Annotated in this window: 48 protein-coding genes (2 of these 48 cut by a window edge); 29 read left to right on the top strand and 19 right to left on the bottom strand. The window is 50.8% G+C overall.

Annotated features, from left to right (window positions below):
- Window positions 1–1,310 carry the 3' portion of a CocE/NonD family hydrolase gene (locus JMI88_RS16090; protein WP_201362947.1) on the top strand. It extends 361 nt beyond the left edge of the window, so 1,310 of the gene's 1,671 nt are visible here — the last part of the coding sequence; the start codon falls outside the window, past its left edge; it ends in the stop codon at window positions 1,308–1,310.
- A 95-nt stretch (window positions 1,311–1,405) separates the two neighbouring features.
- Here JMI88_RS16090 and JMI88_RS16095 read toward each other — a convergent pair whose 3' ends face one another.
- Window positions 1,406–3,109 carry a L,D-transpeptidase gene (locus JMI88_RS16095; protein WP_201362948.1) on the bottom strand — a complete coding sequence of 568 codons (1,704 nt, stop codon included), beginning with the start codon at window positions 3,107–3,109 and terminating at the stop codon, window positions 1,406–1,408.
- A 208-nt stretch (window positions 3,110–3,317) separates the two neighbouring features.
- A complete protein-coding gene (locus JMI88_RS16100) occupies window positions 3,318–4,055 on the bottom strand; it encodes an SMI1/KNR4 family protein (RefSeq protein ID WP_201362949.1) in 738 nt (245 codons plus the stop codon).
- A 384-nt stretch (window positions 4,056–4,439) separates the two neighbouring features.
- Between JMI88_RS16100 and JMI88_RS16105 the strand changes: the two genes are divergently transcribed.
- Window positions 4,440–4,661, top strand: a complete 222-nt coding sequence (locus JMI88_RS16105; protein ID WP_201362950.1) for a hypothetical protein — start codon at window positions 4,440–4,442, stop codon at window positions 4,659–4,661.
- Window positions 4,662–4,849: 188 nt separating this feature from the next.
- Here JMI88_RS16105 and JMI88_RS16110 read toward each other — a convergent pair whose 3' ends face one another.
- Window positions 4,850–5,332 carry a hypothetical protein gene (locus JMI88_RS16110; protein WP_201362951.1) on the bottom strand — a complete coding sequence of 161 codons (483 nt, stop codon included), beginning with the start codon at window positions 5,330–5,332 and terminating at the stop codon, window positions 4,850–4,852.
- Between the two features lie 278 nt (window positions 5,333–5,610).
- On the opposite strand from JMI88_RS16110, the gene JMI88_RS16115 reads away from it, so the two are divergent.
- The 4 genes from JMI88_RS16115 to JMI88_RS16130 all read left to right on the top strand — a co-directional run bounded on the left by JMI88_RS16115 (window position 5,611) and on the right by JMI88_RS16130 (window position 7,968).
- Complete coding sequence (locus tag JMI88_RS16115) at window positions 5,611–6,333, top strand: zinc ribbon domain-containing protein (protein WP_201362952.1); 723 nt, start codon at window positions 5,611–5,613, stop codon at window positions 6,331–6,333.
- 54 nt (window positions 6,334–6,387) lie between these two features.
- Window positions 6,388–6,588: a hypothetical protein gene (locus JMI88_RS16120; RefSeq protein WP_201362953.1), complete on the top strand. Its 201-nt coding sequence runs from the start codon at window positions 6,388–6,390 to the stop codon at window positions 6,586–6,588.
- Window positions 6,589–6,639: 51 nt separating this feature from the next.
- Window positions 6,640–6,954: a hypothetical protein gene (locus JMI88_RS16125; RefSeq protein WP_201362954.1), complete on the top strand. Its 315-nt coding sequence runs from the start codon at window positions 6,640–6,642 to the stop codon at window positions 6,952–6,954.
- Window positions 6,955–7,413: 459 nt separating this feature from the next.
- On the top strand, window positions 7,414–7,968 hold the full coding sequence (locus JMI88_RS16130; protein ID WP_201362955.1) for a hypothetical protein: 555 nt from the start codon (window positions 7,414–7,416) through the stop codon (window positions 7,966–7,968).
- 18 nt (window positions 7,969–7,986) lie between these two features.
- Here JMI88_RS16130 and JMI88_RS16135 read toward each other — a convergent pair whose 3' ends face one another.
- The gene (locus tag JMI88_RS16135; RefSeq protein WP_236022938.1) at window positions 7,987–9,060 is read right to left on the bottom strand and encodes a diacylglycerol/lipid kinase family protein; all 1,074 of its coding nucleotides are present in this window, start codon (window positions 9,058–9,060) and stop codon (window positions 7,987–7,989) included.
- A gap of 273 nt (window positions 9,061–9,333) precedes the next feature.
- Between JMI88_RS16135 and JMI88_RS16140 the strand changes: the two genes are divergently transcribed.
- On the top strand, window positions 9,334–11,436 hold the full coding sequence (locus tag JMI88_RS16140) for a glycosyltransferase family 39 protein (protein WP_201362957.1): 2,103 nt from the start codon (window positions 9,334–9,336) through the stop codon (window positions 11,434–11,436).
- Between the two features lie 200 nt (window positions 11,437–11,636).
- Here JMI88_RS16140 and fgd read toward each other — a convergent pair whose 3' ends face one another.
- Both fgd and JMI88_RS16150 read right to left on the bottom strand, forming a co-directional pair.
- Window positions 11,637–12,650: a glucose-6-phosphate dehydrogenase (coenzyme-F420) gene (gene fgd, locus JMI88_RS16145; protein WP_201362958.1), complete on the bottom strand. Its 1,014-nt coding sequence runs from the start codon at window positions 12,648–12,650 to the stop codon at window positions 11,637–11,639.
- A gap of 288 nt (window positions 12,651–12,938) precedes the next feature.
- A complete protein-coding gene (locus JMI88_RS16150) occupies window positions 12,939–13,412 on the bottom strand; it encodes a hypothetical protein (protein ID WP_201362959.1) in 474 nt (157 codons plus the stop codon).
- 335 nt (window positions 13,413–13,747) lie between these two features.
- On the opposite strand from JMI88_RS16150, the gene JMI88_RS16155 reads away from it, so the two are divergent.
- The 4 genes from JMI88_RS16155 (at window position 13,748) to JMI88_RS16170 (ending at window position 17,782) form a co-directional block, all read left to right on the top strand.
- Complete coding sequence (locus tag JMI88_RS16155; RefSeq protein ID WP_201362960.1) at window positions 13,748–14,638, top strand: aquaporin; 891 nt, start codon at window positions 13,748–13,750, stop codon at window positions 14,636–14,638.
- 361 nt (window positions 14,639–14,999) lie between these two features.
- On the top strand, window positions 15,000–15,704 hold the full coding sequence (locus tag JMI88_RS16160) for a LuxR C-terminal-related transcriptional regulator (protein WP_201362961.1): 705 nt from the start codon (window positions 15,000–15,002) through the stop codon (window positions 15,702–15,704).
- Between the two features lie 223 nt (window positions 15,705–15,927).
- Window positions 15,928–16,182 carry a hypothetical protein gene (locus JMI88_RS16165; RefSeq protein WP_201362962.1) on the top strand — a complete coding sequence of 85 codons (255 nt, stop codon included), beginning with the start codon at window positions 15,928–15,930 and terminating at the stop codon, window positions 16,180–16,182.
- A gap of 613 nt (window positions 16,183–16,795) precedes the next feature.
- The gene (locus tag JMI88_RS16170; RefSeq protein ID WP_201362963.1) at window positions 16,796–17,782 is read left to right on the top strand and encodes an NAD-dependent epimerase/dehydratase family protein; all 987 of its coding nucleotides are present in this window, start codon (window positions 16,796–16,798) and stop codon (window positions 17,780–17,782) included.
- 81 nt (window positions 17,783–17,863) lie between these two features.
- Here JMI88_RS16170 and JMI88_RS16175 read toward each other — a convergent pair whose 3' ends face one another.
- A complete protein-coding gene (locus tag JMI88_RS16175; protein WP_201362964.1) occupies window positions 17,864–18,922 on the bottom strand; it encodes a lactonase family protein in 1,059 nt (352 codons plus the stop codon).
- 464 nt (window positions 18,923–19,386) lie between these two features.
- Between JMI88_RS16175 and JMI88_RS16180 the strand changes: the two genes are divergently transcribed.
- From JMI88_RS16180 to JMI88_RS16190, 3 genes are all read left to right on the top strand, one after another.
- Window positions 19,387–20,664 (top strand): ArgE/DapE family deacylase, encoded by a 1,278-nt coding sequence (locus JMI88_RS16180; protein WP_201362965.1) that lies wholly within the window; start codon window positions 19,387–19,389, stop codon window positions 20,662–20,664.
- Between the two features lie 112 nt (window positions 20,665–20,776).
- Window positions 20,777–21,460, top strand: coding sequence for a TetR/AcrR family transcriptional regulator (locus JMI88_RS16185; protein ID WP_201362966.1), 684 nt, complete (start codon window positions 20,777–20,779; stop codon window positions 21,458–21,460).
- Window positions 21,461–21,465: 5 nt separating this feature from the next.
- A complete protein-coding gene (locus tag JMI88_RS16190; protein WP_201362967.1) occupies window positions 21,466–22,683 on the top strand; it encodes a cytochrome P450 family protein in 1,218 nt (405 codons plus the stop codon).
- A gap of 138 nt (window positions 22,684–22,821) precedes the next feature.
- On the opposite strand, the gene JMI88_RS16195 is transcribed toward JMI88_RS16190, so the two are convergent.
- Window positions 22,822–24,498, bottom strand: a complete 1,677-nt coding sequence (locus tag JMI88_RS16195; RefSeq protein WP_201362968.1) for a beta-galactosidase — start codon at window positions 24,496–24,498, stop codon at window positions 22,822–22,824.
- Window positions 24,499–24,588: 90 nt separating this feature from the next.
- Between JMI88_RS16195 and JMI88_RS16200 the strand changes: the two genes are divergently transcribed.
- Entirely contained in the window at window positions 24,589–25,941 is a 1,353-nt protein-coding gene (locus JMI88_RS16200; protein WP_201361374.1) for a transposase, read from the top strand.
- A 24-nt stretch (window positions 25,942–25,965) separates the two neighbouring features.
- On the opposite strand, the gene JMI88_RS16205 is transcribed toward JMI88_RS16200, so the two are convergent.
- The 5 genes from JMI88_RS16205 to JMI88_RS16225 all read right to left on the bottom strand — a co-directional run bounded on the left by JMI88_RS16205 (window position 25,966) and on the right by JMI88_RS16225 (window position 32,273).
- Window positions 25,966–27,396 carry a hypothetical protein gene (locus tag JMI88_RS16205; protein WP_201362969.1) on the bottom strand — a complete coding sequence of 477 codons (1,431 nt, stop codon included), beginning with the start codon at window positions 27,394–27,396 and terminating at the stop codon, window positions 25,966–25,968.
- A 107-nt stretch (window positions 27,397–27,503) separates the two neighbouring features.
- Window positions 27,504–28,409, bottom strand: a complete 906-nt coding sequence (locus JMI88_RS16210; protein ID WP_201362970.1) for a carbohydrate ABC transporter permease — start codon at window positions 28,407–28,409, stop codon at window positions 27,504–27,506.
- An 83-nt stretch (window positions 28,410–28,492) separates the two neighbouring features.
- Window positions 28,493–29,497 carry a carbohydrate ABC transporter permease gene (locus tag JMI88_RS16215; RefSeq protein ID WP_201362971.1) on the bottom strand — a complete coding sequence of 335 codons (1,005 nt, stop codon included), beginning with the start codon at window positions 29,495–29,497 and terminating at the stop codon, window positions 28,493–28,495.
- A gap of 203 nt (window positions 29,498–29,700) precedes the next feature.
- A complete protein-coding gene (locus JMI88_RS16220; RefSeq protein WP_201362972.1) occupies window positions 29,701–31,002 on the bottom strand; it encodes an ABC transporter substrate-binding protein in 1,302 nt (433 codons plus the stop codon).
- A gap of 209 nt (window positions 31,003–31,211) precedes the next feature.
- Window positions 31,212–32,273, bottom strand: a complete 1,062-nt coding sequence (locus JMI88_RS16225; protein WP_201362973.1) for a LacI family DNA-binding transcriptional regulator — start codon at window positions 32,271–32,273, stop codon at window positions 31,212–31,214.
- Between the two features lie 550 nt (window positions 32,274–32,823).
- Here JMI88_RS16225 and JMI88_RS16230 point away from each other — a divergent pair.
- Window positions 32,824–35,217 (top strand): heavy metal translocating P-type ATPase, encoded by a 2,394-nt coding sequence (locus JMI88_RS16230; protein ID WP_201362974.1) that lies wholly within the window; start codon window positions 32,824–32,826, stop codon window positions 35,215–35,217.
- 187 nt (window positions 35,218–35,404) lie between these two features.
- The gene (locus tag JMI88_RS16235) at window positions 35,405–35,707 is read left to right on the top strand and encodes a hypothetical protein (protein WP_201362975.1); all 303 of its coding nucleotides are present in this window, start codon (window positions 35,405–35,407) and stop codon (window positions 35,705–35,707) included.
- Window positions 35,708–36,026: 319 nt separating this feature from the next.
- Here the strand turns inward: JMI88_RS16235 and JMI88_RS16240 are convergent, their stop codons facing one another.
- Window positions 36,027–36,215, bottom strand: a complete 189-nt coding sequence (locus JMI88_RS16240; protein WP_201362976.1) for a ribbon-helix-helix domain-containing protein — start codon at window positions 36,213–36,215, stop codon at window positions 36,027–36,029.
- Window positions 36,216–36,305: 90 nt separating this feature from the next.
- Between JMI88_RS16240 and JMI88_RS16245 the strand changes: the two genes are divergently transcribed.
- The 3 genes from JMI88_RS16245 (at window position 36,306) to JMI88_RS16255 (ending at window position 39,913) form a co-directional block, all read left to right on the top strand.
- On the top strand, window positions 36,306–37,442 hold the full coding sequence (locus JMI88_RS16245; protein WP_201362977.1) for an RNA-guided endonuclease InsQ/TnpB family protein: 1,137 nt from the start codon (window positions 36,306–36,308) through the stop codon (window positions 37,440–37,442).
- 116 nt (window positions 37,443–37,558) lie between these two features.
- The gene (locus tag JMI88_RS16250; RefSeq protein ID WP_201362978.1) at window positions 37,559–38,851 is read left to right on the top strand and encodes an acyl-CoA dehydrogenase family protein; all 1,293 of its coding nucleotides are present in this window, start codon (window positions 37,559–37,561) and stop codon (window positions 38,849–38,851) included.
- A complete protein-coding gene (locus tag JMI88_RS16255; protein ID WP_201362979.1) occupies window positions 38,852–39,913 on the top strand; it encodes a phosphotransferase family protein in 1,062 nt (353 codons plus the stop codon).
- A gap of 12 nt (window positions 39,914–39,925) precedes the next feature.
- Here JMI88_RS16255 and JMI88_RS16260 read toward each other — a convergent pair whose 3' ends face one another.
- Window positions 39,926–40,897, bottom strand: a complete 972-nt coding sequence (locus JMI88_RS16260; RefSeq protein WP_201362980.1) for an aldo/keto reductase — start codon at window positions 40,895–40,897, stop codon at window positions 39,926–39,928.
- 738 nt (window positions 40,898–41,635) lie between these two features.
- On the opposite strand from JMI88_RS16260, the gene JMI88_RS16265 reads away from it, so the two are divergent.
- Window positions 41,636–42,466: a hypothetical protein gene (locus tag JMI88_RS16265; RefSeq protein ID WP_201362981.1), complete on the top strand. Its 831-nt coding sequence runs from the start codon at window positions 41,636–41,638 to the stop codon at window positions 42,464–42,466.
- On the opposite strand, the gene JMI88_RS16270 is transcribed toward JMI88_RS16265, so the two are convergent.
- Complete coding sequence (locus JMI88_RS16270; protein WP_201362982.1) at window positions 42,463–43,845, bottom strand: amidohydrolase family protein; 1,383 nt, start codon at window positions 43,843–43,845, stop codon at window positions 42,463–42,465. The two genes, JMI88_RS16265 and JMI88_RS16270, sit on opposite strands and share 4 nt — an antisense overlap.
- A 351-nt stretch (window positions 43,846–44,196) precedes the next feature.
- On the opposite strand from JMI88_RS16270, the gene uraD reads away from it, so the two are divergent.
- The 8 genes from uraD to JMI88_RS16310 all read left to right on the top strand — a co-directional run bounded on the left by uraD (window position 44,197) and on the right by JMI88_RS16310 (window position 52,829).
- Entirely contained in the window at window positions 44,197–44,721 is a 525-nt protein-coding gene (gene uraD, locus JMI88_RS16275; RefSeq protein WP_201362983.1) for a 2-oxo-4-hydroxy-4-carboxy-5-ureidoimidazoline decarboxylase, read from the top strand.
- A gap of 68 nt (window positions 44,722–44,789) precedes the next feature.
- Window positions 44,790–45,734, top strand: a complete 945-nt coding sequence (gene pucL / locus JMI88_RS16280) for a factor-independent urate hydroxylase (RefSeq protein WP_201362984.1) — start codon at window positions 44,790–44,792, stop codon at window positions 45,732–45,734.
- Between the two features lie 15 nt (window positions 45,735–45,749).
- Window positions 45,750–46,112: a hydroxyisourate hydrolase gene (gene uraH, locus JMI88_RS16285; protein WP_201362985.1), complete on the top strand. Its 363-nt coding sequence runs from the start codon at window positions 45,750–45,752 to the stop codon at window positions 46,110–46,112.
- A complete protein-coding gene (locus tag JMI88_RS16290) occupies window positions 46,112–47,359 on the top strand; it encodes an allantoate amidohydrolase (protein ID WP_201362986.1) in 1,248 nt (415 codons plus the stop codon). The genes uraH and JMI88_RS16290 overlap by 1 nt, the downstream gene beginning before the upstream one ends.
- Before the next feature lie 5 nt (window positions 47,360–47,364).
- A complete protein-coding gene (locus JMI88_RS16295; RefSeq protein WP_201362987.1) occupies window positions 47,365–48,735 on the top strand; it encodes an allantoinase in 1,371 nt (456 codons plus the stop codon).
- Between the two features lie 54 nt (window positions 48,736–48,789).
- Complete coding sequence (locus JMI88_RS16300) at window positions 48,790–50,193, top strand: FAD binding domain-containing protein (protein WP_201362988.1); 1,404 nt, start codon at window positions 48,790–48,792, stop codon at window positions 50,191–50,193.
- Window positions 50,190–52,361 (top strand): xanthine dehydrogenase family protein molybdopterin-binding subunit, encoded by a 2,172-nt coding sequence (locus JMI88_RS16305; RefSeq protein WP_201362989.1) that lies wholly within the window; start codon window positions 50,190–50,192, stop codon window positions 52,359–52,361. The genes JMI88_RS16300 and JMI88_RS16305 overlap by 4 nt, the downstream gene beginning before the upstream one ends.
- A 51-nt stretch (window positions 52,362–52,412) precedes the next feature.
- Window positions 52,413–52,829: a DUF3830 family protein gene (locus JMI88_RS16310; protein WP_201362990.1), complete on the top strand. Its 417-nt coding sequence runs from the start codon at window positions 52,413–52,415 to the stop codon at window positions 52,827–52,829.
- Window positions 52,830–52,973: 144 nt separating this feature from the next.
- Here JMI88_RS16310 and JMI88_RS16315 read toward each other — a convergent pair whose 3' ends face one another.
- The 3 genes from JMI88_RS16315 to fxsT all read right to left on the bottom strand — a co-directional run.
- The gene (locus JMI88_RS16315; RefSeq protein ID WP_201362991.1) at window positions 52,974–55,103 is read right to left on the bottom strand and encodes a spermidine synthase; all 2,130 of its coding nucleotides are present in this window, start codon (window positions 55,101–55,103) and stop codon (window positions 52,974–52,976) included.
- Between the two features lie 509 nt (window positions 55,104–55,612).
- On the bottom strand, window positions 55,613–56,371 hold the full coding sequence (locus JMI88_RS16320) for a DeoR/GlpR family DNA-binding transcription regulator (protein ID WP_201362992.1): 759 nt from the start codon (window positions 56,369–56,371) through the stop codon (window positions 55,613–55,615).
- A gap of 234 nt (window positions 56,372–56,605) precedes the next feature.
- Window positions 56,606–57,671, bottom strand: the end of a protein-coding gene (gene fxsT, locus JMI88_RS16325; RefSeq protein WP_201362993.1) for an FxSxx-COOH system tetratricopeptide repeat protein. 1,799 nt of this gene lie beyond the right edge of the window; only the last 1,066 of its 2,865 coding nucleotides appear in the window; its start codon lies beyond the right edge, outside the window; it ends in the stop codon at window positions 56,606–56,608.

Raw genomic sequence — 57,671 nt, forward strand, 5'->3', positions numbered from 1 at the left:
GCGGCCGTATTCAGTGGCTGACGGCGATTGAGCGTCCACCGCATCTTAAAGCGATGGTGGTACTGGTCCCGCCCTCTGATCCCTTTGTTGAAACCCCTACCGGGACTCAGAGCCCGATGCATTTGTGCTGGCTGCACCTGGTCAGCGGCCGTGCCCTCCAATCGATGGAACGGGTAGCGTGGGAGCAAGTCTATCAACATTTGCCACTGCTAACAATGGATGAGAGTGTTGGTCGTAGCATCCCTTCCTGGCGTACAGGAATGCAGCATACGCAACTGGATGACTATTGGGAACCATTATGCTATCAACAGAAATTTGAGCGAATAGATATGCCGGTGTTGCATATTTCTGGCTGGTATGATGATGAGCAGATTGGCACACCCCTGAATTATATCGGCATGACCACGCAAGGCGCCACCGCCGAAGCGCGCGCCAATCAGCGCCTGTTGATGGGTCCCTGGGGCCACAATGTTAATGCGGAGTCAAGAATCGGCGATGTTGATTTTGGTCCTCAAGCGATTATCGATTTGCGTGCAGAACAACTGCACTGGTATGATCGTTATCTCAAAGGTCTGCCCGCTAAATGGGAGGCTCCGGTACGTATTTTTGTGATGGGCAATAACGAGTGGCGCGATGAACAGGAATGGCCGCTGGCGCGCACACAGTGGACGCCCTATTACTTGCATAGCCAGGGGCGTGCTAATAGCCGTTTTGGCAATGGCTCACTATCTCCCTCCAAACCCGCAACCGAACCCGCAGATACCTACCTCTATGATCCCGCGAACGCTGTACCTTTTATTACCGAAGCAACCTCTTCTCAGATTGGTGGGCCCGACGATTATTCATCTTTGCAACGCCGGGATGATATGCTGGTGTATGTTAGTGAGCCGCTGCAAGAAGATGTTGAGGTGACTGGACCCATTAAGGTTGATCTCTATGCATCCTCATCCGCTCCGGATACCGATTTTATGGTCATGTTGATCGATGTCTGGCCCAATGGTTTCCGCCAGCGCCTCTGTGATAGTATGGTGCGAGCCCGTTTCCGCAATGGCATGGATAAGCCTGAGCTGATTAAGCCTGAAGAAATTTATCACTACTCGATTGATTGCTGGAACGTATCCCAGGTCTTTAAGGTTGGCCATCGTATCTGTGTCCAGGTGACTTCCAGCGCCTTTCCCAAATATGATCGCAACCAGAATACTGGAGCGCCTCTGGGCATGACCAGCGAGTTAGCCGTGGCTGAACAGCGCATCTATCATGACGCCGAGCATCCGTCAGCGGTTGTGCTGCCAATTATTCCGCATATGTAGGTCTGGCGCCTGCCGCAGCTCAAGTCCAGATGAATATGAAAAGGGAGAAACCCACATGGGCTTCTCCCTTTTCATGTATGTGTCGTGTTTAGCGACTAATAGACGATGGATGTAACGGTGTCTGCGCCATTGGGATCGGTTGGCGTAGTGAATTTCCACAACCAGGCCGCCTCGTCCAGCGACATGTTGATACAACCGTGGGTCCCTGAGTTGAAGGCTGCTGGTGCATAGTGTGGGAATTGTTTGCCTGGACCGTAATCGTCGGGAGCTCTCCACCAGCTATCGTGATAATAGTACTCGCCGGTATGATACATCATCGCGTAGTTGATTTTGGTATCGGGATAGTAGAAAGGCGAATTCTTATTTTGGTCAAACGCCTTAAAGGTCGCGGGCGACTGCCGATTCGTGACGGTCGTAACTCCAGGAGGGGATGGCTTGTCAGGCATGCCTGAAACTACCAGGGTGGAGTGAACAAGCTTCCCATCTTGATAGACGCGCAAGGCGCCGTTATACAACGATGTAACGATGACTTTGCCTTTTGTAGCATTGAAAGCTTTCATCAAAGCCAGGTCGCTCTGGTGAGGGACATTGTATGGCGTTGTATCAGCCGCATCTGTTTTCATACCATTAAAGAGGGTACGTTGATCCTTTGCTGCATCGATGATAGCTTGAAAATCATCGGCTGTTTGTGCATAAGAGAGTTGTGTATCAAGATCGTATACGGTTCCATTCCAGTAATCGTATGCTTGATCATAAGAATGACCGTCAAAATCATCGTGATACTGGTGAGCATGGCCCCAGTTTTTCGTGTCAGCCATAAGCAGGTTAACATCGTGGGTAGCCTGTAGCTGTAGCAAAGGTACCTGAATGTCCACCATATGTTGATTTAACTGGGCCGAGAATTTGACAAAGTTCCCACTATCCAACAGGGCTTTGTCGCTATCATACTGTTTCTGATACTGGTCCGCATTGCCACCGTAGCTCTTCACCTTATCGATGTCCGCCTGGAATTGCCCCAACTTGAATTGTCCCACATAAGGGACAGCCTGGGTTGAGATTGTATTGGCAGTTTGCGACTGCGCGTTAAGATTTTTGATGATCTGGCGAAAATCATCGGGTGTAGTGGCCTGGCGGAATTGCTTAATGTCCTCTGTTTCTTGCTGATCCAGCGCTGTGGTGTCCAGGTTTGAGCTTTTCAGAGCCTTGACGAGCGCCTGGAACGAGGTCAATTTGTCATTGGCGGTACCTAGCAATCGTAGTGCTTCCGTGGCCTTTTGCGACTTTTGACTGACCTGAATAAACTGTTTAGGCTGCTGGGCCTGATTCATTTCATTCTGAATCTGGGTAAGCGTGCCTGTAAAGTTCTGGGCCTCTACAAAACCCTGCGTTTGCCGCTGTGAAAGAATGGAGGAGAAGTCTTTTAAATCTACAGAAGCCTGGTGTCCATATTGCTGTGTTGTTTGATATTCGAGTCCTCGCACTTGTACTGTTAATAATTGATAATTTTTGTCCATATTTGAATAGTAATCAGTGGCAGGTTGATTGGAGAACAGTGTAACTGGTTCATTTGTGCTGCTGATTTTATGTTCTTGATTCAAAATGGGGCTAAGAAGAGTGTCTGGTACTCCGACGTTTTGAGCGTGAGCTATCGCTTTATCAAGCGCTGCCTTATCCGTTGATGCGTTTTTTTGTGCTTGTGGATTACCACAGGCACTCAGCATCATCAGAAGGAGTATGGCGACACTCATCAGCGACAGTACCTTATATGAGCGCTGTCGACTGGACTGGTAATGAACCATCGTAAGATATGCCTCCTGGACATAAGCTTAAAAGAAGAAAATAGAAATCGGTCATAAAGATAAATTTATATATATCTTTGTATTTATTATAATCGATTTCGATGACAAAAAGTTGCGCTGGTAGGACTAAAATGTCCAAAACAAGAATTAAATTAAATTGTATGCGCAGTTGTTGAGGCTACGGTTCCTCAACAACTGCGCATACAATTTATAGAAGCTCACCCCAGAAGGGAACACTTTTATATTCCTGGCGCCTTTTTTTACTGTAATGCTTACTCTCAACGCTGATGGTATGCAAATCGTGAGCATTAAGTTCTAATAGTTCCGCAAAATCTTTACAAAAGAAATGATAGAGATCAGGGGCATAGATAATAATATTTGAATTATGCCAGGACAAAACAGGATTGCCAGCGATACATGGTTCGGCCAGTAAGAAACGATGCCCATAGATAGGTATCAATCTAGGCGCCTGCGCAATCAATACTTCTATCTGTTGCTTCAGACCATACCTGGTGACCGGTTTGCGGCCCCATCCGGGCTTCCATACATTATTTTGTAGCACCTCATAGGTCAGATCATCGATCAATTGTTGATAGGCATTTTTTATGCTCTCTGCCTCCTGTTGCCAGTTCGGCAAGAGAGAGGAGTCGCAAGGAATAATCTTACGTGTGTCGCCGTCGTATGTCGCAATCGTAATGGGCCTATCGAGGCAGTGTAAAATTTTTAGGAACAGGCGGTAATCGGGTGGAAAGCGGAGGGACCACTGCTTCTCAATTGAGTCTATCTCCCCATCGTTTAATCCCAACCATTTTGTGCCTTTTTGCCAGATACAACTCATGCTATCTTGTGCCAGAAACTGTTCAAAGGTCAATGGTTGATAATCGCGCCATTTTGCTTCAGTTCGATCTCGAATCTGGGTGAGGAATAGCTCATCAAAGTGTGGCATAGATCGTTACCTCTACTAGCTTATATTGGGCTGTTTGCTGCGTATACAAGCCTAATATGCTTGGCCTTTCTTGTCAACAGCAATGTTACCAGCCTCCAGGAATTTGCGATACGTAAGCAAGAAATGCAGGCGCCCTGCAATTAAGTGTGAGGACGGCTAAGTCTTTCCCTAAAGTGTGGCAAGCATGGATTTGCACAAGAAGTGAGATATTTCACAAAAAGCGTGTGAAATATCTCACCGATCCTTTTTTCTAAATCGGCTATATTGATCCATGTAGGAGACGAATGCCAATCGGTGTTGGTTTTTACGAACAAGTAGTTAGATATTGGGATATGGGCATGTGCTTGTAAACGTTGCAAGCACATAAGGAAAGGAAATACTCACATGAAACTTTTAAACATTTTTCGTAACAACCAGCAGACGACTTCAATCTCACATGCTCCCGAAATGGATTTGGATGAGCAGGTGTTAGCTCAGGTGAATGGTGGTCATGGTGGTCATGATTGCTATCGTCGCCATGATTATGACGATTGTCATCGTCGCCATAATGAATGCTATCATGGTTACCATCATGATTATGGTTGCCATCGGTCTCACTGCCACTAATAACTGTTTCGCGCTGCATGTTTTGCCATTGCGCGGCATTTGTTGAGAGGGAAAGATGATCACAGTACTGCTGTAATCGCGCCCATGTCTTTCGCTTTCATTAAAAGCACTAAGACCCATTCGTTCAGGTGGCACTGAACAATGGGTCTTGGCAACATTGCTTTCTCATTATTTCTACTTACACTCGGCTACCTCGGTGGTTGCACCTGGGGATAAAGCGCCTGTGGTTGCTCATCGTAGGAATAGTACGAGGACAGATATTGATAATGCAGAGATGCACTCCCTTCCTCGGTGGGTGTTCTGGCTTGCGGGCTATAATACTCCTGGTAGGAGACATCTTGTTTTTGATCTGGCTGTGTCAGGCGCGGGCGATATGCGTTTATGATCTTTGTTAGCGTTGGTAAGAGTTTGTAAAGTCCCAGTCCAGGCAAAATCCAGAACCATTGGTGGGAGAGACATAATAGCGCCAGTAAGAAGATTCCGCAACTGTATTTTATATGTTTGCGACGCTCTTTAGGATGCGATATCACTACCGCTTTCAAGAGCAGTATGCCTGCCAGCAATAACAGGACCAGGGGCAGCCCTCGCGAGTAGAGCTGGGAGAGATGGAAACAGTTGCTATGAGGACTGCTTCGAGCAAGATTTTTGATAATGTGCTGCGATTGAGGCATAGTGTATCTCCTTAGGCATGTAATGATTCTGACTCTTTTAGCATACCGGGTCTATTGTTATGGCATATTTGATGTCGCCTTTCTTTTAATTGATGAGTTTATATATTGGTGGTGTCCCTGGTACTGTTATCCCTAATCGGCTATTGTCTTTAGATCTAACCTCGTGTTTAACGTCTTATACGTTAGCGCCTATTTCAGAGGGGTCAGGTAGCAGGGGTGGATTGATATTGTTGGGTTGGATTTTCATTCGACCATACATAATAGAGGAATACATAGTAATGAGTACACGCTTTTATCAATCTCCTGGCCTTGATATTGACCGTATGATTCGAGATTTTGAGCATATCTTCATGTCTCAGGGATATCAGGTGCAGCACTTTGGTAATCGAGGGCATATGGTGTTGCAGTTGCGCAAAGGTGGTGATTTGGAGGCTATCCTTGGTATGCAGGCGGCGCTAACGGTCATTTTACGCAGTGCTTCAGGTGGTGTGGTGGCCCTGGTGGGAGAGCATCGTTGGGAAGATAAGGCGGCAGCTGGTCTACTGGGCATGATTTTTTTCTGGCCTTTGCTGTTTACAACTGGCGCCGGTGTATTGCGCCAGGCCAGCCTTGAAGGGCAGCTGTTTGAGGCCCTGGACACGGTTGCTTTACAGCAGCGTCCCGATGTCTGGATGGGACCTGTGCCTCCACATGTGGAGGCGCAAATGCAACAGCAGCAGGGAACAGCGCCAGCAGGACCACCCCCATGGTCTCCTCCTTCGCCTCCTCCTTCGAATGCGGGCTCGCGCTCACAGGCAGAGCCACGTCCAGGAGGGGCTACCGCTAACGCATCAGCCCAAAGAAAGTGTAGCAACTGCCAGAAAATGAACGATGCTGACGATCTCTATTGTTCCTGGTGCGGCACAGCTTTGAAACCTCAAAAAGCCTATTGCCCACGCTGTAAAGCGGAACTAAAGCCTGGTGCGGCTTTTTGCGCTAAGTGCGGTACCTCTATTAAATAGGCCGCCAGCTAGCATCCATTGTTTTGTGCATAGTTGCTTACCCAGAAACCGTAATTGGCAGACCCGCTTCGCCGCCAGGTGCCTGAACAAACCTGTGTTGAAATGGATCTGCCAGTTACTATTTTGGCTGTTTGCAAAATGAACATAAAAATGAGAAACTATTTTGTAACGGTATCGCATAAGCAGGCACTTTTAACGATTGAAGCCTCACCTGCATTTGATCTGGCAGGAAATATGTCGTTTTCTATAGAGTAAGATGTCAATGTGATTCAAGCTGAATCCCGGTTTGGAAGGATAGTTGTTATTATGGATAAATGGATTTTATTGCTAGGTGGCTTTCTTGCTCTGTTGGTGATCATTGTGCTCATCAATTTTATCTACGGAATCTTTGGTGGGGGTCGGCGCCAGGGGCATAAACGGGGGCATGGCTATAATTATCATCAGAACAACAGAGGCCGTGACCGGGACGACGATAGAGACCGAGATCGGGATGATGATGGATATGATAGCTACGGGCGAGATCATGCGCGTGAACGGGAGCACGAACGTGAACGGCGACGCGACCACACGCGTAATCATCGTCATGCCAGCGCATCATCTCATCGCGAACATGCCCGCTAAATATTAGATACGATACGGCATGGGGAGCGAAATTAAATGATCCCGTTTTCCTCCCCTCTCCCTCCCCTTCTTTATTCCTCTGCTTAAAACACGCAAGGACTTTTATCCTATTAAGGCTCATTTTTCGCGTTTTTTCTTTGAGTTACCTTGGAATGATACGTATAATAAAAAGCATGAGGAGCTGCAGGATGGCGCTTCTTAACGCAGTAATACATGTATTATGTTTCTAGCAATATATTACATAATGTGGATGTGCCCATTTGCTGATTGTATTCATTGAAATACAGCCTATACACCACATCGCTAACTGTCAGCCAATGAATCTGCACATGTATCTGCTTGCATAGAACTGGCATCTGTAGCTGGCTGTCTATCGTGGGCAGAGCCACCATTATTTTAAGGATGTACACAGTGCACGTGGTTTTGTAGTGAGTGAGGGGAGGATTTGTGGATATCTTTATGCGACATTCAAGTGATGTTGCGGACCAGGAGACGGTTGATTTACCGGCGATTGTTCAACATGTTGGTCTGGAGCCCGATACCCTATTAGATGTCTCTGCAACTCTATTCATCCCTACCAGTAATACCCCGCGAGAAATTTGTATTGCTACATTGGTCGCATTAACGCCACCTCTGATCGAAGCTTCTCCACCTAGAGAGGAGGTGCTGCCGCATTTTTGTCCGTCCGATAATATCTTAGGCGTAACTGGCAACACCTCTCATCTATATACCATGCAGACGTTACGCCCAACGCAGAACTTGCTGGATACGTTGATTACTATCGAACATCTATGCAAACTTTTTTTGTTGCAAAGGGGTTCACCTCCATTGGAGATTTCTTTGCACTGGCTGGTCTGTTTAGAATTGATGGCCTATGGACATTGCAGTTTTTATTTCGCTTTGCCTGATGATGATGCGGCAGCGTTTAATCGACCTGTCCAAAATGCAGTGTGTATTCCATTTGTAGCCAGTTTGAATAATAGCGAACATTTGATCCTTGTAAGGGGGAAGTAATTAAAAGTAGCATATTGGTCAGGGCACAATCACATTGAGGCATTCGTTGGCGACACGGGCATGGATCGGCGTTTGACCGCGTATCTCCCCATCCAGTGTCGCTTCGGCCTGCTGGCCACGGCAATGGATAGTAATGCCCTGGGCCTGGATATGATGGATGCCTGGAATATGGCTGCGCTCAGCGGAAAACAGTTCTGGGAACTGTTTATACCAACCTGCATAATCAGCTTTTTGAATTGTCGAGCGCCTGAAAAAACGCAGTATCTTATACACCAGATTTGCCAGGTGATCAGCTTCAATAATAACAATGTCTAGTAGCCGATCATGCAGGTTGACGCCAGGCACGCTAGCCCGTAAAGCTCCCCAGAACACTGGCGAATTGACAATGGTTACCTGGGCTACTTTGCTAGAGACATGAACTGTCTTGTTAAGGATTCTGGGTTCTTCCCCTGGTTTGCCGTTAACACCTTGATCATAGATGGCCACACCCTCAAAGTCCAGGTCCACTTCGATCGGCGTATAGCTCTGCAGCGCTTTGGCTACCGCGGCCGCATAGGTCAAATTGCCATACTTTTTGCGCAGCTGCTTATCGGTGGCAAATTTCGCAAATTTGACGTTAATGCCGATGGTTAAGGCATGCACAAAATAGCTTTGGGCGTCGGTTGGAAGAACCGGTTTATGTGGGTCAGAAATATGATGCGGCTCCTGCTCAGCGGGTTGGGCCACACCAATATCGATACTGGTGGCCTTTCCCTGCATAATTGTGGCTGCTGCCTGCTCGATATCCATCGATATACCTAAGGTGCGCGCCACATCATTAGCGGTACCCAATGGTAAGATGCCTAGAGGCAAGCCGCTGGACACAATATGCGATGTGACCCCTCCTACCAGGCCATCTCCACCGGCGGCAATGGCTAGCTGGATGCCTTGTTTTTGCCACACCGGCCCTTGTGGTGGTAAGCCATCAAGCGCGCTGATCGGAAGTACATCGACAAATTCCATCCCTGCCAGACGTAGCCATTCAATGGCCTCACCCAGTTTACTGGATCTGCCAGAACCAGGACTATGAATCACAATAGCTTTTTGTTGCATTGGCACCTTTCTATATGCTCCTGTCAGTCTTTTTGTTCACTCATACGTACGAGGATTCTATATATCAAACGCACAAAGCAAGTGCAAAATAAAGAAGGAGGCGCCGTCTGATCAGACAACATCTCCCTCTCCCAAAGAAAGGGTCATGAATGCTTGAGCTTTTCATAAGATTTTCATATTATTCTCACGAGAGCAAGGTATAGTTGACTCCTTGTTGCTTGATGTGAGATTGGCTGAGCCGGAACACGCAAAAACATGATCGAGGATGTGTAAATGCAGGCTAATGACACCACTGTTACCGCTAATGAGGCGATCCAACCGTTGCGCGCTACTTGTGAGTATCCACCAGATGTGCCTTCCTGGTGGCAGCGCGTACTGCTAGCCTTGATTGTATTGCTGGCTACCTTCTTAAATTTTTATCGCCTGAACTGGATTGGCTACGGTAATTATTATTATGCTGCTGGCGTGAAAAGCATGCTTTTAAGCTGGCATAATTTCTTTTTTGTCTCCCTGGACCCTGGCGGATTTGTGACGATCGATAAGCCGCCGCTGGGTTTCTGGCTGCAAGTGTTAAGCGTCCGTATGTTCGGTTTTTCTGGCGTAAGCCTGTTGCTGCCAGAAGCGCTGGCAGGAGTTATTTCCGTGCTGCTACTTCACCATCTAGTGGCACGGACCTTTGGACAGTGGGCTGGCCTGCTGGCGGCGCTCGCTTTGACTTTGACTCCCCTCAGCATTGTTACCAGCCGCAATAATACCATTGATATGTTACTGGTCTGCTGCACCTTATTTGCTGCCTGGACATTATTGAAGGCTACCGAAACCGGTCACTTACGCTGGCTGCTGGTCTGCGCCTTACTGGTTGGTCTGGGTTTCAATATTAAAATGTTACAAGCCTACCTGGTGTTGCCCGCTTTTGCCATTACATATCTGGTGGGAGCGCCACGGCGCTGGTGGACGCGCCTGTTGCATCTGTTACTGGCAGGCGTGCTGCTCCTGACCGTTTCTTTATCCTGGGTCGCGGTGGTTGATATGACTCCTGCCACTCAGAGACCGTATGTGGGTTCTACCAGCGATAATTCAGAGTTAAGCCTTTCCATGGGATGGAACGGTCTGACTCGCCTGCTGGGACGTATGCCAGCCAGTAATGTTAAGCCTTCAACGGCTACCAAAAAGCCCATCACAGAAACACCAGCCCAACTGGCTCATGCCAGGGAAGCGGAGGCCATTGCGCAGGCTGCCAGTGACATTGGGGCGCCTGATCCTTTGCGCCTGTTCAACCGTCAGTTGGGTGTCCAGGTTAGCTGGCTCTTGCCGTTAGCCTCGCTGGCCATGATCGTGCTGGCCTGGCAGGGACGGATCCAATTTACACAGGAACGCAGGCACCAGTCGCTACTACTCTGGGGGATCTGGTTGCTGACGATGTATGCTTTCTTCTGTGTGGCCGTGTTTTTTCATGTCTACTATATGGTCATGCTTGTTCCTGCTATCTGCGCATTGGCCGGCATCGGCATCGTATTGATGTGGCAGGATTATGTGCGGCCAGGTTGGCGTGGCTGGCTGTTGCCCTGCGCTTTAATGTTGACCTCAGCACTTCAAGGCTGGTTTATTCAATATTATCGTGGTTGGAATGCCTGGCTAGTACCCACTATCATTGGCCTCTGCTTTGCGGCGGCCCTGTTTCTAGCTATTGCGCGCCTGCTTATGCGTCCAGTTTTTGACGTACAGGGCATGCCACGCAGCGGCCGGCTGGCACCTGTAAATCGTTTTTTTATCCTGATGCCAGTGATAACTATTGCCGTGCTGGTTCTTCTGGTTGCGCCTACCGTCTGGAGTGGTTATTCCGTCTTTGTACGGCCAGGTGTGCAAGGCGCGGCAGGTCCCATGGTTCACGTGAGCGCCACAGGCGACGTGACAATCGCCACTCCAGGAGTTCAGAAAGAACCACCAGTTCTGTTGGATGCGGCTTATACGCGCCTGATAGCCTACCTACAGGCTCATCGTCAGCATGCACGTTTTCTGGTGGTCACCCAGACCTCAGGGCCAGCAGATCCTATTATCCTGGCTACCGGTCAGCCGGTGATGGATATTGGGGGATTTGGGGGCGGAGACAAAATTGTTACCAAAGCGCAGTTAATTGGCCTGGTGAATCAGGGCGCGATTCGTTTCTTTTTGTTTTCTAACATCCATCGAATCACGCACCGGGTAGGTGCGCATAAGGTCACGACCATTATTGTTCTGGGTGCGGGTGACAACGTCGATGCCATCAGGTGGGTAGGTACCCATTGCTCCCTTATCTCTAACAAATTGTGGACGCTGCCAAACCCGCATAACTCACTGAACCAGTTCAGTTTGTATAATTGCTCCAACCACACTTAAACACTGTATTTAAATATGTATATACATAAATCCATTAAAAACTTAGCACGTGTAAACTCAAAACCTCTTCCATATGTTGGTGCATTGGCTGCGCATTGCGCAGCCAATGCACCAACATATAAAAAAACAGCGCGGGTGCGTATGCACCCGCCTGTAAGGAGGCGCTCAGCTTCCCAGTACACTGGGAAGCTGACACTTTCTTATCCCCAGCGCTGGCGCAGGCGCGGCAAAATCTCTTTGGCATAGAGCTTTATGAAGCGTGACTGGTCATCTCCGGGATAGTGGAAGATCAGATGGGTGAAGCCAAGTTCGATGTATGGGCGAATCTGCTCGATGTGCTCTTCGGGATCGGACGAGACGAGCCAGCGGCGATGAGCCTGGTCTGCGACGCTTTCGGCGCGCCGCTCCATTTCGCGGGCATCATGAATTTGAACTTTATCTTCAGCAGGCAAGGACAGAGCTGCCCAGATACGCGTATCGGCCAGTGCGTGGTCGCGATCTGTATCAAAGGCAACTTTCACTTCGATGGTGCGCTCGATGTCGTCTGGATTTTTGTTGGTGGCTTTGGCGCCTTCTTCCACGGCTGGCAAGAGTTTATCGCGATAGAGCTCCTCGCCTTTGCCAGATGTGCAGATAAAGCCGTCGCCAGCCCGGCCAGCAAATTTTGCGGCCACAGGACCCCCAGCGCTGATATAGATCGGAATAGGCTGTTGTGGTTTGTCATAAATGGTAGCATTCCGGGTCTTATAGTATTTGCCCTCGAAGTTTACCAGGTCCTCCGTCCAGAGCTGCTTAATCAGCGCGACCGCTTCGCGTAAGCGTGCCAGGCGCTCTTTAGCCTCTGGCCATTCAGCACCGGTGACGGCAACTTCGTTCAAGGATTCACCTGAACCAACGCCAAGGATGACGCGACCTGGATTGAGGACGCCGAGCGTGCCAAACGCCTGGGCTATTACGGCCGGCTCATAGCGGAAGGTTGGTGTGAGTACACTTGTGCCTAGCGTAACACGTGAGGTGCGCTCACCCACGGCTCCCAGCCAGACAAGCGCCTGGGGCGCGTGCCCATTGGTATGGCGCCATGGCTGGAAATGGTCACTGACCCATACGCTATCAAAACCGTTTTGCTCGGCCTCAACTGAAAAATCGATCAGTTGACGTGGTCCAAATTGCTCCGCTGACGCTTTATATCCAAGTTTTAAGGGATGTTTGCCCATGCTATAAATCCTCTCTATGTTCCTGAGTCTTATGAGGAGTTTTATTGTCGTAATAAAGCTTCCTCTTGGGCTACGAAGGAATAGTTGTATAGCGTTTCAAAAATTCTGGTTCTTGCAGCATATCACCTGTGAAAAAATGTCTCAAATAGAGCTGGTAGGCGGCGTAATTCTCTGATCGCTGCTGCTTTGTCGCCTGTCACCAGCAAATATCAATGCTCCAGATGATGCATTTGATTGGTTACTATTATTTACTGGTCATGTCATGCTAAAACGATGAATTATGAAGATTTATTCCCGCTCTGCCGCCTCTGAGTCTGGTTCGCTACACAATGATGTCAGCATCCCAAGACAGAGGGTAGCAGTGTTTACGTGCATCAATATTAATGTCACAATAGCTATCGGGCTAGTGGCGGGAAATGGTGAGATAAAAAAGAGCGTCAGGACGGGCAGGATAGAGATGAGTAATACGATCAGGGCGGTTTTGCTGAAGTTGGCGATTGGATGCCTGGTAAGCTTGACCTGCGCGGCAAACACCAGTACAGCTCCCATAACTCCTAACACGGTCCAGTACGTGATTGGAATAAGATTGAGTGGCGTAAAGGCGGGTGAAATTGAGAAGAGTGCATAGCTGACAGTTCCTATCATGATATTGGTAATCAGTGCCACGACCAGCGTTAGCAGGCCCACAGCGGGCACTCGGCGCAGCGCAATGTGCTCTTCGCTATCGAATCTTGCAGTTGTTGATAGTGGAGTTGATGACATTGTATAACCTCCTCTTTCAACGGATTCTCCTGGCTTTTTGCGCAGGCAGGTATCCCTTTATGCTGTTATGACGTATGCCAGTTTAACAGTGGGTCTCATCAACCTTTCCCATTTGTGATGTGTGGTGGGAAAGACGCCCACCTTCCCACCACACATCACAAGTACCAGGCGCGAGGTGCTAGCGGTGGGTTGGATTTAGAATGGTTTTTATACTGTAATGAGGAGTACAGGGGTATTTCAAGCGGCTGGGAATAAGAAGTGTGCCGATTTCTAACCCCATTTGCTTTTGAGCTATCCATGCACGCATAGTGAGACATGAAAGAGGGACTCATTACATGGATGATCGGATAAGGGATAACTATGCTAATGATGAGCCGGAACTGCCTGAGGTTCAGCAATCGGGAGGACCGAAGGCTGCAGGTTCGCCTGCGCGTAAGCGTGGCATTGCGCGTAAGAATGTCAGTGCCATTGTTGCAGAGTTGATTGGTTGCTTTCTATTTGTATTTGTGGGAGCCGGTTCAATCATGGCCAACACCTGGACGCAGGGCTCAGTTGGCTTGCTGGGTATCGCTATCGCTCATGGTCTGGCGCTAGCTGTGCTGATTACCATCTTTGGCGCAACCTCTGGTGGACATTTTAATCCAGCTGTGACGATTGCTTTTCTGGTGGCGCGGCGCATTAAGTTAGCACTGGGTTTCGGCTATATTGCGGCCCATCTGGTGGGAGCCGCCCTCGCTGCCCTGCTATTGCGTACTATCTTCCCCTCCTTTGTCTGGAAGGCTGCTCAGTTGGGTACGCCCGGTTTATCTAATAGCGTATCCGTTGGGTCTGGCATTGCTGTGGAAGCTTTGATGGCCTTCTTCTTGCTATTAGCCATCTATGGCACTGCGGTCGATACGCGTGCGCCAAAGCTTGGTGGTCTTTTTATTGGATTAACCGTAACTGCCTGTGTTCTCGGTGGCGGTGTTTTAACTGGCGGCGTCATGAATCCAGCGCGTGCCTTTGGGCCCGCCCTGGTCAGCGGTATCTGGACCAATCAAATTGTCTATTGGATCGGTCCGATTGTGGGGGCTGTACTGGGGGCCTGTGTTTATGAGTACCTTATTTTGCCGCGTTCTGAAGAAGAGGAGAAATTCCGCGACCAGAACGCTGATGCCAATGAGAGCGTGGTTCCTCAGCAGGTGAAAGAGCGCAACCTGGCTGCCAATCGCCCTCCGCTGGCCTGAAAAGTGGTATTGGTGTCTCGGTGGATGGGCCTCTATGGATGAGCGGCCCATTCTTTTGCTACAAATATGCACTGTAAAGCTGTGGTTATCGTTAGCTTTAACTTTAGCGTAGCACCAGGAGAAAGGCGATCAAGAGGGAATAGACAGCGATGGTTTCTGCTATTTTAACTGAGAAAACACGCAATACCTATCGTCCGTTCGGCTAAGATCGTGGGCTCCAAAAGGAGTAGTGCATCTCTTCATCTTTTTGATCCAATACCCCTCCAAATGGCTGTCATCCATCCGGCTACTGGTTTTATCGCGCCTGTTTTTGCTACAATAAAAAGTAGCAAAGAAGAGAACTACGTTTAGAGGAGGATCGATGGAGACCCACAAGCAGAACAAGATCCGCCTGCTGATTGCCAACGCTCATGATGTGGTGCTGGAGGGATTATGTAGTATACTGGCGGGCAATCATGAGATTGAACTGGTCGGACTCGCTACCAGCATGCCAGAGACCATACGCCTGGTCGGAGAATGTGAGCCAGATGTATTGCTGATTGATCCCCATATGTCGGAAATGGATGGTTTGCGAGCTATCGAGTTAATGCGTGGAGAATGGCCGCAAATAGCTATTGTTGTTTTGACGGCGCATGACCATGAAGAATATATGCTGCGTCTGCTGCAGGCTGGTGTCTCAGCCTATTTAACACTACAGGTTAAACGGGCGTTGCTGATCCATGTCATCCGCACGGCGGCGCAGGGCCATATCTTTCTGCATCCAGCAACGATTAATCGCCTGTTTACACTGATGTACGCACCCACGGTAGCGGTTGTTCCTGCTAAGGATGAGCCAGTTTTTGAAAAAGAAACTGCTGCGCTAACCGGACGTGAACGAGAAGTGCTGCTGCTGGTAGCTCATGGTGAGCGCAACAAAGAGATCGCTGCCCACTTAGGTATCAGTGAACCAACCGTGAAATCGCACCTGGCCACTATCTACTATAAATTAGGTGTCGATTCGCGGGCATCGGCAGTAGCGACCGCCCTTGAGCGTGGCATCATCACTCTCCAGGGGCGCTTCTTATAGTTCTTCTCCTGAATGCAGCGTTCACAAAAGTGGTGCAGAAAATTTGTGGAGCAAATTTTCTGCACCACATCATCAGGGCTTGGGCGCGCAGCCCTTGAACAACCTATACCTGTAAGGTGTGCTCTCCCTAAAAAATATGCACTTGTTGCAAACCACCTTTTGTTGTATAAGAGGTACAGAGATTTTATTTTGTTTCTTGAATTCCTTGGAAAGAGATATCATTGTGCAAAACCATCCGAACGGCCAAGTAAACGATATAGATAATGAGAAGCTTGAGCAAGGCGAAGAGGAAGAGGTTGCTGAAATTATTCCTCCACGCAAAATCAACTGGCTTCTCTGGACCATAATTATCCTGGTGATTATTGGCTTTGCTATCTTTGGGGTAACAACCCTGCAGCATCATCCCCCTCTGCCATCTAATACCACCGGTTCCTTGTATCATCTGATGGCTTCTGCCGCTATCATCCTGCCTTACTAATACAACGCCATCCATTTGGATGTGCGCAGCTGCCGGGGAAGCCATTGCTTTTCCTGGAAACCAGGCCATTTTAACAGATGAGCTCTGGCGGGCAATTCGCCGCGGGTAAGCTGCATTTCCAAATATTTTTTTACAGCGTGCGTGCTGAAAATATACAAATAAAGTCATCAGTATGTGTGGAGCTTGCAGCCGCATGCTGATGATTTTTTGTATTGCTGATTGGCTGGCGTATGTATAGATAGGGATATATAGCCCATAATAGCTACATGATTTGGTTCTAATAATGCGATATGCGTCTCTTTTGCGACGTATATCTTTGTGAATGGTGCCCGCTTCTCATGAAATCGGATGTGATACGTCAAGTTTATGAGTATATTGATGTGCATGTATCTTTGTAGCGCCTTTCGTGTGCGGGTGTCAGAGTTTTTATCTGTGAGGAATGCTGTGAGTATTATAGCAGTGGCAAGCATAAGACAATCGTTTATCCGCCCTTATGCTTCGGGTGGGGGCCTATATCGGATGTATTAACGAGTTTTGCTTATTTACCTGTCTGGTGAGAGGGGGCATTGCGGTAAAGATGTTTCTCTCGTGTTTAAGTTAGAAGGATAAATATGTGAAGATTCTCGTTACTGGTGGGACCGGTTTCCTGGGCCGGCGCCTGGTTTCAGCGTTGCTGGATCGAGGGCACCAGGTATATATGATGGGTCGCAATTTTTCGCGCGTTCAAGAACTTATGCGAGACGGCGCTATTCCTGTGGCCTGTGATTTGCGCGATCATGAGGCGGTATTAGCTGCTTGCGCTGGAATGAATACAGTGTATCATGTCGCCGCACTGGTAAAGCCATGGGGCAATTGGGCCGATTTCTTTGAGATCAACGTTGATGGTACTGCTGCTGTGCTGGAGGGATGTCGTAAGCATAGTATCCGGCGCTGTATTTATGTATCTACCTCAAGTGTAACCTTTAATGGTCAAAATCAGCACAATATTGCAGAGTCTACTCCTTATGCGCGGTGTTTTTCTTCTCCATATACCCGCTCGAAATATGAGGCCGAGAAACTGGTGAAAGCCGCCAGCGACGTGCGGACGGTTATTATCCGCCCACACATCATTTTTGGTCCCGGTGATCGCTGGTTACCCCGTATGCTGGAATATGCACGTCAGCAACGTCTATATCAGATTGGCAATGGCCGTAATCGCAGCGATGTGACCTACGTGGATAATGTCGTGCATGCCTTGTTGCTGGCCCTCTACGCTCAGAATGTCAATGGTAAAACATATATTATTACCAATGATGAACACGTGGTTTTATGGAACACGTTGCGCGTGATCCTGCAGCGCCTGAAGCTCTCTGAGCCGCTACACATGATTCCTCTGCCCTTTGCGTTAATGCTGGCGACTGCTATGGAGCGGAGAGCCAACTGGATGGGCACTAATCCTATATTGACGCGCTACACCGCTACTATGCTTGCCTGCACCCAGACCTATGACATCAGTGCCGCGCGCAAAGACCTGGCCTATGAACCAGTGGTCTCGGTCTCCGAGGGCATCGATCGCACCCTCGATTCATTGAAGCTACATCGAAGATGGACTATATATTGATGTGTGTTAATTAAATGAAGAGACCGGAGGCGCTCCTGAAGGCTTGCTGCTGGCCTCCGGTCTTTCATGTCTGTTCGCTGGCTAGCTGAAAATTTTGAGGCAAACGGGATGTGGCACCTGCAGGTTTTCTCCCATAGCTGTAAGTTTCCCGGTTTGCTTATCAATAGTATAGCTGACGATATTGTTAGAATCCTGATTAGCTACCAGTAGCATGGCGCCATCAGGGGTCAGCGTGAAATTGCGAGGTCCTTTTCCTTGCGTAGAGACATGTTCGACATACGTCAACTGACCGTTCGCGGGATTGATGGCAAAGACCACTATACTATCGTCTCCCCGATTTGATCCGTAGAGGAAGCGTCCCGATGGATCGATGCGAACTTCGGCAGTGGTATTAACTTTTCCCGTATACCCGGTCGGTAGCGTACTGACGGTCTGCATAGCTGTTAACGTCTGAATCTCTGGATCATACTCAAAGGCAGTGATTGTAGAACTCAATTCATTGATCACATAAGCGTAGTTTTGCTGTGGATGAAAGACAAAATGGCGTGGCCCCGACCCGGGCTGTACCATTGTATCTCCCTGTAAGACGAGCTGTTGAGACGCACGATCTATTTTATAGATGATGATTTTATCCAGACCCAGATCGGGCACAAACACAAATGTGCCGCTGGGATCGATATTGGTGGAGTGAGGATGGGCCGACTCCTGGCGGTCAAGATTGATGCTACTACCATGATGTTGTACCTCATATGCGAGCTCCCCAATCTGTCCATCTTGCTGCAGCGGATAGAGACAAATACTACCACCGACATAATTTGGCAGCACCAGATAATTCTCATGGTCCGCAAGGGCAAGATGGCATGGCGCGGCTCCATTGGTCGATTGCTCATTGAGTCGCGTCAATTCACCTGTATGCGAATCGAGCGCGTAAGCAACGACAGATCCCGGGCGATCACTGGTTTCGCTCACTGCATAGAGGCGCGTCTGATTGGCATTGACAGTTAAAAAAGAAGGATTTAAGATGCCCGATGTACCGTTGATATAAGTCAGTTTCCCGCTCTCGCTATCAAGTCTGTAAACATAAATGCTCTGGGCCTCTTTTTCAGCATATGATCCCACGTAGACTGTTGTCTGACTCATTGTAGATCTACTCCCTCTCTTCTTCATAATATATATAACAATAATAGTTTTGTTTGCTGCCCGCTTACAATGTGCCTGAAGCCCATATGATTCGCGCCTTCAAGCTGAGGCAAGGAGATCATGTCCCCGACATGCTCGTCAGCACCTATGGCACTACGCTCCTGCGGAGCTCAAAAGAAGTTTTATATTGAGTGCAAAATGTGCGCAAAGCGCACATTTTGCACTCAATATAAAAAAAGATTTGGGACGCCTGCGTTCCCCAGGTTCAGGGGCGCTTTGCTCCCCCATAAGGATGGGGGGAGTCTGACACATTGTCATGTTATCTTTGCCCTACAGGCAGCTTGCCTCTTATTCATCAGCACATTATCATTATGGCATGGAATGCACCTATTAGTATATGTATTCCTTTTGTGTAATGCATATGGGATACTCCTTGTATTTTTGTTAAGAAGAAGGTGTAACTGATGGCACTGACTGTTATTGAGCAAAGAGCCCTGGACGCCCTGGATGAGGATGGGTTGATAAAGACTTTCCGTGAGCTTTTGCGTATGCCTGATATAACTGGACAAGAGGCGGAGGCGCAGCATTGGTTGGCGGGGCAGATGCACGCGTTCGGGCTGGACGTCGATATGTGGACCATTGATGTAGCGGAACTGCAGCGCCAGGCGGGTTTTCCCGGTATGGAAGTTGACCGCAGCCAGCATGAGGCCGTGGGACTGGTGGGGACCTGGCAGGGCAACGGTGAGGCCGGTCGGCGGCTGATCTTTAACGGGCATATCGATGTGGTTCCTGAAGGCGATCGCGCGCAGTGGTCCCATGATCCCTGGGGGGCAGAGCGAGAAGGAGACCTTATCTATGGGCGTGGCGCTTGCGATATGAAGGGGGGCTTGATTGCAGCTCTCTACGCGATTAAGGCTATTAAAGACTCTGGCTTGGCGCTGGCCGGCTCGCTGATGCTACAGAGCGTTATTGGTGAGGAAGATGGTGGGCTGGGTACGTTTGCGACCCTGCTGCGTGGGCATACGGGCGATGCGGCGATCGTTTGCGAGCCGACCGAACTTAAACTGATTCCTGCTCAGGCTGGCGCCTTGACCTTCCAGGTGCGCGTAAGCGGTAAGTCTGCCCATGCATGTGTACGCCTGGAAGGGGTCAGTGCAGTAGAGAAATATCTGGATATTCACCGGGTGCTGCTCCAATTAGAGCGAGCGCGCAATAGCAATGTCACCCACCCATTGCTTGGAAAATTCGATTTACCTTATCCATTGAGTGTTGGGCGTGTGCAGGCGGGAAACTGGTCTTCCTCTGTTCCTGATGAGTTGATCTTCGAGGGTCGTATCGGGGTGGCGATGGGCGAGAGTTGCCAGGCGGTGCGCGAACAATTTGAGCGAACCCTGCGGGACCTGGCTGATGCTGATCCCTGGCTTAGAGAGCATCCTTTAGAAATCGAGTGGACTGGTGGTCAGTTTGAGAGTGGCGAAATCCCACAGGACCATCCTCTGGTACAGTGTTGTGACGCCTGTCTACAGGATTTGACCGGTCAGAAGCCTGCTATAGAGGGCATTACCGCTGGTACAGACCTGCGTCAACTGGTTAATCTGGGCGCGATACCCTCTTTATTGCTGGGCCCCGGTGATGTGCGCGTCGCCCATATGCCTGATGAGCACGTCCATATCACAGAGGTGCTGACCGCCGCCAGAGCCTATATTTTGATCGCCCTGCGCTTTTTACAGGCGGCAGTATAGCATCCAACCATAACATCGATGCTTGACATCCTTGTTTTCTCCTCTTATAATGTAACCAGATAGTTACGTAACTATCTGGTTACATCTTTTAATTTTAATAAAGAGGATCGGTATGTCACCTGATAAAAGAAGAGGCGAAGCTACACGCGAGGCGATCCTGATGGCGGCGGAAGCTGTTTTTGCGGAACATGGTTTTAAGGGTGCGCGCGTTGACGCGATCGCGGAGGCCTCGGGCTACAATAAAACCCTCATCTTTCGCTACTTTGGTGATAAACTTGGCCTCTATGTTGCAGTGCTTAAGCGTGCCGACAGCGAAGCAAATGAACTGCTGGCGCACGTGTTTGCCCCTTTTCTGGAGGATGAAGCCGCTCCCTTCCAGGCGCAACAGTTGAGGACGTTTCTTAAAATGATGATTCAAACCCTGTTTGATTATTTCCTCGAGCATCCACGTTTCGTGCGCATGCTGACCTGGGAAATGGCCGAGGGCTGGCGGACCTATGCGCAGATTTCTTCGCAATTCTCGACCGCTGATCGTGATCAGTTCGAGGCGCTCTTTCACCGGGCACGAAGTTCGGGCCTGCTCCGGTCTGATTTTATTCCTGTGTTACAGCTGGCGACCGTTGGGCAGATCTGCCTGACGTATCTCGCCTCTCTCCCTCTGTATCAGGTGCTGCTCCCTCAAGAAGATGTTTCCTCTGTCGAAGGACTGGCACGTGCGCGCGACTACGTCGTTAACTTTGTAGTAGCTGGAATGATGGCTGATCCTGCAGAAACTAAAGCGGGGAAAGGAAGTTGAACTGTATGGCACAGATCTCTTTGAGCGAGGTATTCTCACACAAACACAATCCTTATCCATTCTATGCGCAACTGCGCGAGCAGGGACCCCTCTCTCGCTTTAACTGGATGGGGTCAGACATGTGGTTGTTGACCAGCTATGATAATGCTGCCGTGATTTTGAAGGATCCACGCTTCACGCTGGATCGGCAGAAGGTCGAGCCTCAGAAGGGCGGTCAGAAGCCCGTAGATGAGAAGGCTGCTCCTTACATTCCTCTTGCCTGGAGCAAGCACTTGCTCAATACGGATCCGCCCGACCATACGCGTTTGCGCACCCTGGTGTCGAAAGCTTTTACTCCGCGCATGATCGAGCAGCTGCGCCCGCGCATCCAGCAGCTAATGGATGAACTGCTCGCAGCGGTTCAGCATCAAGGAGAGATGGATCTCGTTGCCGATATTGCTGTTCCGTTGCCAATCGCGGTCATTTCGGAACTGCTAGGTATTCCTGTAGAGGATCGCAAGCCCTTTCGCGCCTGGACACAGATCATCGTCCAGAGTCAGGGTGCCGCTCCCGGCCAGACGACATCCGCACTCGATGCTGAGAAAAAGTTTATTCGCTATATCAAAACATTAATTGCTAGTAAGAGCGTACATCCTGACAACGACTTGACGAGTAGGCTGGTGCAGGCTGAAGAGCAAGGAGATAGCCTGAGTGAGGATGAACTCATTTCGATGATCTTCTTGCTGATTACCGCTGGCCACGAAACGACGGTCAATTTGATTGGCAATGGGATGCTGGCCCTGTTAGAGCATCCTGAGCAGATGCAGCTTCTGCGTGAAGATGCCAGCTTGCTCCCTGGAGCTGTCGAGGAACTGTTGCGCTATACCTCTCCGGTGACGCTGTCCGCGCCACGCTGGGCGACCGAGGATGTTTCCCTGTATGGCCAGCTAATCCGCAAGGGTGAGATGGTACGGTATGCCTTGCTCGCGGCCAATGCAGATCCACAGCAGTTCTCTGATCCTGAAGTATTAAACATTCTACGCCAGGAGAACCAGCATCTGGCCTTTGGCAAGGGGATTCATTTTTGCCTGGGAGCGCCGCTGGCGCGTCTGGAGGGGCAGATTGCGATTGGTACTTTGCTGCGTCGTTTCCCACATTTACGCCTGACGTGCGATCCCGCGCAACTGGCCTGGAAGGAAGGTGGCTCCTTGCGCAACCTTGTTGCCTTGCCAGTGGCGTTCTAGCCAATTGCTATCAAGCCGCAAATGTACTTGCTCAGATAAGTACGTTTGCGGCTTGATATTTATAATATATTAATGCATTTATGTTGCACGCAATTAAATTGTGCATAACTTAATTGTGTGCAACCTTTCAGTGATTTTTCATAACATATGGACACCACCGAAGCATATGTTGCTGCCGTCATCCTTACGCAGGATTGCTCCCGCTCGCCCGGGAGCAATCAGCACGCGTTGCCCATCCTCTAGCTCAAGCTCACCAGCCTGTGAGTTTTCGGAGACGATCAGGGTGAGTTTTCCGTGCTTCAATGCCTGTTGCGCTATCAGATAGGGACTATCTTGCTGTCCGTCGCGACTTTCAACTTCGAGTATTTCTTGATAGATGGCGTGAATAGCCTCTGCGCTATGTGACTGTTCGATCGGGATACCTGACCAGAAAATACGGCCTTTTTCATGGCGATATTCACGCACATAATTATGCGCCTTTTTGACATAGGCAATTTTGTCACCACCATAGCTGAATTGATAGCTCTGCCCATTGCGTCCCTGGAGCTGCTCATAGCGTGAAACCGGTCTGATATCTTGCAGGTCATGATCAAAGTCAGCAATATGGATTGGCATAGAGAGATTGTGTTGATCTTGTCCCAGCACTCCACTTACCAGCAAGGTTGAGCCCCGTTCTACGAAAGTAAGCAAGGCTTGCCAGGCTGGCTCGGACAGATGTTGGACGCCAGGCAGAATAATCGTTTGTGGCTGCTGTTGTTGCCCGACCAGTTCCTCTAACTGCTGTTCGCTGACCATTTGGGGAATAATACCGAGATCATATCCCAGGATACGAATACTTTGTCGGGTTGCCTCAAGCGCCAGGTCAGGGCGTAAGAACCATTGTGAGTAGGGAATAATCACCCACGTGTCAGGTGGCTGCTCAGGTTCGATCACCAGCCCCTTCAGTTCCTGCATCAAGCGTCCCACCTCCTGCATCACCTTTAATTCAGGTTTCGCGCTCCCATCGGGACGTATCAGACCGATGCTATTCTCGTTGTCGCTGACCATATAGGCATTGATATGCCAGAGCCACTGGATCAGGCCAGCGCCTCGTCCGATGAGGCCCGTCACCAGCTTGCGCTCGAGCAAGTTGGCGCACTCCTGCTCGCTGCGCCATGGCCGCATATCGACATCGCGCACCAGCATAACCCCGATCTCCTGAATGATATTGGGGCGGCCAATGTGTTTATCCAACAACATATCGCAGAGCAGGCTATCGTTATTCCACCAGGGATGGGTCGTGCCATAATCGATGGCCGACGCATAGAATTGTGGTGAGATGCGCGAGCAGGCCTCATCCTGACCCACACCAATCAACGTGGTACATCCCGCAGCCCGCATCGCGGTAGAGATCTGTGCTGCCCAGCGAGTGAACATATCCTGTGAAAAGAACGTATAGTCCATCACCTTGAGCATATTGCGTGTCTCGGTGTTACGTGGATCGGTAGCATAATCGGCTGCTACTGGCAACGTGACCTGGTCCCAGCCAGCGAAATCCGCTGGCGTCTGGCGCCAGCGCTGCTGCAGTTCCACTATACTATAGCGTTCAGCCAACCAATCTCGAAAAGCCGCTATTTCATAGCGATCATAATTGGGGAGAGGACGCTGGCTGAAGATAGTTTTGGGATCACCGAAACTTGGCTCATTGATGAGATCCCAGGAAAGCAACTGCACCTGCGCATACCGACGGGCGAGCATGGTTACAAAGTCTTGCTGGCCCTGCACTGAGCGAGGATCTAACCAGGGATTACACCCCATAGGTGCGAACGTAAGCACAATAGTACTTGAACAACGAAAAAAAGAGGCCAAACACGGTCTTTCTCTGGTATCGTTACAAAAACCAAAACGTGACGAAGGAGAAAAACCATGTCAAGCCGACCCCATCATACGCAAAAATGTCTGACAGAGCAATCCCTGGGCCAGATGGATGATGCCCAATGGCAAGAGATCATTGCCCTTTTACCGCCGGACGTCAATGAGCAAGCCTTCATCCATCACGCTTTTACACGCGCCAATGGATTGCGGTGCCCAACCGATTTGCTGCGTGGCATTTTTGCCTATGTGTTTTGCCTGGGTTCTTTCCGTGAGGTCGGAACCTGGTCAGTGAGCACGGGACTCAGTACCAATGGAGCCCGTTCGTGGGCCAAACGGACACGTCAATCCTCCAGTTGGTTGCTTGCGATCGTGCAAACGCTGTTGGTGTCCACTCAGCCAGAGGAGGTACTGGATCTGCCCAAGGACTTCACCGGACGAATCCGTCTGGTAGATGCCACCCATCTCCGCACCTGGAAACGCTCGGGAGAAAGTCGCCGTTTGCACTGCAGTTATGATCTGCTTGGCAAACGGTTAGACCAGGTTCTGTTGACGGATCACCATGTAGGCGAAGGGCTCAAACACTTCCATGGACATCGTGGAGACATCTTTGTCGGTGACAGTGCCTATTGTCGTCGCCAAGCGATCCTCGATCAACTGGATGAAGGGGTCGATGTCGTGACCCGTTTGCATTGGTCCACTATGCCGTTGCTTGAGGCCGACGGCCAGACGCCATTTGATCTCTCTGGCTGGCTGAGCCAATTGGAGCCAACCGGCAAGGGAGAAGCCAGCGTCGTGTTCCAGGTGCGGAAGCGTCAGCAGCCTATGCGCCTGCTGGCGGTTCATCTGAGCCCTGAGGCGGCCAAACGAGCGCACAGCAAGCGCAAGGCCAAGGCACGCAAGAATGGGAGCACCAACCAGGCATTGACGATCCAGATCGCTGATTGGTTGGTGGTGCTCACGTCTCTGCCCGCAGATCATTGGTCAGCAGAGCAGGTGCTGATGCTGTATCGCACGCGCTGGCAGATAGAACTGCTCTTCAAGCGCATCAAGCAACTGGTGCGTTTGCACCGATTGCGCAGTGAACACTTCCAAAGCAATCAAGCGGTCTTGGCTGCCATGATGGTAGGCTGGATCTTACTGGAACAGCAAGTCAGCCAAGTGCGTCGTGCATTGCCAAGCAAGCCGACAAAGCACGCAGCCGGACCAGTGAGTACCTGGGCGATATGTGCTCTGCTCGCTCAAAGCCTACGCACAATGATCGTGGGCACTTGGACGTGGTCGCAGATTCGAGCGTCACTGTCACAGTTGCACCCTGTGCTGATGTATCATCCACAAAACCGCGTACATCAGGAATCAGAGACGGTCACGCAACTGGCCCAGACGCTGTATCTCTCATCCTTATGAGGTCTCTTTCGTTGATTCAATTGTTCATGTACTGCTTACGTTCGCACCTATGGGATTACACCCCTCAAAGAGGGGAGGATAAAAAGAGAAGAAGGTGAAGATAACCTGGATTTGATGTTTACAGGCCGTCATGACGAAGGCATCAAGTGCCCTGAGCGCCGACTCATTGATGCGCCCCGGGTCCGCCGTCATGTCGCGCCAGCCAGTCCAGATGCCTGTACGGATGGTATTGACACCGGCTTGCTTCATTTCCGCGAAGTCGGTGTCCCAGCGGGCTGGATTGGGCTGGGCCAGAAACTTGCGCTGCACTTTACTATCCATATAAGTAGTGCCATAGAGAAGGAAGGGCGTGCCCTGTTGATAAAAATAATCCCGACCGACCTCTAAACGCTGAGTAGCGCTGGCTTCCACCAGGGTCGCATCCCAGTACCAGAAACCTGTTTTCTCATGCCACTCCAGGCCCTGCTCATCTTCGAAGCATACTTCCACTGTGTAGAGCCCCGCATCCTGCAGAGGGCTGGTTAGCTGAAAACTGCACTCCCGCACATACGGGGACCCTGGCAGTTCGGCCTTGAAGGTCTGCGCAACGCTCCTTTGAGGCGTGAAGACCGTGATTTCTGCGTAATGGGTCTGGCGTGAGCGTGAGGAAACGATCAGCGAGGGAGTTTCTCCCAGACGATAGCAGGCCTGCTGTGGCCACACCTGGAGTACAGTTGCTCCACCCGCTGCTTGACGTATACATTTCTGGATATGGGTCGCGATGGATAACCACGCTTCGGGGGCAGCGGGTTTCCAGGGAGAGAGCAGCCAACGCCCGCCTTGAAAACGTCCAGATTGCTGGTCTAGTAGTGAAATCAACGTGGCCAGATGGCCGCTTCCCTGATCAGGAGATTGATGGTCCAGATGGAGCAAAGGCGTTAAGAGAGTATCGAATGGACCTGCCGACCCCATTTCTTCTGGATGATCAGAGACCTGGGTGAGTTTGGGATAAAATGACCAGCATTGACCAGCTTGAGCAGTTGTTAGCAATTGGGTGTGCGATGAGAAAGAGCCTGTGACTGCGGTGGCATTCAAGCGCAAAGCTGTCTCGGGGAGTTGTAGCGCAAAAGATGGCCCCAGATAGAGTTGCTGTGTATACGCCTGTTGCTCAACTTCAACGGTGCCGTTCTCACGCACAGGACGTGTGAATGGCACGCCACCAAATATCGCCATATTTCCGCCGTGCTCAAGAAACTCTATAATCGCGGGCCAGGCGTCTTTGGGAAAATAGGGTCCATGGAATGAAATAAAGAGCTCAGCATTTTCCTGTAGCGCAGTACACAACGCTGCTGCATCCGCAAAACACGCCTCACCAGGGATAAGCTGCACCAGGGTCTCGGGTGAATACCAATCAGGATATGTCGGATCGGAAAAAACAATAATATTCATTTGCCTATAAGTTTGTGTTTGCTCCATAGGAGTTCTCTCTAAATACTAAATATCAGGTAGATGGTAGTATTATCTGCTAAGTTGTAGGTAAACCCAAAGACAAAGCAGGGTTTACCTACCTGGATATTTCATGACTACTTTACATCAGCAATCGCGACACCACTATCGATATAGCGCTGTCCGAGTGCATAGAGCACAACAGGTACTACCAATGCGACCAGTGTCGCCGCCATCAGTTGTGGATCAACTGATTTAAAAGGGTTAGAGAAGAAGAGTAACCCCAGGGGTACGGTACGGTTCGCATCACTACTGAGGTAGATCAATGGCCCCCACGCGTCGCGCCAGCTACTCAAGAACGTAAAAATAGCTACCACAATGATGACCGGCCGTGACTGTGGCAGAATCATGTTCCAGAAGATACGGAAGCTACCACAGCCATCAATACGTGCAGCCTCATCGATGTCGCGTGGCAGACCGATGAAGAATTGCCTGAACAGGAAGATGTTAAAAGCACTGCCAAAGAGCTGCGGCACCATAATTGGCAGATAAGTATCAATCCAGCCGAGATTTCTAAAAATGATGTAGAGCGGGATTGTATACATCTGGGCTGGAATCATCATGGTTGCCAGTAGCAGAATAAAGAGTGGAGTACGCCCACGGAAACGGAAGCGTGCAAAGCCATAAGCGACAATGGCTGATGAAAAAGTTGTAGCTATAACAGCAAAGACGGCCAACCAGACACTATTGAATATATAGTGAGCGAAATTATATTGGGTAAAGACCTCAACATAGTTGGACCACTGCACTGGATTAGGAATCCACTGAATGGGAATGGCAAAATACTGAAACTCATTCTTCAATGAAGAAGAGACCAGCCAGAGAAAAGGCATCAAAATCATCAGGCTAAGTACGATCAGGACAGCGTATGTCCAGATATAACTCAAACGCAGCAATTGTCGGCCTCGTTGTTGTCGTTTCTGATTAAAGGTCCGTGTTGTTGTAGAAGAAGACGGACTTCCAGCCCTCTGTATCGTACTCATAAGCTCGCCTTTCGTCTTTATCCTCCTTATTGAAGAGGGATAACATTGTCTTGTCTCCACCAGGCTTTCCTGTCATATGTTTATTAGTTCTCTTGCTCGCTATAATGACTGAAGCGGATCGACACGAGTACCAACAATGTCAGGATTAATGTGATGGCAAAGACGGTTACCGATAATGCCGAGGCATAGCCATAGTCATTGGAGATGAAAGCACGTCGGTAAATGTAGGTTAGAAACACAGCCAGACTATTATGATAGCCCAGTGGATTGCCGGTACTGACAGTTCCTTGATTGGAAGCAAAGACCAGCGGAGTTTCAAAGACCTGAATGTGCCCGATGAGAGTCAGGATGGTATTGAAGACGATAACTGGTATAAGCAAAGGAACCGTAATCTGCCAGAAGGTAGCCCATTTCCCAGCTCCGTCGATCCTTGCCGCCTCATAGTATGTCTCTGAAATGCCTTTCAATCCGGCCAGGAAGATCAACATGGTGCCTCCGATAAACCAGAAGTTGACCATAATCATAGCCACCACGCTAATCCAGGGACGATTATAATCGCCCAACCAGTTGACGGGTGCGATGTGAAACAGGCTAAGGAATACATTTGCCAGGCCGTTTTGTCCAGAAGCAAAAATGGCTTTAAAGAGTTTCGCGATCGCCACACCTACAAGGAGACTTGGGATATACAGGACCGTACGAAAGAAATGGTTACCGGGGAAACTACGATTGAGCAGTAGTGCCAGTCCCAGGCCGCCAACAATGCTGATTATTGTTGCGCCTGACACGTAGAAGACCATATTTATACAGGCCTGTACAAAGATAGGATCACGCGTCAGGATATCCTGATAGTTTTTGAAACCAATCCAGGTTGGATCATTGAACAGATTGAATTTGGTGAAACTATAGTAGAAGGTCTGGGTAATTGGCCAGAGCCCCAGCAGCAGAAAACCAATCAGCCAGGGACTGATATAGAGATAGCCTTTCAGGGCTTCACTGTGCCACAGTCGCTGGAAGAAATTTGGCCTTTTGAAGGAATTTGAAGATGAGCGACTGGACAGCGTAGGTTGATGTTGTGATGTCGATATCATGGGCCAGTTCACTTTCTAACCGAGCATTTGATTCCCAGCTTGATAGCCTTTTCTTTGCATGCGCTTAAACATGACGGCTCTTAAAATGTCTTCCATTCAGTGGTGCATACAGAGTGCATTGCGCTCTGTATGCACCACTGAATAAAAAAGGCTCGGACGGGCACATGCACGCCCGCACCGCCTCGGTGCAATTTTGCTGCAGGCTATGCAGAGGCGAGGATTGAATTGCCCTGCTGTTCCATTTTGGCTGCGGCCTGTGCAGGCGTTAATTTTCCTGTCATCATGTCGGTGATAATATCGCCGATGGTGGTGGCAAGCTGGTCTTTTGGCGTCATCAAGTTTGGCTGGAAAGACTGGAAGGCTGTTATCATCGTTGGTGCAAATTTCGCTGGCTGGAGATAGGTGCTCATTTCTGCGAAAGCCTTCTTTTCAGCGGGAATATCACTGAATTTGGCGAAGCTGATTTCAGGGTCTGTTTGTGTGGCCCACTTCAGGAATTCCCAGGCCTGCTGCTGGTTTTTACTGTTTTTGTAGATAGCCAGGCTATTTACGCCACCAGTAATGACAGGCTGTTTGATGGTGAAGATCGGTGTAATGCCATAATTGGGGTTTTTGGCCATGTCCGAGAAGAGCCAGGGGCCGACACGGGCGAAGGCGATTTTTCCTGTATCCAAAGCACCAAGGTCGAAGGACCAGGGGCCATTGCTCAGTTCATTGAAGGGTGGGGCCATTTTCTCTGTGAACAGACTCTGGTAATCCGTCAGGCCTTGAATGCCTTCGGGCGTATTGATGGTGACTTTGGTTGGGTTTACTGGATTGTCAAAAGCTTTGCCGCCATTCATGCGCACAAACATGTCGTAATCCAGGATGTCAGTTGGATTGATTGCATACTGTACACCCTTGCCGTTCTGGATCTTTGTCAGCTTTTTGGCCATGGTCTTGAACTCATCGAAGGTCATGGCTTTAACTGGATCGGGGGTTGCGATACCAGCCGCGTCGAGCAGCGCTTTATTATAGCCGAGAACAGAAATTGAGGTACCAATTGGGAGGGCGAAGGTTTTGCCATTCCACTGGCTCAAGCTAATGGTCGTTGGACTTAGCGATTTGGATGCATCGTTATAATCAGAAAACGAGTTCAGGTCAACCAATGCACCACTGTCAAAATAAGAGGGTGCCATACCACTAGACATACCAATGATGTCATATGCGTTACCACCAGCTGTGGTGGTTTTTAATTTATCCCAGTAGTTACCCCAGGGGAGAATTTCAGGCTTTACATGAATATTGGGATGGGCTTTTTCAAAATCTTTAATCCATGCCTTCATGGCATTGTCTTTTGCAGGGGTATTGCTCCACCAGCCGAATGTCAGAGTTACAGGACCCGAGCTGGAATTGCCGCCAGAGTTGCCGCCACAGGCCGCCAGCAGGCTTCCACCCACTCCTGCTGCCATCGCAATTTTTCCGCTTTGCGTGATGAAGCGTCGTCGTGACACTGAGAAATCCATATGAATCACTCCTTCGTGTAAATAAAGATGGACCCGAATGTAGCCAATTACTTAGCAGGACAAAATGTCAAGCGTAGGTATAAACAACAGTGTTGTATAGAAAAGGATGTATCTTTGCAGGAGCAGCGCTTTTGCAAAAAGGAAGCATCCCTGGCCTGGCATAATTATTACGTTTTAGGTAGTGTGCAAATGGTGTTTGCTGGCGTTTATTAATGTTCGATGCGGCGCACGGAATCACGTTCGATGAGTTCGACCTCCAGGACGTTACAAATACTGGTGTCAAAAGGATCGTTTCCCTGTTCAAGTAGCCGCCTGACTGCTATAGCACCCATGGCTTCTTTTTTAACGTGAATGGTTGTTAATGCTGGCGTCAAATGTTCGACTAACACAATATCGTCAAAACCAACGACAGAGATATCTTCGGGCAAACGATATCCGGCCTGCCGTAGCGCCTTCATAGAGCCAATGGCAATTTCATCGTTCGCACAAAAAAGTGCTGTAAATGGCACTTTGCGCGCGAGCAAACGCTGGCAGGCTTGATACCCACCATCGATGCCACAACTGCCACTATCGATTAAGTCGTAGTTTACAGGTAAGCCAGCATCCAATAAGGCTGTACGATATCCGGCGCTGCGCCGTCCGAAGGTGTAAATAGTATCAACTGGTCTTGGGCCAGGGAAGACAGGACCACCAATAAAGGCGATTTGTCGATGGCCATTAGCAATCAAATGGTTTACTGCTGTCCGCGCGCCTTCAAAATTGTCGCTCAACACTGAGTTGACGGAAAGACCGGGAATATAGTTATCGACCAGTATGATAGGTATGTCGAGGCTCTTCAATATCGCTACCGTCTCGCGCTCGGCAGGGCCTACCAGCAAAATACCACCCAGCTTCATCTCTTGAACTGTTGAGTATAACTCCTGAGGTGTTTGAATCAGTTCTTCGATGGACCTGTATGTTACTTTGATATTGGAATGACGAGCCTCTTGTTCAACGCCGTTTAAGATATGTGTCCAGAAAGGATTACTGATGGTGGCGCTACTATCGGCGAGATCTCCATAGAGGAATCCGATCTCTTTAATTGCGCGCATGCCCGTACGTGGTGGTTCCGGGCTGACAATGCGATCATAGCCCAGCTCCGCTGCTGCCTTCAATACCCGATCGCGTATCTCTTCTGAGACGTTGCTGTGGTTATTGAATACGCGCGAGACGGTGCCGACAGAGACATCCGCTTTACGAGCAACATCTTTTACTGTGACCGAGCCAATCACACATTTATTCCTTCCTCATGTGCTAGTGACAGGTGGTCACTGCAATTCCATTTCATTGGTAATTCAATGAAATATACTTTGTTTCACTGATGAAATAATACAGTCATTTAACATGAAAGTCAATATGTTAGCGGCAATAATTAGAGTTTCTTAGCAAATATAGCAATATCTGTCGTCATGATTGATAGCAGTGGAATTATAAAGCGGCGGGCGACCGTAGAATTATATGAATTTTCTTTTATCTAACTATGTCTCGCTCTATTATGTCCTTTTTGAGATCTGTACTGAATATGACTGCTTGATAGTTGAGGCGCAAATAATGCGTATATGTGCTATCTGTTGTTCAGCTAATTTTGTATGGCAAAACATGAAGCAGTCCGGCCACATTATTCGTAGGCCGCCGCTATTCATTGATGAAAATTCATCGTGTTCATTTGAATGAACAATGCCTGCATACGTATATTTGACAAACCTTTCTGAAAAGCATATACTCAACGTATACCCACCCCAGGGGGGTATGGGTATTTAGCTATAATGAAAGGGTAACTCTATGGCTATTGAGGCGGAGAACTCCTTGGATAAAGATATAGAGTCAGGCGCGAAGCCGTCTCTCACTGAGGGACAGGCGGCATTCGCTGTGGAGGGCATGACCTGCGCCTCTTGCGCGATGCGCATTGAGAAGGGCTTGAAGAAACTGTCCGGAGTGCAGGACGCCCAGGTGAATCTGGCCACTGAACGCGGCAGGGTTGTTTACGATCCCGTGCAGGTAACGGTAGAGCAGATGGTGCAAAAAGTAGATGCACTGGGATATAAAGCCATCCCGCTGCCGGTGGTCAACACGCAGACAGTACAGCCCCCTGTCGAAACAGAGCCGCCAGCAACGCCCGCTATCCAGCAGGATGCGAGGCAGCAAGAAGAGGCACGCAGCCAGCGCCGTGCTGCCGAGCTGGTCAGGAAAAGAAACCTGCTCTTGCTTGGTGTTGGACTAACTATCCCGGTGGCTATTCTTAATATGTTCTTTATGAATCGCTTCGCCGGTGAAAACGTGCTCCTCTTTCTCCTGACCACACCTGTCTGGGCATTGGTTGGCTGGGAATTCCATCGTGGTGCGCTCAAGACCTTGCGTCATGGTAGTGCCAATATGGATACTTTGATTTCGCTGGGATCGACGGCTGCTTATCTCCTGAGTATTGTGGCTACGGTGTTGCCGCGCCTGGTGGGCGCTATGACCTTCTATGATACGGCCGCTCTGATCATTACTTTGATTTACCTGGGCAAATATCTGGAGGCGCGCGCCAAAGGGCAGACCAATGAGGCGATTAAAAAATTGATGGGCCTGCAGGCACGTACCGCGCATGTGTTGCGTAATGGGGAAGAGATAGAATTGCCCGTCGAGCAGGTGCAGGTTGGTGATGAGCTGATTGTACGGCCTGGTGAGAAGATTCCGGTGGATGGTCAGGTTATCTCGGGTCTTTCTGCGGTTGATGAGGCGATGATTACCGGTGAAAGTATACCGGTTGAAAAGACTGCTGGAGATAGCATAATTGGCGCGACGGTTAACCAGCGCGGACTGCTGCGTGTACAGGCGACGCGCGTTGGTGCTGATACGATGCTGGCTAATATCATTCGCATGGTTGAGCAGGCCCAGGGTTCAAAGGCGCCTATTCAGCGCCTGGCCGATAAGATCTCAAGTATCTTTGTGCCCGTTGTACTGGTGATCGCAAGCGTAACCTTCATTGCCTGGGCCATCACCGGACACTTTACCGCGGCCACTGCTGCCATGGCTGGCGGTATGGACGTGGCGGCTAGCAATCCCTGGATTACAGCCCTGGTGGCGGCAGTGGCGGTCCTGGTTGTGGCCTGTCCATGTGCGTTGGGGCTGGCGACTCCTACTGCAATTATGGTTGGTACGGGAAAAGGAGCTGAACAGGGGATTTTGATCAAGGGTGGTGAGAGCCTGGAACGCATTCAGGCTGTGGATGCTGTGCTGCTGGATAAAACCGGTACCATTACCCGTGGTAAACCTGAGTTGACCGATGTGGTTGCTCTGCCAGATGGGCAGGTAGATACAATGCTCCGCCTGGCGGCCAGTGCAGAGCAGGGTTCTGAGCATCCGCTGGCAACTGCGCTGATTGAAGGTGCTCAGGCGCGCGGCATTGTTCTGGCCAATCGACCCGAGAACTTTGTGGCCCTGGCCGGACGTGGCTTACAGGCGACTGTAGAAGGACACTCCGTGCTGGTTGGTTCCCGTACCTTGCTGAAGGAACATGGTATCTCTTATGATTCTCTCGCAGGGCAAATGACTCTGGTGGAAGAGCAGGGGAAGACTGCTATGCTGATCGCTATTGATCAGCAGGCTGCTGGCGTAGTTGGCGTCGCTGATACCGTTAAGGATAGTTCGGCTGAAGCGGTGAAGAAGCTTCAGCAGCAAGGATTAAGCGTCTGGATGATTACCGGTGATAATACACTAACCGCGCAGGCCATTGCCGACGAAGTCGGTATTGCTTCTGAACACGTCCTGGCCGAGGTATTGCCTGAAGATAAGGCTCACCAGGTCAAACGTTTACAGGATAAAGGTCTGGTGGTGGCTTTTGCTGGAGATGGCATCAATGATGCTCCGGCCCTGGTCCAGGCCGATGCGGGTATTGCTATGGGTACTGGTACCGACATTGCTATGGAAGCTTCTGATATTACACTGGTCAAAGGAAATTTACAGAGTATTGTGACGGCCTTGAGCCTCTCACGCGCTACCATGCGGACCATCAAGCAAAATCTCTTCTGGGCTTTTGCTTACAATGTGATTCTGATTCCGACCGCGATCCTTTCACCATTGATCCCGTTCTTGAGAGAGCAGGCGCCCATTTTCGCGGCCGCCGCGATGGCGCTCTCCTCGGTCACCGTCGTTAGCAACTCTTTGCGTCTGCGCCGCTTTGGCAAACGCTAAGTAGCCTGGCTCTCTATAAAGAATTCCTGGTATTTTGCCATCCATGCGCCACAGCGCATGGATAGCAAAATACCAAAAGACATATGACTTTTTTCTAAAAAGCTAGCATTTATGTTCTAAAGATGCTATGCTCTCATCAGACGATGAAATATGCAATTTTGAATAGGAAAACGTTGAGGAGGTAGATATGCTATTTCACGAACCAGAAGATATTGAACCTTTTGCCACTCAAAGACATTCACCTCTGCAAGAGTTAGATCAAGAAGCTGAATTGTTTAAGCAGCAGCGTCAGCAATTGGTGGATCAGCGCGCCCTCCTGGACCTTGAATGCAAAGAATTAGAGCAGCGCTTATCCGAATTAGATATTTCCTACACCTTGATCGATGCCCTGTGGAAGCAATTGGATATTCGGGAAGCGATACTGGCTTCGGAATATGAAACCGTGTATAGAACTGGAAAGAGGCCGGGCCATTATCACCCGCGCCAGTAAATGCTCGTATCGGTTGCGCTCTCATTATCTCCTTGCCTGCCTTTGCATTGTAGATGTCGTGCTTATATTAATCTCCTGTTCATTCAAGTAACGCGTAACAAGCAATTATCTCAACTTGCCTTTTTTTAGCTCAAGCTGCTATCATACAAATATTCTGGCGCATATCCATTAGCTGATAGATCCCTTTCTTTGGATGAGTTTAGGCGCCAGGTACGCTCAAAACAAGAGCCTCGAGCGCGTATGCGCCCGTCCACCAGGAGCAGGGTGTTCCAGGCATCACACACTTTTTTACAAAAAGCAAGCGAGAAAGCTCCCGTTTTCAAACGGGGGATGAATCGCCGTTCCTTGATTGGAGCTTGGGGTGGGGAGAATAGTTCGGATCGCGCCAGATCAGGTACGCATCGATCGCTCGTCGTGCCATTTCTGACGCGCTGGTGTTTTCTTCCAGTGCCAACTGCTCGAGCTTTTCTTTCTGGTAGGTCGGTAGATAGAGATTGGTTCGCACCATCTTCTCCATTGCTTTTTCTCTCCTTGACATGCATCATAATTGTGATGTATAATTATCGCACAACACCACAGCAAACGCAAGGAGGCACCTATGTTGACCTACGAATACAAGTGCGCTGGCTCCAGGGCACAATACGCTGCGATTGATGAGGCGATTCGGGTCTGCCAGTTTATTCGCAACAAGTGCCTGCGCTTGTGGATGGATGAACGTGGTATTGGACAGAATGACCTGCAGAAGTATTGCGCAGTCCTTGCCCACACCTACGCCTTTGCCGATCATCTCAATTCCACTGCTCGTCAAGTGGCGGCCGATCGAGCCTGGGCGGCGATTTCCCGTTTCTACGCCAACTGCAAAGCTAAGAAACCCGGCAAGAAAGGTTACCCAAAATTCGCCAGGCACACCCGCAGTGTCGAGTATAAAAAGTCCGGCTGGAAGCTCGAGCCCGATGGGCGCCATATCACCTTCAAGGATGGCTGCGGCATCGGTCAATTACGCCTCATTGGAACGCGAAACATTGAAACCTTCCCCATCACACGGATCACACGGGTCCGTGTGATCAAACGAGCAGACGGCTACTACGTGCAGTTTTGCGTGCAAGCGGATCGGGTAGTGGAACATCTCCCAACCGGAGCGATCGTGGGCATTGATGTAGGCCTGAACGCCTACACCACCGACTCTGACGGCAACACCGTCGGCAACCCCCGCTACCTGCGCAAAGCCGAGAAGCGCTTGAAACACCTGCAGCGTCGGCTTTCGCGCACAAACAAAGGCTCAAAGAACCGTCTCAAGGCCCGCAAGCGGCTGGCCAGGGCGCATCTGAAAGTGCAGAGGCAGCGTGAAGATTTTGCTCGCAAACAGGCAAACGCGCTCGTCACGTCTCACGACCTGATTGCTTATGAAGACTTGAAGATCGCCAACATGGTTCGCAACAGGCATCTGGCCAAAGCAATCAGTGATGCCTCCTGGGGCCGCTTCCTGGCCTGGGTGAGCTATTATGGAACATTGCATGCTATCATGATCATCAAGGTAGCGCCGCGTTTCACCAGTCAGCACTGTTCGCAGTGCAAAACGCTGGTCAAGAAGTCGTTAAGCGTGCGCACCCATGTGTGTCCGACCTGTGGGCTGGTCATGGACCGCGACGAAAATGCGGCGCGCAACATCCTGAAGAAAGCCATCGATGACGGTACTGCCGGGCAGGCAGGAACCAACGTACCGCTGAGTGCGTAAAACGCTTCTGGACACCTGGCCTCTACTTCCTGGTTGCAAGACCATGGGGCAAGCTGGATGGATGAAAGAAGAATCTCCCTGGTTTAGCCGGGAGAGTGTCAAGAAGGGGTAAAAATATGATTGACTTTAGTCTCTCTCCCTCACTGCTCGAGTTGAAAAAGCGCACTGCCAGCTTTGTGCGCGAGCATGTGATTCCTGAGGAGCGTTATTTGAATGAGCATACAGGTTTGCCCGCGGAGAAATTGACCGCGCTTCGGCGTAAGGCCCGCGAGGCGCGCTTGTATGCTCCTCATGTGGATGAAGAGTGGGGAGGCATGGGCTTGAGTATGCGTGAGATGAGCATTGTATTTGAGGAGGCCGGCCATAGCTTATTAGGCCCGCTGGCTCTTAACTGCTCCGCTCCCGATGAAGGTAATATGCATCTTCTGGAAATGGTGGCGACGGAAGAGCAGAAGGAGCGATATCTGCGTCCCCTGGTGGCTGGCGATATCCATTCGTGCTTTGCGATGACTGAGCCTCCTCCTGGTGCCGGCACTGATCCAGCTTCGTTGCGCACTTTTGCTACCCGGCGTGGCTCTGAATGGGTGATCAATGGCAATAAATGGTATATCACCGGTGCGGCTGGCGCGGCCTTTGCTATTTGTATGGCACGTACAGATGATGGCGCGGAGCAGGGTGGGCATCAGCCGCGCGCCAGTATGTTTTTGATTGATGCCGATAATCCAGGCTTTCAAATTGTGCGTGAGATCCCTTCTCTGGATGCTAATTTTGTCGGGGGACATTGTGAAATTGCGCTGCGCGATTGCGTGGTGCCTGAAGAAGCTGTCCTGGGCGCGGTCGGTGAGGGCTTTAGGTATGCACAGATGCGCCTGGCGCCGGCTCGTCTGACCCATTGTATGCGCTGGTTGGGCGTGGCCCAGCGTTCTCTGGATATCGCTGCCCAGTATGCCAATACGCGCGAGAGCTTTGGGCAGACTCTTGGTAAGCATCAGATGGTAGCCGAAATGCTGGCGGATTCCGCAACAGAGATCCACGCGGCTCGTTTGATGATCTGGCATGCGGCCTGGGTGCTGGATACAGGCGGTAAGGCAAAATATGAGACCTCTATGGCCAAGACGTATGTGTCTGAGGTGGTGAACCGCGTGGTAGATCGAGCTTTGCAGATATGCGGTTCGCATGGTGTTTCGATGGATTTACCGCTGGCCCTCTTTTATCGCAGTGTGCGTCCTTTCCGTATTTATGATGGCCCCTCGGAGATCCATCGTAGTGTCATCGCGCGCCAGGTTTTGAAAGAGGCGGCTCTTCTGGCCACAGGTGATGAGGCGGCTCGTGAGGGTCAGGCTTATCCACAGGAAACAGCCGCTTCCAGTGTTGAGCCGAAGCTAGATTATCAGGGAGGCGAACAGTAGATGAGTAACGATCTGGAACGCCGCCTCGTTGATAGTGCCTCTTTACAAGCATATTTGACGCAGGCTCTGCCCCTGGCCGATGCAAGCGCACCTTTACAGATCGAGCGCATCCGAGGTGGCCACTCCAACGAAACCTTCTTTATTGCGTCCGGGACACAAGAGTTCGTCTTGCGTCGGCCTCCGTATGGCCCCTTGTTGCCTACGGCCCATGATGTGGGGCGCGAATATCGCATCTTAAATGCCCTGGCGGATACCACCGTCCCGGTCCCACGGCCTTTGCTCTATTGCGATGATGTGCAGATTATTGGGGCCCCCTTTTATTTGATGGAGCGTATTCCGGGATTGGCGATTCGGGATAAATTGCCGCCGGCTTTTGTCAGCGATGTGCAGGCGCGGGCAGGCATTGGCGAGGCTTTGATTGATGCGCTGGCCGAGTTGCATTTAGTGGATTGGCGGTCCGTAGGTTTAGAGAGTTTTGGTAAGCCTCAGGGCTATCTGGTCCGCCAGCTGCGCCGTTGGACTGGCCAGCTGGATGCCTCGCGTACCAGGGATATTCCTGATTTAGATGCGGTCACCCTCTGGTTGCAGCAACATCTGCCCGAGAGCTCACACGCCACGATTGTGCATGGAGATTACCGTTTGGATAACGCGCTTCTGGCCTCTGAACCGCCTGCGCGCGTGCTGGCCATTGTGGATTGGGAGATGGCCACCCTGGGCGATCCACTGGCGGATGTCGGCTATCTGCTCTCGTTCTGGCGCGAGGCGTCCGATCCTTCTTTTTCGCTTGGAGATGCCTCCTGGGAGATCACAGGACAGCCCGGTTTCTCAACACGGGCCGCCCTGGTGCAGCGCTATATGGAACGTACTCAGCGCAAAGTTGAGCATATCGACTTCTACATCGCGCTGGCGATCTGGAAACTGGCCATCTTGCTGGAAGGCAGCTATAAACGCTATCTCTCTGGCACGACCGATGATCCCTTTTTCCCCATGCTGGAGCGTGGCGTGCCTGCCCTGGCAGCACGAGCCCTCTCCGTCTGTCATGGCGAAATGAATTTCTTGTAATGGTATGCGTGTTTAGGCGTAGAAGTTGCGTACCCAGCGATATTTTTTAAGTTTTTTTACTGTTTCAGCCGGCAAGCCCTTGCCGTCGCTAAGGGTTGTGTTACACTCGACGTTGTGTACTGAGCGCATGCCCGGAATGATGGTGGAGACGGCAGGATTGCTCAAGACATAGCGTAGGGCAATCTCTGCCATCTCATCGATAGCGACGCCCAGATCGGCGGCCATAGCACGTACACGATTGTATACATCGATTTTACGCGTGCCCCGAAAATAGTGGTTGCGAAAATCTTTTGGATCGAAGGTGCTATCCGGGGTGATTTTGCCGGTCAGCCCGCCTTCGTCGAGTGGTACACGTACAATGACCCCAACGTTATGCTTCTGGCATGCCGGGAAAAGCTGGTCTTCAGGACTTTGATCGAATATGTTATAGATAATCTGGACAGTATCAACGACGCCAGCTTCAAGCGCACGAAGCGCATTGTTTGGCTCGTGATCATTAATCGAAATACCGAAGAAGCGGATCTTCCCTTGCTCTTTTAATTGTTGAATTGCTTCAAGCCAGTCGCCTTGCCCAACCCAATCATCATTCCAGACGTGAAATTGTTGGATATCCAGTGTATCGGTGCCGAGGTTGCGCAGGCTTTTCTTGGTGCATTCAATGATATAGTCTTTGGGGAAAACCTCTTGTACCGGTACCCCAGGCTGTGCGGGCCATTGCCGGTTCTTTGGTGGCACTTTAGTAGCAACGTAGATGCGCTTGTCCGCATTTTTGCGTACCACCTGACCTATCAGCTGTTCACTATGTCCCTCACCATATGCCAGTGCTGTATCAATAAAGTTCACACCCAGGTCTATTGCCCTTTGTAGCGCCTTCAGTGACTCTTGATCTTCGGCTCCTACCCACTCAGATTGACCAATTCCCCAGGCTCCATAGCCTATTTCGGAAACCTGTATGTTTGTTCGCCCTAAAGCACGGTAATGCATAGTTTTCACCTTGCCACTAGTAATTTTTACTACCCTCGCGGACCGCCATGTGTTGCGCTATACCAATTATACCAGTGTCTGAAACAATGAATCGACTCAGGGCTCCTCCAAAAACTCTATCTGTGGGTCCCTATTGTCTGCTGCATTGTATACGGTATTGCGCTGTCTATCGTATTGATGGGTATAAGGAGACAAAAGGAGAGTGTTATGGCTGGTGTTCAATTTGGCTGGTCTATGCCTGTGGGAAACGGTGATATAGATCGCAGTGCTTATCTGAGAGCGAATACTACTCTCAATGGTGGGACAATGCAGTCAGGGAGTAACGAAATCTCAACTATCAGGTTGCGGAATTATAACCCTGTTTTATTGCGAATTTCTATATTTGCACGCTATAATTAACATACAAAGTCTCCTCCCCAAAGAAGCAGTTTTCAATGTAAGAATAGAGGGTGTTTATGCATCTTACAACCTTGTTGATGAATTCTAAAGGATAAGATGTTCTCGCCATAAGATCAGATGATTGTTGCCATTGTCATGCAGAGCTGATTTTTGAAGGTGAAGAAATAGGGTGGTTGGAAGGGTGATTCCATACGCAACTAAATGGTATTTCTAACGTGATCTGCATAGCTAACATAAAACGTACAATCGCGTTAAGTATATTTTGTCAAGTGAAGGGTGGGGTAAATGCGAGTCAATAAGCAAGCGAGAACGTCTTCGGCATCACAAATGGTTTTCCCTATGCATGAATTAGGCGTGTCGGCCGGTCAAGGGCTGCGCCGCAAAATATACGAGACGCGCGTCCTGGTGGCCAGCGATGCGCATCTGCCTTATTTTGATCCTTCTTTACTATCAATGATGCGCTCGACGATTCATGAGTGTGGTATTCAGTGCGTATTATGGCTTGGTGATCTATTCGATTGCCATAAGTATAATCATCTAGTGCTTGCTGATCAGCGCCTTATATGGAAGCAAGAGAAACAGGTGATCGTTGATTTGCTCATGCTGATCAATGAAGATCTTGAGAAGGCGGGCGGCTACCAGATGGTTAGCCGTGGCTACCACGATAATTTATGGCTGAATCGTCACCCGGGGACTGAAGATATGCGCAGCCTGATTCGCAATCTGGATCCAGCTATAGCGACCTTGATGCAGCAAGGGCGGATTAGCATTTCGGACTCTGCGACGCTTGAGGGCATTCCTAATGTGCGGGGCGAGATGACCTGGGTCTTTACCCACCCTTTGCATTATGTGCCTACCCCTTTCCAGACTCCTCGTGAGCTTGCTCAACGTGAGCAAAAGCATTGTATCGCTGCACATGCACATCATTTTGATGTGGCCAGAAATGCGGAACAGACCTTCTGGACCGTCGAGGCCGGTGGCATTTTTCGCGATAAGTTTATCAAAGTGGATGCGCGCAATGAAACAGCCTGGCGGCGCAAGAAAAGTGGTTTCTGGGTGATCATGGAGGATGCGCAACCACTGGGTTTTTGTAGCGGGTGCGCATCTTCCACTATGGGAACCTCCTGTTCCTGTGTTCGCTCTATGCAGGATATTCAAACCGCGCGCTAGCGTATCGGCCATCTGGGTTTGATGTCAATGCCTGCACGCTGATAAACCTGAGACGCATGCTTGTTGGCCTGGGCAATGACTTCATCTTCGTTCATCGTGATGAGTTGCCCTCCCTGGACAACAATTTTGCCGTCTACCAGTACGGTGTCAACCTCTCCTCCAGTAGCGGCATAAACCAGGGTAGAAACCGGATTGGGGGATGGAGTGGTGTGCAGGCGGTGCAGGTCCAGTATTACCAGGTCCGCTTTTTTTCCTATTTCTAGCGAGCCTATTTCGTGCTCCAGGCCAAGTGCTTTGGCACCATTGATGGTGGCCATCTCTAATACACTTTCGGCCGGTATCGTGAGAGGATTAACGCTGACCGCTTTATGAATAATTGCCGCGAGCTTCATTTCGCGGATCATATCATAGTCATTATTGCTCGGGCCACCATCGCAGCCCAGGGCGACGTTGACGCCTTGCGCTAAGAGTTGGGGTACTTTGCAAACGCCTGAAGCCAGTTTGCTATTAGAGGAGGGGTTATGGGAGACGTGAGTACCGGTTTCCGCCAGCTTAGCGATATCCGCATCGTTAAGCCAGACCATATGGACCAGGACGGACCTGGGTCCCAACAGGCCGACGCTCTCGGCGTAGAGCACTGGAGAGAGTCCGAATTTCTCTTGCAGGTAGATTTTATCGGCCTCGACCTCGGCCAGGTGCATGGTGATCCCCATATTTTTTTGTCGAGCCAGTTTGCTCATTTCGCGATACAACTCCGAGGTCACGCCTCCGGGGGTGCGTGGACCAAACCAGACATGGATACGCTCATTGGCGGCACCTTGCCATTTGCTATGCATATCCAGCACGCCCAGCAGACTGGTTTCTCGGTCTTCACGCATGCCAGGATGCATCGAGTTATCCTGTGTGGCATAGGTTCCTATATCCATGACGATGCCAGCCAGGCAGGCTCGGATGCCGCTCTCCTGGACGGCTTGGGCAATGCCATCAAAGCCATAACGGTGGGCTAACATCGATTCCAGGAAGGTGGTTGTGCCCGATTTTAGCATTTCAGCAATGCACAGGCGGGCACTGACATAGCCATCTTCCTGGCTATAGTTGCCTTGCAGCACCCAGACCCGCTCGCATAACCACTGAAGCAGTTCCATGTCATCTGCGCAGCCTCGGATCATAGCCTGAGCCAGGTGTACATGGGTGTCAATCAACCCGGGGATAATCAGTTTATTGGCTGCATCCAGTTGTTCTTCATCTGGATAGCGAGCCTGCAGGACAGGAGTTTTATCGATGGCGATAATGCGGTTCTGCTGAATAGCAATCGCACCATCAGTGATAATTTCGCGGCTGGCATTCATGGTTAAAATGGTGGCATGTGTAATAAGCATCCTCTACTCCTGCTGTACTAAAAAACATTTTAACATCCGAGAGAAAGACTCTTTAGAAGATATACATGTATTCTAGCATGAAATGCCAGGCGAACACCAGGTGCAAAAAATAGATATGTGTATATTATACACTTGACGCACCCATGTTGGCTGGATATACTATACACATGAGTAAATGATGTTTGACTATCCAAAAGCAGCTTACTTTTTTGCCTGGCTGAATATGTTCAAACAGATGTTTTAAAAGAATGAGCAATCCTTTTATTGGAAGTGTTTACGCCACTGTCCTTCCAGCTATAGGATTTTTACCGTCGATAGCACCTATATCTTTTTTTATGAAAAGGGACATACATGACGACGGGACCCAAATTTACGCCGCAAGAGATTAATACTCTAAGCCATGATGATTTTGTGCAGGTGTTGAGCTCTGTCTTTGAAGGACCTCCATGGATCGTAGCTGAGGCCTGGTCTTCCCGGCCATTTCTCTCGCTAGACCACTTGCACGCATCCCTGTGCGCTGTGATGTACGCTGCACCAATTGAGCAGCAAGTTGCCCTTATTCGTGCTCATCCCGATTTGGTTGGACGGGCGGCTCTTGCAGGCACTCTCTCTCCCTCTTCTACCAATGAGCAAGCTGCCGCTGGCCTGGATCGACTCACCGCTGCAGAAATAGAGACGTTTTCCCACTATAACCAGGCTTATCGTGAGCGTTTTGGTTTCCCTTTTGTAATCTGCGCGCGTGAAAACAAAAAAGAAAACATTCTGGCGGGCTTTGAGCAACGACTCCATAACTCGCGCAGTCAGGAAATTACGCTTGCTCTGGGCGAAGTGGCCAAAATCTGTCTTTTGCGTCTACGTGATTTGATCCGTTCATAAATTTTCCACATGCCTGGTGATGGGCACCAACACATGGTCCGCACTGGCTAGATAAAGGGTAGGGCTCCATGAGCGCTGGACTTTCTTTCTTTACAAGCTATGGTAAGCTACGCATCCCCGTTTATCGTGTTTATGCACATCCCTTGGAGGGGATCACTCCAATTCCTGAGTCTCGTTTCGCTGGTCGTGAGAATATTCTATTCGCTTATGAGATCGATGTTGATGTGTTGGGAGAGAATTTTTTGCCCGCCTATACCAGGGGCGATAATTCAAATGTGGTGGCGACGGATAGCATGAAAAATTTTGTCTTGCGACAGGCCCTGGAGTTTGCGGGCTCCACCATTGAAGAGTTTTTGGATTTGCTGGGAAGGCGTTTTTTGCAGACGTATGCTCAGATGGAACGTTTGCGTTTAAGCGGTCGCGAGCTCTCTTTTGCACAGGTAACGGTGCCAGGAGGGAAGCGGGGATCATTTGGCGCCAGTCAGGTGCTGTTTAACCGTACCCATAGTGACTATGCGGTAGCGACCCTGGCATTTGAGCGCGATAACAATGGGGCGACCGTTCTGGTTGATCACTATTGCGGCCTGGTGGATATGGAGCTTTTTAAGGTCACGGGCAGCGCATTTTCGCGTTTTGTGCGGGATGAGTATACCACTTTACAAGAACGTGTTGATCGTCCACTGTTTGTTTATCTCGATGTTTACTGGAAATATATCGATGAGCAGGCATTCCTGTCTGCGGACCATAGCCGCTATGTGCCAGCTGAGCAGGTGCACGACCTGCTGCAGGTGGTTTTTCATGAGTTTGTGAGCGAGTCGATTCAGCATCTGGTCCACGAAATGGGCCAACGGCTGCTGGCTCGTTTTCCACAACTGGCGGAGGTCTCTTTCGAAGCCCAAAATCGTACGCGGGATGAGATTGTAGCTTCCAAAACTGATGATAAGGTCAAGGTCTATAGCGATCCTTTCTCTGCATATGGCGTGATCAGGCTTACAGTCAGCCGGCGGGTCTGATGGGAGGGGATGTTGATGGTTGGTCGCCTTACCACACATGTATTAGATACCATGCAGGGCTGTCCGGCGGCTGATGTTCCAATTCAGTTATGGCTGCTTGGTAGAGAGAGTACTCAGCGTACGCTTTTAAAAGCTGTGCGTACGAATCAGGATGGGCGTACGTTTGAGCCTTTGCTGCAAGGTCATGAGTTCGTGGTGGGCCGCTATGAACTGGTGTTTGCTGTGGGAACTTATTTTATCGCCCAGGGCGTTTCACTGGCTGATCCATTATTTCTGGATGAGGTACCCATTCGTTTTGGTATCGCACAGCCTACGGCCCACTACCACGTTCCATTGCTTATTTCTCCCTGGGCATATAGTACGTATCGAGGGAGCTAATGATGATGTCGGATGTAGTTGCACGAACAGTGATGGAGCGCTGTGATATCCTGGCGCGTTATAGCGAGGATACGGATTGCCTGACCCGGCGTTTCGCTACTGTCCCGATGCGGCAGGTCAATGACGTAGTGGCTGCCTGGATGCTTGCTGCTGGCATGACGGTCCACCGGGATCATATCGGCAATATTATTGGTCGTTACGAAGCTCAGGAGGCCGATGCCAGAACGATGCTTTTCGGTTCTCACCTGGATACGGTGTGCGCGGCCGGTAAGTATGATGGCATCTTAGGCGTGCTGGTTCCTCTGGCCTGCGTTGAGCGCCTGCACGAGCAGGGGCGGCGGCTACCTTTCGCCATCGAGATCCTTGGCTTTGCTGACGAAGAAGGTGTGCGCTATCACACCGCCTATCTGGGAAGCCAGGCGGTTGCCGGCACCTTTGATTCTGCCGCTCTGCAGTTTACTGATGACGATGGCATCAGTATGGCTGAAGCTATTCGCCTGTTTGGTGGACAACCTGATCCAGTATTGTTGCAGACTGCACGCTGGCAGCGCGATGGACTGCTTGGCTATTGCGAAGTTCACATTGAGCAAGGGCCGGTTCTGGAGGCGCAAGATCTCCCGGTGGGTGTCGTTTCTTCGATTTCTGGCCAGCATCGCTACATGCTACATTTCTCGGGGCAGGCGGGCCATGCTGGCACTGTCCCGATGAATATGCGTCACGATGCTTTGTGCGCTGCTTCCGAGTATATTTTGAGCGTGGAATCGTTAGCGCGCAAGACAGCTGGCCTGGTAGCTACGGTTGGAAAATTACAGGTTTTACCCGGCGCCAGCAATGTCATTCCGGGCCATGTGTCGGCCAGCCTCGATGTACGCCATCAGGATGATATGGTGCTGGCCAGGGCGTGCGCAGATCTCCGTGAGCAGGCGCTCAAAGTTGGCCTGGAGCGCGGCATCGCTGTGGATTGGCAGCTTGTTCAGCAAGATAAGACGATTTTTTGTGCTCCCCACCTCTCATCATTTGTGGCTCGCGCCATTGAAGCAGAGGGCTTGCCTGTTTATACTCTGGCTAGCGGTGCAGGCCACGATGCGGTGGTCCTGAGCGATCTTACCGATGTTGCGATGTTGTTTGTACGTTGTAAAGGAGGTATCAGTCATCACGCGGACGAATCTGTCAGGACAGAGGATGTGGCCGTTTCTATTCGGGTTGTTGAGCGATTTTTGGATCATTTATGTAGCATGGGAGGCTGAAAACCATGGGAGCTTACGATCTCGTGATTCGTGGTGGAACGCTGGTGACAACCAATGGTGTACACAGCGCTGATGTGGCGATTGCTGATGAACGTATCGTGGCGATTGCGCCTGAACTGAGCGGTAGCGTGCAGGCTGTTATTGATGCGCACAATCTGCATATTTTTCCGGGTGTTATCGATGCCCATGTCCATTTCAATGAGCCGGGCCGGACCGCATGGGAGGGGTTCGCTTCAGGATCCAAAGCTCTAGCGGCAGGCGGGACTACGACTTTTTTTGATATGCCTCTGAATTCTCACCCTCCTACGCTGGATGCGGCGAGCTTTGCCGAGAAACTGGCGGCTGCCCAGGCCTCCTCCTACGTTGATTTTGGACTCTGGGGTGGACTGGTGCCTGGTAATATCGAGCAGTTGGATGAGCTGGCGGCGTGCGGAGTGGTGGGTTTCAAAGCTTTCATGAGCAATAGCGGCATCGAGGATTTTCAGTCGGTGGACGATGCGACGCTTTACCAGGGTATGCAGCGGTCGGCTCAGCTTGGAAAGCTGGTGGCGGTTCACGCGGAAAATGATCAGCTGACGGCTGGACTGGCCCGGCAGGCGCGCACGCAGGGCCGGGTTGGGATACGGGATTACCTGGCTTCGCGACCAGTGGTGGCTGAGCTGGAAGCTATTGAGCGCGCCATTATTTTCGCTGAAGAAACAGGTTGCGCTTTACATATTGTTCATGTCAGTAGTGGACGTGGCGTGCTCCTGGTAGCCAGCGCGCGGACACGCGGAGTGAATGTGAGTTGTGAGACCTGTCCGCATTACCTGGTTTTAACCGAGGAAGATATGGAAGAGTTAGGGGTGGTGGCCAAGTGTGCTCCACCGCTGCGCTCGCTGACCGAGCAGGCCGCTTTGTGGCAGCATTTGTTCTCTGGCACCCTGCCCATGGTTGCTTCTGACCACTCACCGGCACCTTTTGAGATGAAAGAGCGCTCAGACTTTTTTGAGGCCTGGGGTGGTATCTCTGGTTGCCAGTCGTTGCTAGCTCTATTACTAACAGAAGGGTATCACCAGCGCCATCTGCCATTAGAGCTGATCGTGGCTGCTACTTCAGAATATGTTGCGCGCCGCTTCAATCTGCCTGCTTGTAAGGGACAGCTGGAAGTTGGCACTGATGCTGATTTATCGCTGGTAGATTTAACCGATTCATACAGGCTGGAGTCGCATAATCTTTTTTATCAGCATCCGTATAGTCCTTACCTTGGACGTGCTTTTCGCGGTCGCATCGTGCGTACCCTGGTGCGTGGCCAGACAGTTTTTCTGGATGGCAAGATCGTCAGTCCTCCCATTGGTCATCTACTGAAACCTTTTCCGTTTGGCGTGGGTTCTTAGGAATAGAAGTATTTAGAGCGTATTGTATGTGTCAAATTAGAAAGCTGAATGCCTATGTGGCAGACCTATTTGCAGCCTGCGCGGTTAAAAGAAGCTTTAGATCGTATATGGGAATATAAGGAGCAGGCTCGTATTATCGCTGGTGGTACAGATGTATTGGTTGAGTTGCAGCGTGGAGTGAAACCAACCACAACTTTGATCGATGTTAGTAAGTTGCGTGAGCTCAAATATGTGCGTGAGGAGAATAACGAAATCGTCCTGGGGGCGCTGGCTACCCATAACGACGTAATTATGTCTGAGCTCTGTCGCCGCTATGCTGTTCCTCTGGTACAGGCGTGTTGGGAGGTTGGGGCGCCACCTATTCGTACTCGTGCGACTATTGCTGGTAATCTGGCGACGGCCTCGCCCGCCAATGATACTATCGCACCCCTGCTGGCCCTCAATGCGCGGCTCATACTAACCCATCCACATGGTGAACGCAGTGTGCCGCTAGAACAGTTCTATACGGGCGTTCGCCGCACGATTCTCCAACCCGGCGAAATGTTGCGCGAGATTCGCTTCCCTCGCATGTCCAGTCAACAACGCGGCCTCTTTATAAAATTAGGTCTGCGCCGGGCTCAGGCTATTTCGGTCATTAACCTGGCATTGCTGATTACTATGGATGATGAGTATGTCAGTGAGGCTCAAATCACATTAGGTTGCCTGGCTCCCACTGTCATTCATGCTCGGACCAGCGAAGCACTTCTGGCTGGCAAGCGGCTGACACCAGAGCTATGCCGTGAAGCGGCTCAACTGGCCGTCCGCGATGTCAGTCCGATTGGGGATGTGCGCTCATCAGCAGCTTATCGTCTGCAGACCCTGTCGACCCTGCTGGCGGATGGCCTGCAGCGTCTGGCTGCTCCACAGGAATCTGCGACCTGGATGCAGCAGCCTGTCTTGTTGGAAACTCCATGCCCAGAGGAAGGCCGTGCGGCTTTATTGGATGAGCTGATAGAGACAACTATTAATGGACAGGCTTATCAGTGGCGTGGGGCGCATCAAAAGACTCTGCTGAATGCGTTGCGCGAAGATGCTGGTTTAACTGGTACCAAGGAGGGCTGTGCTGAGGGCGAGTGTGGCGCCTGTGCCGTCTGGCTGAATGGACAGGCGGTCATGTCTTGCCTGGTGCCGGCAGCCCAGGCCCATGGAGCTAGGGTGACAACTATTGAAGGTCTGTCGCAGGGTGCACAGCTACACCCTTTGCAACAGGCCTTTATAGATCACGCTGCCGTCCAATGTGGCTATTGTATCCCTGGCATGTTGATGTCTGGCGCCAGGTTGCTGGCGGAATATCCGCAGCCGTCTATGGAACAGATACGTACGGCATTGAGCGGCAATATTTGTCGTTGTACAGGCTACCGCAAAATCTGGGAGGCCATACAGAGCGTGGGCGAACAGCAAGGAGGCATACAGGCATGACTGAATTGATTGGTGCATCCATAGCGCGCCCCGATGCGTTGGGGAAAGTGACTGGAGCCGCCCGCTATCCTGCTGACCTGGTTCGGCCAGATATGTTGCATGCCCAGGTCGTTTTTGCACATCGACCCCATGCTCGCATTCTGGCCATTGAGACCGCGGCGGCCCTGGCGTTTCCCGGTGTTGTTGCTGTTTTGACGGCTCAGGATGTTCCCTATAATGCCTTTGGCTTGATCGAGGCGGACCAGCCAGTTCTTTGTCAAGACGTGGTGCGCTTTGAAGGAGATAAAGTCGCGTTGGTGGTGGCCGAGACCAGACAGGCAGCCAGCGCGGCTGCCCGGCTGGTGGTTGTTAAATATGAGGATCTACCGGCCGTGACTGATCCTCAACTGGCTCTGGCTCCCGATGCCCCACTGGTCCATGAGCAGCGCGGCACCAATCAGCTCTTTCATTTTCCGCTGCGCAAAGGCGATATCGCTCAGGCTCTGGTGGAGGCCGATGCTGTCGTTGAAGAAACCTTTACTACCACCTGGCAAGAACATGCTTTCTTGCAGCCCGAGGCTGGCATTGCCTACATTGATGAACAGGGGCGCCTGGTGTTAGAGACCGCCGGTCAATGGATGCACGAGGATCGGCGCCAGCTCGCGCAGATGCTCCAACTTCCCGAAGAACAGGTTGTGATACGCTATGCTGCTATTGGCGGTGCCTTTGGCGGGCGCGAAGATCTATCTATGCAGCATGTGCTAGCGCTGGCTGCCTGGAAACTACGACGGCCAGTTGCTCTGGTGTGGAGTCGGGAGGAGTCGATGATCGGGCACCATAAGCGTCATCCGGTCACTATCTCCTGTCGCTGGGGTGGCAAGCGCGATGGTACGATTACAGCGGTCGAGGCCACTATTATCGCTGATGGAGGTGCTTACTCCTCAACCAGCATTGAGGTAGTCAAAGATATTGCGCTGTTCGTCAGTGGCTGTTATGAAATCGAGCATATCGCTGTGGATGGCTACGCGGTCTATACCAATAATATTCCCAGCGGCGCCTTCCGTGGTTTTGGCGCTCCACAGGCTCAGTTCGCCAGCGAGCTGATGTTGATGTGGCTGGCTGAAGCATTACAATTAGATCCCGCTGAGGTTCGGCTGCGCAATATTTACCGCGAGGGGAGTATTGAACCTACACAGCAGCCACTGCCAGCTGGCGTCAGTGCTTTACCTGTGCTGGAGCGGTGCCTGGCCGAGGCTCGGAGTCGCTGGGGCTATGGAGAGCCACCGGCCAGCACCATTGGCCATTTGAAACAAGGCATTGGTATCGCTTGCGGCATCAAGAATGTTGGCTATTCCTTTGGTTTTCCTGAGCAGGCGACCGCGACAGTTGAGGTATTTGGTCAGGCGGAACTGGAGCGTGCGCAGGTTCGCGTTGGTGCTGCCGATGTTGGGCAGGGCGCACACCTGATATTGCGCCAGATCGCCGCTGAAACGCTGCAATTACCCCTCGATAAAGTGGACATGATTTGCACCGATAGCAGTGAGTCTCCTAATGCCGGCAGTGCCTCGGCCTCCCGCATGACTTTTATGGGCGGACGTGCGGTAAAGGACGCGGCGCAGGAAGCGCGCAACAAGTGGAGCTATACCGATGATTATCAGGCCCAGGCTACCGTACAGTATCGAGCTCCCCACACAACGGCCATTGATCCAGTGACCTATAGTGGCGTGCCTAACTACTGTTATGGCTATGCAGCCCAGGCTGTCAAAGTCGAGGTTAACACCCTTACCGGACAGGTGCAGGTACTGGGCATTATCAGCGTGCACGATGTGGGGAAAGCCATTAATATGCAGCAGGTGACGGGCCAGATTGAGGGTTGCCTGGCGCAGGCTCTGGGCTATGCCCTGATTGAGAACTTCCAGATGCAGCAGGGTCATGTGCTTACTCCTTACTTCAGTACATACTTGCTGCCAACCGTGCTGGACATGCCAACCGAGATTGTCCCGATTGTCTTAGAACTGGCTGATCCCCATGGACCCTATGGGGCTCGTGGCGTAGCTGAAATGCCTCTAATACCGTTTGCACCGGCGGTAGCTGATGCTATCCATCAAGCGACTGGTGCCTGGTTACATCAATTACCAATGACTCCCGAACGTGTCCTGACAGCCTTGAGCGCTCAGGTAACTGAATAATATACACAAAAGCTTGCTTTATGATATTATATGAATAGGAGTGGTCATTAGATGCATAAGTTGAGAATTGTTGCTGGCCCATTTGAATTTATGGCGCGCATGGAAGATGAATTGGCGCCCAGAACCTGTGCCGCCTTTAACAAGCTTTTACCATTCCAGAACAAGATTATCCAGGCCCGCTGGAGTGGCGAGTCCGCCTGGATTCCATTAGGGAATCTAGACATCGGGTTAGGTTTTGAGAACCATACCAGCCATCCCGGGGCGGGCCAGATCCTGCTCTATCCCGGTGGCTATAGCGAGACCGAGATCCTCTTTCCTTATGGCAGTACCTGTTTTGCCAGCAAAATGGGACAACTGGCGGGCAATCACTTTCTCACGATTACTGAGGGCTCAGAGCAGCTACGCGAGCTTGGACGGCTGGTACTATGGGAAGGGGCTCAGGATATTCTTTTTACGCGGGTTGAGTGAGATAGATGTACGCCTGTCTGTCCTTGCAACCCCCCGGGGCAGAAGAAACGTCTACTGCCCCGGCTGCCATACCCACTGACGCCTGATTTTAAAGCGGCGCAGCACCAAACGAAAACGTCCCTGACCAGCTTGCGTTGCGTTAGATCACGCAAGCTGGCTATCTATCTTTTCACAACTGTTTTCCCTCTTTCTCCGCTGCCAGAGCAGCAGGGCGCAGGCATAGAAGATGATGACCGGGACGAGCAGCATGCGATAGCCGAACAGCATGCTGAAGTATTCCAGGCCACCGCCGATCATGATGCCCAGCAGATTGGAAGCGAAGGCGATATCGGCGGTCTCACTGTCGCGGAACGAGTTGGCGAAGATGATGTTTGCCAGGAAGACGGGCGTGAAGGCCAGGACACTTGCTAGCAGGTAGCGCAAGAGCGGGTTGCTGAGCAGTAGCGCCTCCGGCGGCAAGAGCAGGTTAAGGACAAGGATACCGAAGAGCAATACATAAAACACCGGGATACGCGGGATTTTAAAGCGATGGTTGACCAGCACGGCCAGCAACACGCTGCTGAGAATGGCGAAGAAGACCAGCGAGTTGACTAGCCAGGTGCTGCCGAAGAGCAGCGAGAAGGTGGTCAAACTTTTGACTTCCAGCAGCATGAAGGCAACGCCCAGGAAGAACATGTGCCAGTCGAAGCGGCGCAGCACATGCCTGGGTGCCAGGGTTAGTGTTCCGACGAGGGTAAAGAAGAGTACCATCGCCAGGCCTTCGATATAGAGCCAGGGGAAGCTTCTGCCTTGCAGGTAGAGGAACGGCCAATCATCCGTGGCTGGTGTGCTCATCGACAGAGGATAGTAGCCTTCGCCGAGGACACGCAGCTGCGCGTTATTCGTGTGAGAAAGATTGTGATAATGACCGATCTTTTCGGGTGGCAGCATTGCCAGTCGTGGCCCTGCCATGATGACTGCCGCGCGTCCCCAGCCACCATAGGTCGAGACGAAGGGCTCCTGATTGAATGTGTGTCCTACCATGTCAACCAGCTTCTGGATCAGCCACTGGTCACGGTAGTAGTTATACATCACCAGCACGCCATTACTGCTCAAGCGGGAGCGTGCTGCCGCGATTGCGTCCTGCGTCAACAGGAAGCTTTCCAGGCGTAAGCTTGTGTTGCTGGACGTAAGTGTGAGTGAATCGGGCAGGGCGAAGATAATCAGGTCGTAATGCTCGGTCGTGTTTTGCAGGAAGGTTCGACCATCATTCACGACTGTCTTCACTCGTGGGTTGCTGTAGGGATGGTCAGGGTTGAAGCGCACTCCAAGCTGCAGGATGGTCGGATCGATTTCTACTGCCGTAATGGATTGGACACCATGAGCCAGGGCGGTAGAAACATCAGAGCCACTGCCAGCGCCCAGGATCAGTGCATGGCGGAACGATTTCCCTGGGAAGATCTGGTACACACGTCGGTAGAATGGCTCTTTTTGCTGCCAGGGAATCATCTCCTGGTGGCCCTGGGCATTGTTTACGTCAACTATGTAGCCGCGTGGTTTAACAGGATGGAGCAAGATTTTGTAGTACGGCGACCAGTACGCCCCGGTCTGTAAGTGCCAGGCGACGCCCAGGCTCATCAGCATGAGTACTGCCGTTGGAAGCACTGTCTTACGGCTGCAGAGCAGCAGGAGCGGAACCATCAAGATGGCGAACCAGATGATGGGTGGCAGGGCAAAGTACGACATGGCAGAGAAGAGGGCGATACCAACCAGACTGCCAATGATATCAAAGGTGTATGCGGTGAGTGGCCTGACCAGGCTGATAAGTTGACCAAACATACGGCCTAGTGGGATGAAACAGATGGTAACTAACCCAAAAATGATGGGCAGAACGATGAAATTTTCCGCCGACACACTTTGCGCCTCACCCGCGCCGTAATAGAGCACCTGAGCTGAATTGACGTGCAAGTCGAAGCGATTCTTCGCGACGATAAGAGTCAGGATTAGTAGGAGGAGCGGGAAAGGAGGAAACCAGAACCGCTCGCGGCGCGCAGTCAGGATACCGAGGCCCATGCCCAGAAACGAGGCGAACAGAATGAAGTTGTTGAAGTAGCTGAGGTAACGAATGTGAGATGGAATCCAGCGGATGCAGAGCAGTTCGAAGAAGAGCATCGCGAAAGAGATCAGGAAAATACGCGCACGAGGATCGGTGATGAACAGGCGCCTGGTCTTATCCGTAAGCAGCCCTGACCAGAATATGCTACGGGGGGACGAAATCTCAACAGATTGACCCATCAAAGCCTCCTTTGATCCCAAAAAAAGACGCAACCAGAGAGGGTTTGGTCACCGGATGCAAACATCACTTCTCTATATCCCTATCGTCTTCTCTCAAGAAACGCATACAGATTGGTATACCCGTACAATTTCGGCAGCCTATGCGATGCGATGTATAAGCAGGAAGTGAACAATAGAGTGTGTCCTTTGACATATGAAAGGCAGACGATAACAGGCCCGACGAACGAATTGTATAGGTTCGGGCCTTGCGCCCGATTTATCTCTCAACGCACGAAAACGTTTCCGGAATAGGTTCGGGCCTTGCGCCCGATTTATCTCTCAACGCACGAAAACGTTTCCGGAATAGGTTCGGGCCTTGCGCCCGATTTATTTCTCGACGTACGAAAACGTTTCCGGAATAGGTTCGGGCCTTGCGCCCGATTTATTTCTCGACGTACGAAAACGTTTCCTCGACAAAGAGATGCCCAGGGGAAGCACCTACCGTTTAATTGTGTTTATGCTTCATTTGCTCAGGAGTCGGCTCTGATGATTTGGATGCCCAGTTGCTTGTATGAGGCAAGGCTTTCTTCGTTGGTGGAGGTATCAGTGACGAGGTAGGTCAGGGATGTGATGGGACCGACGATGTAGGGGGCGGCCGTGCCCAGCTTGCTGGCTTCGCTGACGGCTACGACTTCAGCTGCCTGCTCAATCATGGTGCGTTTGGTATAGATCTCTTCCATATCTGGCATGCTAATGCCGATTTCGGGGTGCAGACTGCAGATGCCGAGAAAGCACAGGTCGGCACGAATCTGTTTGAGGGCTTCAATAACCGGGACGCCGATCATGGCCTGGGCGTCTTTTTTCAGCTTGCCGCCCAGCACCTGGACCTCGATATTTGGATGCCGGGCCAGGGTGGCGGCGACCGGGATGCTGTTGGTGATCACGGTGGCTTGCCGGTTTAAGGGGATCTGGTTAGCGATTTCGTGGACGGTGGTGCCGCTATCCATGATGATTACCTGCCCATCGTGAATCAGGTTGGCGGCTGCCCGGGCAATTGTAATTTTTGCGCTATTTATATCTTGCAGGCGTTCTTCATATGAAGAAGAGCGCGCACGCGGTAGCGCGCCACCATGCACGCGCTGCAGGATGCCAGCCTCCGCCAACTCATTTAGATCGCGGCGAATCGTGTCTTCTGATACCTTTAACTGTATGACTAGATCCGTGCCCAGAATCTTCCCTTCGCGCTGTAATCGGTCTGTTATATAACGTTGGCGCTCTTCTTTTAGCATTTCTTCCTCTCCATACCGCAGAAGCCCGCAAGACTATTCCTGTTTATGCATTGTTATGCGGATAATCCAGGTTCCCTTTGCAATTTTATGCGCGTTTAGCGCTGCCGTCAAGCTATGCTGGTTTCAATGAAACTATTGGGTTAACAGAATCTATGCGAGATCGACGTGTGATACCATGCATGGATGCTTTTCTTATCGCCTTATACAGTACTGCCAGTCTGCCAGTCCCCAGGCTTATTTTGGCTGCCCGGAAAGTGATGCCTTGAGATTTTGATAACTTTCTGTGATGAGGACGGTAAAAGGATGGGTGGCGCTCAGGTGCGCGCAGATCTCAAAGGCACGCTGAAAATATTGTTCTGCTTCCTGGTAGCGGCCCATGTCATGATAAAGCAGAGCCAAGTAGCTCAGGTTCATGGCGACATTTGGATGGTTGGGTCCCAGGACCTGTTCGTCGATGGTCAGTGCCCTGCGATATAGCTGTTCAGCTTGCTGAAACTTCTTCTGGTCGCGATACAACTGAGCCACGCTCGTCAGTCTTCTGGCTGTGATGGGATGGTTGGGTCCAAGTACCTGTTCACAGGTGGAGAGGGCGCGCTGAAACAAGGGTTCGGCTAACTCATCTTTGCCTTGCTGATGATAGAGCCTGGCGAGATTGTTGAGGCAGAGCATGGTATCAGGATGATCGTGGCTGGTAGCTTCTCGAATTGCCAGTGCCCGTATGGCTAGCTGCTCGGCTCGCTCGTACTGAGCCTGGTCGCTATAGAGTTCCGCCAGGTAATTCAGATTAATGGCAATCAAGGGATTATTTGGCTCCAGTTTTTTTTCAAGGATGGCCAGGGCTCGTAAATAGAGCTCTTCAGCCTGCGCGTAGCTTTTCTGGTTATGATAGATGCGGGCCAGATAATTCAAGCTCTGGGCGGTATCGGGATCATCGGGACCCAGCATCTGTTCGCGGATAGTTAACGCTCTTTGTGCACACGAGGTTGCTAATGTGTACTCACCCTGGTAGCGATAGAGCCTGGACAAATGATTGAGAGTGTTGGCGTTTCCTGTATGATCAGGACCAAATGTTTGTTGATTGATGCTTAGCGCTCGCTGGTACAGCGGCTCGGCCTGCTTATATTTTCCTTGATCACTATACAGGCGAGCCAGATTGAGCAGGCTGGCGGTAATGTTGTGCATATTGTGCTGTATTGTCATCTCGCTGATTTCCAGCGCACTCTGATAGAGTGGCTCGGCCTGTGCATATTTGGCCTGTTTATGGTAAAGTCTGGCCAGGTTGTTGATGCTGCTAACCGTG

Source organism: Dictyobacter formicarum (genome assembly GCF_016587435.1).

What these genes read in the sequence shown, in the direction of transcription:
- JMI88_RS16150 (WP_201362959.1), bottom strand. Translation starts at nt 13,412, where the DNA reads ATGTCATCAACTCCACTATCAACAACTGCAAGATTCGATAGCGAAGAG.
- JMI88_RS16220 (WP_201362972.1), bottom strand. Translation starts at nt 31,002, where the DNA reads ATGGATTTCTCAGTGTCACGACGACGCTTCATCACGCAAAGCGGAAAA.
- JMI88_RS16310 (WP_201362990.1), top strand. Translation starts at nt 52,413, where the DNA reads ATGCATAAGTTGAGAATTGTTGCTGGCCCATTTGAATTTATGGCGCGC.
- JMI88_RS16245 (WP_201362977.1), top strand. Translation starts at nt 36,306, where the DNA reads ATGTTGACCTACGAATACAAGTGCGCTGGCTCCAGGGCACAATACGCT.
- JMI88_RS16205 (WP_201362969.1), bottom strand. Translation starts at nt 27,396, where the DNA reads ATGGAGCAAACACAAACTTATAGGCAAATGAATATTATTGTTTTTTCC.
- JMI88_RS16235 (WP_201362975.1), top strand. Translation starts at nt 35,405, where the DNA reads ATGCTATTTCACGAACCAGAAGATATTGAACCTTTTGCCACTCAAAGA.
- JMI88_RS16295 (WP_201362987.1), top strand. Translation starts at nt 47,365, where the DNA reads ATGGGAGCTTACGATCTCGTGATTCGTGGTGGAACGCTGGTGACAACC.
- JMI88_RS16175 (WP_201362964.1), bottom strand. Translation starts at nt 18,922, where the DNA reads ATGAGTCAGACAACAGTCTACGTGGGATCATATGCTGAAAAAGAGGCC.
- JMI88_RS16100 (WP_201362949.1), bottom strand. Translation starts at nt 4,055, where the DNA reads ATGCCACACTTTGATGAGCTATTCCTCACCCAGATTCGAGATCGAACT.
- JMI88_RS16230 (WP_201362974.1), top strand. Translation starts at nt 32,824, where the DNA reads ATGGCTATTGAGGCGGAGAACTCCTTGGATAAAGATATAGAGTCAGGC.
- JMI88_RS16155 (WP_201362960.1), top strand. Translation starts at nt 13,748, where the DNA reads ATGGATGATCGGATAAGGGATAACTATGCTAATGATGAGCCGGAACTG.
- JMI88_RS16305 (WP_201362989.1), top strand. Translation starts at nt 50,190, where the DNA reads ATGACTGAATTGATTGGTGCATCCATAGCGCGCCCCGATGCGTTGGGG.
- JMI88_RS16290 (WP_201362986.1), top strand. Translation starts at nt 46,112, where the DNA reads ATGATGATGTCGGATGTAGTTGCACGAACAGTGATGGAGCGCTGTGAT.
- JMI88_RS16240 (WP_201362976.1), bottom strand. Translation starts at nt 36,215, where the DNA reads ATGGTGCGAACCAATCTCTATCTACCGACCTACCAGAAAGAAAAGCTC.
- JMI88_RS16300 (WP_201362988.1), top strand. Translation starts at nt 48,790, where the DNA reads ATGTGGCAGACCTATTTGCAGCCTGCGCGGTTAAAAGAAGCTTTAGAT.
- JMI88_RS16260 (WP_201362980.1), bottom strand. Translation starts at nt 40,897, where the DNA reads ATGCATTACCGTGCTTTAGGGCGAACAAACATACAGGTTTCCGAAATA.
- uraD (WP_201362983.1), top strand. Translation starts at nt 44,197, where the DNA reads ATGACGACGGGACCCAAATTTACGCCGCAAGAGATTAATACTCTAAGC.
- JMI88_RS16315 (WP_201362991.1), bottom strand. Translation starts at nt 55,103, where the DNA reads ATGGGTCAATCTGTTGAGATTTCGTCCCCCCGTAGCATATTCTGGTCA.
- JMI88_RS16215 (WP_201362971.1), bottom strand. Translation starts at nt 29,497, where the DNA reads ATGATATCGACATCACAACATCAACCTACGCTGTCCAGTCGCTCATCT.
- JMI88_RS16320 (WP_201362992.1), bottom strand. Translation starts at nt 56,371, where the DNA reads ATGCTAAAAGAAGAGCGCCAACGTTATATAACAGACCGATTACAGCGC.
- fgd (WP_201362958.1), bottom strand. Translation starts at nt 12,650, where the DNA reads ATGGGCAAACATCCCTTAAAACTTGGATATAAAGCGTCAGCGGAGCAA.
- JMI88_RS16185 (WP_201362966.1), top strand. Translation starts at nt 20,777, where the DNA reads ATGTCACCTGATAAAAGAAGAGGCGAAGCTACACGCGAGGCGATCCTG.
- JMI88_RS16140 (WP_201362957.1), top strand. Translation starts at nt 9,334, where the DNA reads ATGCAGGCTAATGACACCACTGTTACCGCTAATGAGGCGATCCAACCG.
- pucL (WP_201362984.1), top strand. Translation starts at nt 44,790, where the DNA reads ATGAGCGCTGGACTTTCTTTCTTTACAAGCTATGGTAAGCTACGCATC.
- JMI88_RS16210 (WP_201362970.1), bottom strand. Translation starts at nt 28,409, where the DNA reads ATGAGTACGATACAGAGGGCTGGAAGTCCGTCTTCTTCTACAACAACA.
- JMI88_RS16095 (WP_201362948.1), bottom strand. Translation starts at nt 3,109, where the DNA reads ATGGTTCATTACCAGTCCAGTCGACAGCGCTCATATAAGGTACTGTCG.
- JMI88_RS16160 (WP_201362961.1), top strand. Translation starts at nt 15,000, where the DNA reads ATGGAGACCCACAAGCAGAACAAGATCCGCCTGCTGATTGCCAACGCT.
- uraH (WP_201362985.1), top strand. Translation starts at nt 45,750, where the DNA reads ATGGTTGGTCGCCTTACCACACATGTATTAGATACCATGCAGGGCTGT.
- JMI88_RS16130 (WP_201362955.1), top strand. Translation starts at nt 7,414, where the DNA reads ATGCGACATTCAAGTGATGTTGCGGACCAGGAGACGGTTGATTTACCG.
- JMI88_RS16135 (WP_236022938.1), bottom strand. Translation starts at nt 9,060, where the DNA reads ATGCAACAAAAAGCTATTGTGATTCATAGTCCTGGTTCTGGCAGATCC.
- JMI88_RS16110 (WP_201362951.1), bottom strand. Translation starts at nt 5,332, where the DNA reads ATGCCTCAATCGCAGCACATTATCAAAAATCTTGCTCGAAGCAGTCCT.
- JMI88_RS16180 (WP_201362965.1), top strand. Translation starts at nt 19,387, where the DNA reads ATGGCACTGACTGTTATTGAGCAAAGAGCCCTGGACGCCCTGGATGAG.
- JMI88_RS16200 (WP_201361374.1), top strand. Translation starts at nt 24,589, where the DNA reads ATGTCAAGCCGACCCCATCATACGCAAAAATGTCTGACAGAGCAATCC.
- JMI88_RS16190 (WP_201362967.1), top strand. Translation starts at nt 21,466, where the DNA reads ATGGCACAGATCTCTTTGAGCGAGGTATTCTCACACAAACACAATCCT.
- JMI88_RS16250 (WP_201362978.1), top strand. Translation starts at nt 37,559, where the DNA reads ATGATTGACTTTAGTCTCTCTCCCTCACTGCTCGAGTTGAAAAAGCGC.
- JMI88_RS16115 (WP_201362952.1), top strand. Translation starts at nt 5,611, where the DNA reads ATGAGTACACGCTTTTATCAATCTCCTGGCCTTGATATTGACCGTATG.
- JMI88_RS16255 (WP_201362979.1), top strand. Translation starts at nt 38,852, where the DNA reads ATGAGTAACGATCTGGAACGCCGCCTCGTTGATAGTGCCTCTTTACAA.
- JMI88_RS16105 (WP_201362950.1), top strand. Translation starts at nt 4,440, where the DNA reads ATGAAACTTTTAAACATTTTTCGTAACAACCAGCAGACGACTTCAATC.
- JMI88_RS16265 (WP_201362981.1), top strand. Translation starts at nt 41,636, where the DNA reads ATGCATGAATTAGGCGTGTCGGCCGGTCAAGGGCTGCGCCGCAAAATA.
- JMI88_RS16270 (WP_201362982.1), bottom strand. Translation starts at nt 43,845, where the DNA reads ATGCTTATTACACATGCCACCATTTTAACCATGAATGCCAGCCGCGAA.
- JMI88_RS16125 (WP_201362954.1), top strand. Translation starts at nt 6,640, where the DNA reads ATGGATAAATGGATTTTATTGCTAGGTGGCTTTCTTGCTCTGTTGGTG.